This is a genomic window from Paenibacillus glycinis, assembly GCF_009909185.1.
Lineage (GTDB): Bacteria > Bacillota > Bacilli > Paenibacillales > Paenibacillaceae > Paenibacillus_Z > Paenibacillus_Z glycinis.
Window position 1 is genome coordinate 1 of the sequence record NZ_JAAAMV010000019.1, and the last position, 57,671, is coordinate 57,671.

The window sequence follows — 57,671 nt, forward strand, 5'->3', positions numbered from 1 at the left end:
TTTTGCGCGCTTGTGGGCCGAGTGCTCTTCGGCCATGTGAAGCAAAAACTGCTTCGAAAGCATTTGCTTCGTTTCTGCTCATGCTTTGCCGCGATATTTCAGGGTCATTATGGTTTGAATTAATGGAGCCGGCGAGACTGCGCGCATGAGATTTACGGAAGCTCAAGCGAGGGCTCTTCCGGCTGTATCAAGCTTGAAGCACAGCTGGTTTTTGCCGGACGAACCGTCGATTCGAGGCATAAAAACGCGAAGTCGGGCTTCCATAACAGTATATGGTTCAGGGAAAGCATATATACGATGTATGCTCTGGCTGCCTTGTGCGGGGATTGGAATGATAGGTGAATTGTGGTATATTGAGCCTAAACAGAGCCCTTCTTATACGGAGTGAATGCATTGGACAATGAGTCGATTAACTATAATAGATATCGCTGGAACCGTATGCTGCTCAACGGGTTCTGGTTCATTTTGGTGCTCACGATCGTATTGGAATGCCTTTACTTGACCATAACGGAAGAACCTCCAGGCGAGTTTATCCGCAATTACATGATCAAGCCGTCCGCGCTGCAGCTGGTCACGATCCTGTTTGCCGAGTCCATGCTCCGATTTCTGAAGGGCAAATACCAGGACTATATCCTCATTTTCATCTCCACCGTGCTTTCCTTTATCATCGTGTACATACACAACTCCCTGAACTACTTGCTGCTCGCGCTTTTCCTGCCCGTCATGGTGTCGATCTTCTACTTTCAGCTCAAAAAACTGGCGTTTGCCTTGATCAACACGCTCTCTGCGCTGTACCTGCTGTATTGGACCAACGATCTCGTCAACGAGAACATCACGCTCGCCGGACTAACTACCATTACGGTCATGTTCAGCGTATACTCGCTGGTGGCATGGGGGATCCTCAGCCGCGGAAGAGAGCTGCTCGAGCATCTGAAATCCTACTTCGAGTCGCACCAGCAGCTGCTCGTGAAGACGATCTGGATGGACAAGCTGGCCAAGACCGACGCATTGACCGATCTCTACAACCACATTACGTTCCACGAGTATTTCGAGCGGCTGATCGACCAGAACGAACGCAATCACCTGCCTCTGCAGCTGGCCATCGTGGACATCGACAATTTCAAGCAGGTGAACGATACGTACGGCCATCGCGCAGGGGACGCCGTGCTGAAATCCGTCGCCGACATCATCCGGACCAATGCCGGCACGAATGATTTCGTCGCCCGGTACGGCGGGGAAGAATTCGCCGTCCTGTACACGGACAAGCCGCATGGCGAAGCCCATGCCATCGTGGAACGGATGCGCGAGGAGATCGCCAAAGTCACGCACAGCAGCTTGAACGGCAAGCCCGTCACCGTCAGCGTCGGCTTCGCGGAGTATTCGACGGGCGAGGGCAAGGAGCACTTCTTCAATCGCGTCGATGCCGCCCTGTACAAGGCGAAGAACACCGGCAAGAACCGGACGATCGTCGCTTCCGATCCCCACGACAGTCAAAGCCAATTAGCCTAAAAACGCGAGCGGCAACCCGCCTCAGCAGCAACTTGAAACGCATAATAAAGCCTTTAACGCAACAGCCACCGCATCCCCCTTAAACGCGATAGCTACCGCTTATCGCCCCAAACGCAAAAAAGCTTCCGCCCAGGGCGGAAGCTTTTTCATTCTCTGCTATGCGTTTAGTTTTGCATGATAAAATCGTTCTGCGCTTGCTCGGATCCTTCGTATACCTTCAGGATCTCGTAACGCGTGTTGCGCTGCGCCGGGATTTTGCCCGCTTCGCGGATGATCTGCAGCGTCGAGCCGATATTGACCTTATGCGTCGTGCCCGCCGCCGAGACGACGTTCTCTTCGATCATCGTGCTGCCGAAATCGTTGCAGCCGTAGGAGAGCGTCAGCTTGCCGATCTCCGGTCCCATCGTTACCCACGAGGATTGGAAATTGTCGATGTTGTCCAGCGTGATGCGGCTGATCGCCAGCGTCTTCAAGTATTCCTCCGGCGTAGCCTTCTCCCGCTTCATGTTCGTGTTCTCCGGCTGGAACGTCCAAGGAATGAACGCCAGGAAGCCTTTGGAATCGTACCCGTTCGCGATGCAATCGTCCTGCGCGTCGCGGACGCGAAGCAGGTGAAGCGCGCGCTCTTCCATTTCTTCTCCGAAGCCGATGACCATCGTCGCCGTCGAATTCATGCCGAGTTTATGTCCGGTCCGCATGACGTCCATCCAGTCCGTCCACGACCCCTTCAAACGGCTGATTTTCTTCCTCGTCCGGTCGTCCAGAATTTCGCCGCCGCCGCCCGGCAAAGAGTCGAGTCCCGCCTGGTTCAGCTCGCGAAGCACCTGCTCCAGCGACAGCCCCGACAAGGTGACCATCTTCTGAATTTCCGCGGGCGAGAAGGAATGCATCGTAATCGTCGGGTAATGCTGTTTGATTTTACGCAATAAGTCCAAGTAATACGAGAACGGCAGATCGGGGTTGACGCCGCCCTGCATGAGAATTTCCGTCCCGTTGACGTCAATGGTTTCCTGGATCTTCTGCAGGATCGTCTCGTCCGAAAGCACGTAGCCTTCCTTCGAGCCGGGCGCGCGGTAAAACGCGCAGAACCGGCAGTACACGTCGCACACGTTCGTATAATTGATATTTCGTCCAATGACGAACGTCGTAATCGGATCCGGATGGCGCCTCATCATCAGCTGATTGGCGACATGGCCCATTTTCTCGATTTCATCGGATTCGAACAGCGTCACGCATTCTTCCAATCCGATTCGTTCTCCTTGCAATGCTTTATCTAAAATGCGATCGATGATCTGCAATGCGGAGACCTCCTTCTCTGTCAACATTTCCGTTACACCGGCAGGCTTCAACTTATACTACCATAAACGCGAATGGCCGTCATATCGCATGCGGATAAGCAAATCTCCGCCAACGCCAAGAAAAACGCGGCTAGTCCACCCGGACAGCCGCGTATTGCTTTATTTGAGGCTAATTAACCCTTCAGCGCCTGATCCAAATCCGCGATCAGATCGTCGATGTCTTCCAGGCCGACGGAATAGCGCAGCAGCCCGTCCGAGATGCCGCGTTCATGGCGCACTTCAGGCGGCATGGCGGCATGGGACATCATGGCCGGATAAGACAGGATGCTCTCGACCGCGCCTAAGCTTACCGCCACGAGCGGCAGTTTCACGCGGCTCAGGACGGCCTTCGCGCGTTCGCCGTCGCCGATGTCGAAGGACACGACCGCGCCGTAGCCTTTGGACTGCTTCTCGTGAACGTCGCGGCGCGGGTGATCGGCCAGGCCCGGGTAATACACGCGCGTCACGGCCGCGTGGCCGTTAAGCCATTCCGCCAGCTTGCGCGCGCTCTGCTCGCTCTGCTCCATCCGGGCCTTCAGCGTCTTCATGCCCCGCATCAGAAGCCACGATTCCTGGGAGCCGAGCACGGTACCCAGCCCGTTCTGCAGCTGCTTCAGCCGGCGGCCGAGGCTTTCGTTCGCCGCGACGGCCAGTCCGGCCAGCACGTCGCTGTGGCCGCCGAGGAATTTCGTCGCGCTGTGCAGCACGATGTCGACGCCGAGCTCGATCGGACGCTGATGGTACGGCGTCATGAACGTATTATCGAGCAGCGTGATGAGTTCGTGCGACTTCGCCCAAACGGCGATCTCGGCAATATCGGTGATTTTGAGCGTCGGGTTGGACGGCGTTTCCATGAACACCGCTTTCGTGTTCGGCTTCAGCGCCGCTTTCACCGCTTCGAAGTCCGTCATGTCCACGAACGTGGAATCGATGCCGAGCCGGCTGAGGACGGTCGTCAGGAGCCGGTACGTGCCGCCGTAAACGTCCTCGGTCACGATGACGTGGTCGCCGTTCGAGAACAGCAGAAACGCCGTCGAGATCGCGGCCATGCCGGATGCGAACGCGAATCCGCGAACGCCGCCCTCAAGAAGCGCGATATAGTCTTCGAGCGCCTGGCGCGTCGGATTGCCCGAACGGCTGTAGTCGTGAACGGGCGGATTGAATATATCGTGATGATGAAACGTCGACGCTTGGTAGATCGGCACGCTGGAGGCGCCGGTATGCTCGTCGATCTCGGAGCCGAAATGGATCAGCTTCGTCGCGAATTTCGTTTCGGGCTTTTTCTCGTTGTTCGTGTTGGATTGCTGCTCCGCCATTCGTTTACGCCTCCCCGATTTCGCGTTTGGCCGCTTCGAACGCTTGCGCCAGGTCCGCGATCAAGTCGTCTTGGTGCTCGATCCCGACGGAGAAGCGGAGCAGACGGTCGTCCACGCCGATCTGCTCGCGGATCGCCAGCGGGATATCGGCATGCGTCTGCACGGCGGGGTACGTCATCAGCGACTCGACGCCGCCCAGGCTCTCGGCGAACGCGATCAGCCGGATGTGACGCAGGATCGGCTCGACGTAAGCCGCGTTCTTCAAACGGAACGAGAAGATGCCGGTATTGCCCGACGAGATGCGGTTCTGCACCTCATGGCCGGGATGATGCGGCAGCGCGGGATAGAAGACTTCATCGACGGCTTCGTGCGCGAGCAGCCAGTTGGCGATCGCGGTCGCGTTGGATTGGTGGCGCTCCATGCGCAGGGCCAGCGTCTTCATGCCGCGCATCAGCAGCCAGGAGTCCTGCGGACCGAGCACGGCGCCGAGGGAGTTGTGCAGGAACGCCATCTGATCGGAGAGCTCTTTGCCTTTGGTGACGATCAAGCCGGCAAGCACGTCGTTGTGACCGCCGAGGTACTTGGTCGCGCTGTGCACGACGATATCGGCCCCGAGCTCGATCGGACGTTGAAAGAACGGCGTCAGCAGCGTGTTGTCCACGATCGACAGCAGGTTTTTGGACTTGGCCCACGCGCAGACGCGCTCCAGATCCGTGATCATCATCAGCGGATTGGTCGGCGTTTCGATCAGGATCGCTTTCGTCGCGGGCGTGCAGAGCGTGTTCAGCGCATCGACGTCGTTGGTATCCACGTAGGAAGCCGTGACGCCGAAGCGGCTCATGATCCGCTCGAGCAGGCGATATGTACCGCCGTACAGGTCGAGAGACACGAGGAGATGATCCCCTTGGCTGAACAGGGAGAAAATCGTCGTCAAGGCAGCCATGCCGCTGCTGCAGGCAAACCCGGCGTCGCCGGATTCCAGCTCCGCCGCGGCTTCTTCGAGCACGGTGCGCGTAGGGCTTTTCGTGCGGGCGTAATCGAATCCGGTGCTCTCTCCCAGTCGCGGATGGCGGAACGCGGTCGATTGATAAACAGGGAAGCTTACGGCCCCGGTGACGGGCTCTTTAATGGATCCAATTTGCGCCAAGCGGCTTTCGATTTTCATGTGCTGCAGTCTCCCTCTTCTATATTAAATGGTGGTTGCCTGCCTCTTAAATGCCCGCCCCTAAATCGTAAGGCGTCTGTTGGTACACGTAATAGTTCAGCCAGTTCGAGTACAGCAGGTTCGCGTGCGCGCGCCAAGTCGACAACGGCTGTTTCGACGGATCGTCGTTCGGATAATAGTTCTTGGGAATGTCGATGTCCATGCCCTTCGCTTGGTCGCGGTCGTATTCCGACTTGAGCGAGGCGGGATCGTACTCGGAATGCCCCGTTACGAAGATCTGCCTGCCGTTACGGGAAGCGACGATGTATACGCCGGCATCCGGGGAATACGATAGAATGTCCAGGTCGCCGACCGCTTCGATGTCCTCGCGGCGCACTTCCGTGTGGCGCGACTGCGGCACGAGGAATTGTTCGTCGAAGCCTCTCATGAGCGGCACGTTGCGTTTCTCCACCTGATGCGGGAAGACGCCGAACATTTTCTCCTGCAGATCGTGCTTCGGAATGCCGTAATGATGGTAAAGCCCGGCCTGCGCGGCCCAACAGATATGGAACGTCGAGGTGACCTTGCGCGTCGACCAGTCCATGATGTCCTTCAGTTCTTCCCAATAGTTCACGTCTTCGAATGGAAGCGTCTCTACGGGAGCTCCCGTCACGATCATGCCGTCGTAATATTCGTGCTTGATGTCGTCGAACGTTTTATAGAACGACTCCAAATGCTGCGAGGACGTGTTCTTGGACGTGTGCGTCTTCGGATGGATCAGCACGACCTCCACCTGCAGCGGCGTATTGCCGATCAGCCTCAGCAGCTGGGTCTCGGTCACTTCCTTGGTCGGCATCAGATTAAGAATCGCGATCCGCAACGGACGGATATCCTGACGATAGGCTACGCTCTCGTCCATCACGAAGATATTCTCCTCCGTGAGAATATCTTTCGCGGGCAATTGATCGGGTATTTTGATCGGCATGGCTACTCACTCCTGTTATGTTTTTTTCTTGAGGAGCGCAACGAAAACAGCCCCTCTCCGCAGAGAGGGGCATAACAGTATCGTTCATGCGCCTCTCATCTCTCAGAAACCTACGTTTCCGCAAGAATTAGCACCGTGCGTCTTCACGCCGGTTGCCGGGCTTCATCGGGCTAGTCCCTCCGCCTGCTCTTGATAAGAAAGCTTGCTTATTTAATTAGAAATCATGCTATGGGAATACTTTAAATCATTCCTTCAATTCCGTCAAGCGTCCCCGCTTCGGGCGCCAAATTACGCGTAACCATAGGCTTTTCCCCGCATATGGTATTACATGCGGAAACCCGCTGCTTTTCTTCTTGTATGGAAAGTCGTTGTCGGAGTATACTAGACAAGGATTATGCGCGAAATCGCATAAAATTGAACGTATAAAGGAGTGTTTACGAATATGGAAGGCGACCCGAGGCCTGCGAGCGACCGCATTCGGCATGCGCATGTCCGCAGCGAGAATGCGTGTTTCCGCATTGATAACCGGTATGTCGGAATGCCAGTCTGTCCGCTTGCGCCGACCCGGCCTTATTCGTCAAACGACTCCGCGAACGCGCGGCGATACGGCGAATAACGGCCCGAGAGGCGTATTCGCACATGCTCCCTCCCTCATGCCGGCATCCGGGGAACGATCAACTAGGGCAAGAGAGGAGGAGCGCGGATGAAAATCCGTCACGTGACGCAAGGCGTATTCAAACCGATCGAGGACATCACCGCCGCAACGATTCCGCCTGCGGAAGGCTTTTATTGGATCGACGCGGACGTCGACGATCTTACGGTACTGCAGCCGTTGTTCTCGCTCCATGAACTGGCAGTCGAGGACTGTCTGAGCGAAGAGGAGCAGCGGCCGAAAATCGAAATTCACGAAGGCCATTATTTTTTGGTGATCAACAGCATCCGGTTCGACGACGAAGAAATTTTCCTGCGGGCCCTGAACATTTTTCTGGGACGCCATTATATCATCACCGTTACGAAACAAAAAATCAACGAGCTGCGCACGTTGAAACCGATTCTGCTGGAGGAGCAGGTCAGCCGTCCCGATCATTTCCTCTATCATCTCGTCGATATCGTCGTGGACAATTATTTCCTCGTCGGCGACCGCATCGAGGTGCGCATCGAAAGCCTTGAAGAAGCCATACTCATGCACACGAAGAAATCGCATCTGAACGAAATCATCGGTCTGCGAAGCGAGATCCTGTGGCTGAAGAAAGTACTCGGTCCGCAGAAGGAGCTCATCGCGACGCTCAACAAAAAAGATCTGAAGCTGATCGACGACCAGCTTCAAAAATACTTCAGCGATATCTACGAGAACGCCGTGAAAATCTCCGAGACGTTCGAGACGTACCGCGACCTCATGGGCAACTTGCGGGAGGCGTACCAATCGAGCCTCGCCAACCGCGCCAATGAAATCATGCGCGTGTTCACGGCGCTGACGACGATCTTCATGCCCCTTACCTTCATCACCGGCATCTACGGGATGAACTTCGATTATATTCCCGGTCTTCATATGCACGGCGGCTCGTACGTCCTATTAACATTCATGCTTCTGCTTGGATTCGGCATGTTCTTTATTTTCCGCAAGAAAGAATGGCTCTGACAACGACAAAGCTCTCCTCGGACCTCATCGTCCTGGAGAGCTTTTTTCGTATCCGCCTTGCCTACAGCTTGCCGAGCGGCAGCTTGAACGTTTGCTTGGTCAGCGGGTACAGCCATTTGACGCCGCTCGGCGTCAACGTATCCGCAAGCAAATGCGACAAATAACCCCATAACGCCGTCTGGGCGATGCCGTCCAAGCCGATCTGACCTTCCAGTCCATGTCCGATCGCCCACCAGCCGGCGGCGGCCCATACCGTATGGCTGAGCCCCCGGTGATTCAACCACGGTACCCATGCCACGTACACGCCGAGGCCGATCAGCCAGCTCATCCCGCCCGTGAAACCGCCGTAGAGCAGCGCCACGCCGATCGCGCTGACGAGCGCGTTGCGGATCGCCCCGTTGCTGAGCACCAAGCCGAGCAGCAGCACGGCTCCCGCCGCGACCGCCCATTCGATGTGCAGGATACCTTTCGCCGCGTACGCATACGCGGTCGTGCCGCAGAGCGCGACGCCGCCCCATAACAAGAGCGCGTGAATCCACTTCGCCGTGCGGTTCAGCTTGCCGCTCAGCATGTTCGTGCCGTCCAGATCGGCGGCTAGCGCCGAGAACGCCGCCGCCGCAACATATAGCGCGGCATGCTTCGCGGTGAACGGATGACTGGCGGCCGCGGCAACGCCGATCGCGGTACCGATCGCCAAATGCGTCGTTCCTTTCATGTGTTTCCCCTCTCTTGGTGACTGACTCCGGTGCACGCGTTTCTCATAAGTCAATAAGCCATTAAACCATTTCTCCCGCGAGCGCTTCCTTGCGCCCCTTCTCCACGTCCACGTAGACGAGAATCGCGATTCCGACAATAAAGAATGCCAGCAAGGCCAAGATTCCGTAACGGCTGGATCCGGTTATCGAGCCGACTTTCGCAAACACGAACGGCCCCGCAACGGAAGCGAATTTGCTCGACAGGCTCAAGAAGCCGAAAAACTCCGCCGTCCGCGACGGCGGAACGAGCTCGGCATACAACGATCTGGCCGTCGCCTGGCTCCCGCCCTGCACTACGCCTACCAATGCGGCCAACAGGTAGAAATGGATCGCACTCGTCATGAAGAAACCTAATATCACGATCAGTATGTAGACCACAAGAGAGCTGTAGATCGATCTCTTGATCCCGATCCGCGAGGCGAATTTGATGAATAACAGCGTACTCGGATAGCCGACGAACTGGGTAATGAGCAGCGCCGCGATCAGGTCGTTCGTTTCGATCCCGATGCCGCTGCCGTAAATGGTCGCCATGACGATGACGGTGTTGATCCCGTCGTTGAAAAACCAGAACGAGGCCATGTATTTCAGCAGCTCCGGGTAATGCTTTAAAGTCATGATCGTTCCTTTTACTTGCTTGAGCCCGTTCTTCATCGTTTCTCCGAAACCGGAAGCCTTGTCCTTTGCCTTTTCCTTGACGTTCCGCATGACCGGCAGCGAGAAGACGATCCACCAGACGCCGACCATCGCGAAGACGGTTTGCGAGGCGGCCGTCGAATCCCGAAAGCCGAACGTGCCAAATGAAGTAATCATAACAAGATTAACCAATAGCAGCAACCCGCCGCCCAGATAGCCCATGGCGTATCCTTTGTTGCTAACCGCGTTCATCGTGTCCGGCGTCGAGACGTCGGGCAGCAGCGCGTCGTAGAACGTATTGGAAGCGGCAAATCCGATCGTGCCCATGATGACCAATATCGAAGCGAGCAGCCAGCCGTTCTCGCCGATGAAGGCCATGCCGATGCACGCCGCCGCGCCAAGAAACATGAAAGCCGACAGGAAACGCACCTTCGATCCCGTATAATCCGCCACCGCGCCCAAAATCGGACAAAGCACGGCAACGAACAACATCGCGATCGTCTGCGTGTACCCCCAGTACGATTCCGCTGTATTTCCCGCTAACCCCTTGCCGGCAACCTCTTTGTAAAACACCGGCATGACCGCAGCCATGATCGTCGTCGCGAATGCGGAGTTCGCCCAATCGTACATCATCCAGCTTCTGACTGCCTTTGGGTTCATGCGGTTCTCTCCTTCATAGCGCTTTTGTCTCATCTCTACCGAGACCATTCGACGAAGGTCCCGAGATTCCTTTTAAAGGTATTGTTAAGCCCGCCCCGGTCCTTCCGCGCTTTGCTGTTCCTTCGTTTATCATTTATAATAGTATGGTACTGTGATAAAAATCTTTGATGGATTGGGAGGGATTCCGTGAACATTAACCAGCTTGAGACGTTATTGACGATTTCCCGAACGATGAGCTTCCGCAAAGCGGGTGAACTGCTCAATCTGACGCAGCCGGCCGTATCCGCTCAGATCAAAAGTCTCGAGGACGAGTTCAAGGCGGTGCTAATCGATCGGAATCAGCCCGTGACGTTAACGGACCGCGGACAAGTCTTTCTGGATCATGCCGAACGGATTCTCGCCATCGTCGAGGAGCTCAAGCAGAAGCTGTCCGATCTCAACCAGACGCCGCAGGGGCATATCGTGCTCGGCACCACCTCCTCGATCGCCATTCAAATTCTGCCGCGCGTGCTGTCCTATTTTCAAAATCAATTTCCGCTCATCAAAACGACCATTCATTCCATGCCCTCTTCCGGCGTCATGACGAGCGTGGAGAACGGCAGCGTCGATATCGGCATCACGTACCTGAACGAGCGCAATCCGAACGTGGAAACCTCGATTCTCTATTACGACACGTACGAGCTGGTCGTCGCGCCGGAGCATCCCATGAGCGATTTGAAGCATACTACGGTGGAATCGCTCAAGGACATCCCGATGATCATGCTGTCGCCCGATACGCTGGGACGCCGGTTCCTGGATCAGATCTTCCGGAAATACAACCTTCAGCCCAATATCGTCATGGAGCTGTCCAGCAGCGAGGAAGTCAAACGGATGGTGGAAATCAATCTCGGCGCCGCGGTCGTCTCCAAGCTGTCCATTGCCAACGAGGTGCGCCTCGGCACGCTGAAACGCATCAAGGTCGGCGAGCTGGACATGAGTCATCCCGTCGGACTCGTCTATAAGTCGGGGAGGTACATCAACTCCGCCATGCAGCAATTTCTGAGCGATTTGAAAGGCATGCCCGAGGATCAATTCATCAGCAGCGAATAGGAGAGGATCTCATGAAATTCGACTTACATACGCATCATTTCCGGTGCGGACACGCGGACGACAACATTGAAGATTACATCAAAGCCGCGCTGAAGGCCGGTCTCGGCGTCATCGGCATATCCGACCATTCCCCGTTCTTCGCGAGCGACCGCGATCATCTGAATCCCGGCATCGCGATGGCCAAGAGCGAATTTGCCCATTACGTCGACGAAGTGCTGCGTCTGAAAGCCAAGTACGAAGGCAAGATCGACGTCCTGCTCGGCGTCGAATCGGACTTTTTCCCCGAGCATGCGGTGCTCTATCGGGACACCTATGCCAAATATCCGTTCGATTACATCATCGGCTCCGTGCATCAGTCGCGCGGCGTCAGCATCTTCAACCGCAACCGCTGGAACGGCTTGTCGGAGGAGAGCAAGATCGACGAAAAACGCCATTATTATAAGTTGATCGGCGAATCCGCGCGGAGCGGCATGTTCCAGGTGCTCGGCCATATCGACGCCATGAAGGGCTATTACCCGGCGTTCTCGGACATTATGGCGGACGACGCCATCGATGAGGCGCTTCGCCTGATCGCCGACAGTAAAGCCTCCATCGAAATCAATACGTCCGGGGGCACGAAGGACGTCGGCGGCTGGTATCCGTCGGATGCGATATTGGAGCGGGCCTGCCATTACGGCGTTTCGGTCACCTTCGGATCCGACGCGCACAAGCCGAGGCGCGTCGGCGAAGATTGGGAGCTTGTCGCGAAGCGATTGAAGGAAATCGGCTTCAAGCATTGGCAGTACTACAAGAACAAGCAGCCCGTCGTCGTCCCGTTATAAGGCCGGACAAAAAAAAGTGGACCTGCACACCGCAGGTCCAAACACATATATAATCAAAAGGGGGTCTTGGTCAGTATCTTACCCCACGAATGTAAAGGGACGATAACAGGAACATTGCAGTTGTATGACAAATATTCGCGCGCCCGGCAGAAAGGTGAATCCTCATGTGGTTTGCGGCAGCCGTCAGCAGCGCTTTGCTCTTCGGGCTTGCGGGCTGGTGGATGAAGGTGTCCCAGATGCAGGGCGGTTCGTCCGCCTATTTGTTTCTGGGACTTTATTTGTCCGGCACGGCCGGTTTCGGCGTGCACGGCTTGGTCGAAGATACGCTGCGAGGCGCGTTGAACGATCCGCGGATATGGATCGCGGGATTATTGATCGGCGCCGGATCGGCGCTTGGCAACGCCTTGTTCATGAAAGCCTTGGCGTGCGGCCCGGCCAGCCTCACTTCGCCGCTCACGAACATGAACATCGTCTTGGTCATCGCGCTTGGCACCTTCGCCTACGACGAAGCATTGACGGGCTTCGAACTGGCCGGCGTGCTGCTCCTGCTCACGGCGGTCGTGCTGATCTCGGTCAAATTCGGCGGGAAGCAAACGGCGATTCGCCCCAAGTGGCACCTGTACGTCGGCCTCGGCATTTTGCTGTTCGCGCTGCGCAACGGAGGGCTGAAGGTCACCGAAGAAATGGGACTCGGCGGAACGCCGGTGTTGTTCGTTGCGTACCTGCTCTCCTTCGGCGGATTCGCCTGGGTTGCCGCCAGGGAAAGGACGCAGGTCCGATCGCTTGGCAAGTTAGGCGCACACAGCCTGCAAGCGTCAACGCTCGATCGCAGCAGCCGAGCGAATGCCGTCGGGTTGAAATGGGGACTGCTCGCCGGTCTCTTCTCATACGCCGGGTTGCAGCTGTACGCCGTGGCGCTGCAAACGGGACAAGCCAGTATCGCCGGGCCGATCTTTGCCGCGAACAGCCTTGTCGTCGCCGCGGGAGCCATCGTCCTGTACCGCGAACGCTTGAACGCGCTGCAGTGGTCCGCCTTCGTCTTAACGTTTGCCGGGCTGATTCTGATTCGATTGTGACTGTCCCCGCGAGAAGACCCTTCGCAGGGTCGATTGGGCCGACTCCTTGCCGCGTCTCATGTAACGGCGAAAGCGGTTCGCGGCCGACAGCTTCATCGCGGAACCCCATCCATCGTACCTGCCGTCTCTTCCGTCCAGCAGCCGGTGCAGCTCGCGCACGCGCGCGTTGATCGTATCCAGCCGCACGTCCTCGTACTTGCTGATGACGAGCGGATACGGATACTCCTGCTCCGGTTGGCTTTCCTTTTCCTTCTCGATGACGTATCCCTGCTTCTGCAGCAGCGCCTCCATGGAGATCCGGTCCTCGTCCGCGCGAAATAAAAGCCAATGGTAGACGTTGCGCGGCTCCGCGATTTTGTCGCCTTTATGGATCAGCGCGTAGATCATCTGCGCATTGTGAACGAACAGCTCCTCGAGCGAATCCGGCAGCAGAAATCGGTAAAATTCCCATTCGGGATCCGGCTTAATGTAAGACTGCGCCCGATGCGGCCACTGTTCGTCCAGCCACGCGCGCAGCGTCTCCCCGCTCAGCTTCCCCCCGGCCAAATAATAGTAAAACTCCAGCCTCGTCGCCGCGTTGATGCGTCCGATATACACCGCGTCAGCAGTGCGTTTCAGCCAATGCTCCAGCTTCGATTCCAGCTCTTCCAGCTGGACGATAACCTGCTTGTTATTGCGGCTTCGCTCGCGAACCGGATACAGATTGACGGTAACGGAAAGGAGCTCCGAATAATCCGCCGGCGGCGCCGTGCCTTTATATCCAATATTCACAAGAACCCGCATCTGCTCGTTGCCTGCGCGACGTTCGTAGAATCCCCAATTGTCTGTCATTGCGCACCTCGATACCGTCCTATGAACGGCTTCCTTAGCTCGTACTGTTTCCCACTATTATAGCAGTCCGACTTCCGCCGCGTACTAGAAAATATTTCGGCATCGCGCGCGTAGTTCGTGAGCACTATTTTCATAATCTTTGATCGAGCACGGACTTACTTTAATATAGTTGGCGAAAAATAAAAAGTATTTCTTCGTTGGAAGCCCTTTATCCATTCCCTTTACAAAACCTCCTGTGTTACAATAGAGGCAGCAAAGAGGGGTGATAACGTGGATTTATCCAAAATGTGCCCAAAGTATGAATGCGCAACCGAGATGCTCGGAAAAAAATGGACCGGCTTGATTATACGGGTTCTGTTGGGCGGACCGAAACGGTTCAAGGAAATCAAGGAACAAATTCCGGAAATGAGCGACAAAATGCTTACGGACCGGATGAAGGAATTGGAGCATGCCGATATCATCAAACGGAGTGTCTATCCGGAGATGCCCGTCCGGATCGAATACGAATTGACCGAGAAAGGGCGAGGACTGGAGCCCGTTATCCGATCCATTCAAGATTGGGGCGAACACTGGTGCTAAGCCGCCGAACGTGACGCGGCTTTGCTTTCATAGCGGGTCCCCGCGGTTATCCGCGGTCAAGTAGACAATGAAAGACTTAACCGATAACCTTGGCGATAACAGCAAGCTTGTTCTGACAAAGAAGCCCTCGCATTATATGCGAGGGCTTCTTTGTCGTCGATACATCCGTTCAAGGTCGATAGAACTGCCTACGAAAACGGACGCCGGAAGCCTTCGGCGTTGGCGGCAAGAAGAACGATCGCAATAATCGCGAGCACGAGCGCGGGCAGCGCTTTGCCGAACGAATCCTTGACCCGAACATGCGCAACGACCGCAATCAGCATCATGACGGCGAACCAGGCTCCGGCCCATGCCAGGATTCCCGGCTTCCAGAAGCCGATCACCAGACCGGCGATCCCGATTAACTGAAACAGACCGGTCACGACGCGAAACCACTGAGGCAGCCGCAAATGATCGAAGGCTTCGATTTGCGCTTTAACGCCCGCAACGTTCATGCCGCCGCCCAAGAGGAAAGCCAGAATCAAAACCATCTGCAAAACAAGGCTTACTATCGACATGCCTCGAATCACTCCCAGGATATTATTGGGTTTCGCTCTTCATTATGTATCCTAGGATCCGTTCTTGAGAAGAGGGCACATTTTCGGAGCCTTTAAGCATTTTCGAAACTATGCGGCTTTTCTAACGGAACCGACCTTTCCGAATATGAAAAGAAGCCGTTCCCGAGGTACCCGGGAACGGCTTCTTATAAACCTGCCGCGCAGGTTTGGCGAATGGGCGCGACTTTGGTGCGGAGCACCACGGGAGCGCCCATCGCCAAACCGGAGCTTACATGCCCAGCCATTTCTTGAACAAATGCTTCGTCGTATCCTTGTTGATCGCCGCGATCGAAGTCGTGAGCGGGATGCCCTTCGGGCACGAGCGCACGCAGTTCTGCGAGTTGCCGCAGCCTTCGATGCCGCCGTCTTCCATCAAGGCTTCCAGACGCTCTTCCTTGTTCATTTCGCCCGTCGGATGCGCGTTGAACAAGCGAACTTGCGAGATCGCCGCCGGACCGATGAAGCTGTTGCGGTCGTTCACGTTCGGACACGACTCCAGGCAGACGCCGCAGGTCATGCATTTCGACAGCTCATAAGCCCATTGGCGCTTCGTTTCCGCCATGCGCGGGCCGGGACCGAGATCGTAGGTGCCGTCGATCGGGATCCAGGCTTTGACGCGCTTCAAGGCGTTGAACATGCGCTCGCGGTTGATGACCAAATCGCGCACGACCGGGAAGGTGCTCATCGGCTGCAGGCGAATCGGCTGTTCCAGCTGATCGATCAGCGAGCTGCACGCTTGGCGCGGTTTGCCGTTGATGACCATCGAGCACGCGCCGCAGACCTCCTCCAGACAGTTGGATTCCCAACAAACCGGAGCCGTTTTCTGTCCGTCGCGTTTCTTCGGGTTGCGCTGAATTTCCATCAGCGCGCTGATTACGTTCATGTTCGCGCGGTACGGAACTTCGAATTCTTCCGTATACGGCGCGGAATCCGGAGCGTCTTGACGCGTAATGACCAGCTTAACCGTTTTAGTTGCTACTGCTGTTTCCGCCATCGTTATTCTCCTTCCTATGATTTGTCTTTGGAGTAGTCGCGTTTACGCGGCGTGATCAGCGAGACGTCGACTTCCTCGTACGAGATTTGCGGGCCTTCGGCCGTCCACTTGGCTTTGGTGGTCTTCAGGAAATCCTCGTCGTTGCGTTCCGGGAATTCCGGCTTGTAATGCGCGCCGCGGCTTTCGTTGCGCATGAGGGCGCCCAGCGTCATCGCTTCGGACAACTCCATCATGTTCCACAGTTGGCGGGTGAACGCCACGCCGGCATTGTTCCAGCGCGCCGTATCGTTGATGTTGATGTTCTTGTAGCGCTGCTTCAGATCCTTGATCGTCGCGATCGTTTCTTCCAGACGCTTGTTGAACCGGACGACCGTCATATTGTTCGTCATCAGTTCGCCAAGCTCTTTGTGCAGCACGTACGCGTTCTCGGTGCCGTCCATTTTCAAGATGCTTTCGTACTTGTCGGTTTGACGTTTCTTCTCGCTGTCGAAGACCGAGGAGGAGATGTCGTCGGCCGATTTTTTCAGGCCTTTGATGTATTCGACGGCTTTCGGTCCCGTGATCATGCCGCCGTAGATGGCGGAGAGCAGGGAGTTCGCGCCGAGACGGTTCGCGCCGTGGTATTGATATTCGCACTCGCCGCAGGCGAACAAGCCCGGGATGTTCGTCATTTGGTTGAAATCGACCCACATGCCGCCCATGGAATAGTGAACCGCCGGGAAAATCTTCATCGGAATCTTCCGCGGGTCGTCGCCCGTGAACTTCTCGTAGATCTCGATGATGCCGCCGAGCTTCACGTCCAGCTCTTTCGGATCTTTGTGGGAGAGGTCAAGGTACACCATGTTCTCGCCGTTGATGCCGAGCTTCTCGTCGACGCAGACCGCGAAGATCTCGCGCGTCGCGATGTCGCGCGGCACGAGGTTGCCGTACGCCGGGTACTTCTCTTCGAGGAAGTACCAAGGCTTGCCGTCTTTGTACGTCCAGATCCGGCCGCCTTCGCCGCGCGCGGATTCGGACATCAGGCGCAGCTTGTCGTCGCCCGGGATCGCGGTCGGATGAATTTGGATGAATTCGCCGTTCGCGTAATAGACGCCTTGTTGGTACACCGCGCTCGCGGCCGTCCCCGTGTTGATGACGGAGTTCGTCGTTTTGCCGAAAATAATGCCGGGGCCGCCGGAAGCGAGAATGGTCGCGTCAGCCGAAAACGTATGGATCTCCATCGTGCGCAAGTCTTGCGCGGACACGCCGCGGCAGATGCCGTCGTCGTCCAGAATCGCGCCCATGAATTCCCAGTGCTCGCGCTTCGTCACGAGTCCGGCCGTTTCCCAGCGGCGAACCTGCTCGTCCAGCGCGTACAGCAGCTGCTGGCCCGTCGTGGCGCCGGCGAATGCCGTGCGGTGATACTGCGTGCCGCCGAAACGGCGGAAGTCCAGCAAGCCTTCCGGCGTACGGCTGAACATGACGCCCATCCGGTCCATCAAGTGGATGATGCCCGGCGCCGCGTCGCACATCGCTTTGACCGGCGGTTGGTTCGCCAGGAAGTCGCCGCCGTATACCGTATCGTCGAAATGCTCCCAGGTGGAGTCGCCTTCGCCCTTCGTATTCACGGCGCCGTTGATGCCGCCTTGCGCGCAGACGGAGTGCGACCGCTTGACCGGCACGACCGAGAACAGGTCGACGTGCACGCCGGCTTCCGCGGCTTTTATCGTAGCCATTAGGCCGGCGAGACCGCCGCCAACGACAATAATTCTATTTTTAGCCATTCCTTTTCACTCCTTGTCTTGAACTTAAACGAGATTCGTCATTTGCAGGGCAGCGGAAGCCGCCTCTTTGAATTCGTCGCCGCGGAACGACACGAGCGACAGCAGGAACAAGGCCGCCACGATGACGAAAACGCCCAGCCAAACGAAAGAGGAAATGCGCTGCGCGCGCGGGCCGATCGTGATCCCCCAGCTGACAAGGAATGCCCACATGCCGTTGCTGAAGTGGAACGTCGCCGCGATAACCCCGATGATGTAAAGCACGAAGTAGAAGCCGTTCGACGTGATCGTATGCATCTGGTCGCCAAGCTGCTCGTGCGTGACGTTGCCGATCATGACTTGGAATCGCGTTTGGTACAGATGCCAGAAAATAAAGATGAACGTAATCACGCCCGAAATCCGCTGCAGCATGAACGCCCAGTTGCGGCCGTATTGGAATCGGCCAGTGTTCAGGTTGGACTGGTATGCCACGTACAGGCCATATACCCCGTGGAACAGCAGCGGCAGCCAGATGCCGAACAGCTCCAGGAAGAAGACCAGCGGCAGATCGTTCAAAAACTTGACGCTGTCCTTGAACCCCTGCGCCCCCTTCTCGTAAGCCGAATAGTTCGTTATCATGTGTTCGATAAGGAACAGGCCGAGCGGGATAACTCCGAGCAAGGAGTGGATCTTGCGCGATAAATACGAATTTCCTTTCATAACGTAAACGTTCTCCTTTCCAAACTGTGGGGTTGCATTCGCCATTATTCGCCAAAACCATTCTCCATTGTAACCCTCGCCCAAAAAGGCGTCAACAAGGTTTCTTCCCTGTAATCAGGACGGAAATCGATACGCGTGAAAATCCATCCAGCTCAAATAACGATTTACACATAATGGTCACATTTCACATGATACTCCTTTTGCGCTTATAATGGAATTGCTTATTATTCATTAAAAGTTATAACCAATTTGCATATGTACCTTAAAACGAAGGTGGTAATCTCCCCTATGCTCGAAGAATTGAATATGTTCGCCGTCGTCGTCGAACAGTCCAGCATGAACAAAGCGTCAGCCGCGCTGAACCTCTCCCAGCCCGCGCTTTCGCGGAAAATCGCCAAGCTGGAGCAGGAGCTCGGCGCGCTGCTCTTCCGCCGGATCGGCAAGCGGCTCGAGCTGACGCGCATCGGCCAGCTTACGTACGATTATGCGGTGGAGGCGGGTCAGCAGCATCTGCGGTTCCTCAAGCTGCTCGCGGAATACAAGCATACCGGACGCACCACGTTCACGATCGGCGCCAGCTTGACGACCCTGCAGACGTCGCTGCCCGATCTGATCCAGGCGCTGACCGCGCACAGCCCCGAGCTCGACATCAAGGCGATTACCGGCAAAACGCATGAAATCGTCACCCTCGTTCGCGAGCATAAGGCCGATCTCGGCATCGTCGCCTCCCGGATCGACGACGCGCAGCTCAATTGCGTCCCACTCTTCGACGACCATCTCGTGCTCGTGCTGCCGCGCAACCATCTTATAATGGAGAAACACGCGCCGGTCATCACCGATTTGAACGGCCTGCCGATGATTCTGTTCTCCAAGGGAACGTGGTACCGGATCCTCACGGACGAGCTGTTCGAGAAATACCGCCTGCTGCCCGACGTCCGCATGGAAATCGACTCGTTCGAGGCCATACTTCGGCTGCTGCATACGTGCCGCGCCGCGACGCTCCTGCCCAAATCGTATTTGCGCCCGCAGATGCTGGCCGACAACGACCTGCAGGTCGTGCCGATCCCGGAACTCGAGGAGTCGAAACGCACGACTTCGCTCATTTTCGATCATTCGGAAAGCATGAGTCCCGCGGTTCGGCTGTGGATCGACGAGATGGCTTCCCATTACAAGCAAGTATAAACTGGAATAGAGACAGGATCGCAGGGGTCCTGTCTTTATTGTTTGCCAATTTTCGTATCCAATACCATGGATGATTCCCGCGGCGCGGCCGATGATAAGAAGGAACGGATTTTCGTCTTCCCCGCTTCCGATTGACGTGTTAATGCCGCGATTCCGCGAATATGAATATGACAAGCGTTACTGCCGCGGGGACGGCCTGCGGCGCCGCTTCAAAGCATGGATAATCCTGCCGGGGTTATGTTAAGGTAAGCTAGTATGCGATCGCGATCGAAGAATTTGAACGAACGAGGTGCCGGATGGATTCGTTGCAGCTAAAGCCGAATTGGACATTGTACGGTTGGTTGGCCGGAATTGGACTCCTTATTTATTTGCTCATTCAAATCATCCCCTCGACGGCGGACTCGTTCTTCTCCAGCAACAGCGAGCCGGTCATCGAGAAGAGCGCGGCGGAGGAAACGGCGGCGGCCTTCGTGCAGAAGCAGTTCGCGAGCCGGCCCGAGCGCGTGCACGCCGTCCATCAATCGGACAGCCTGCTATACGGCTACCTGGAGAAGAACAAGCTGACCCGCAGCTATGAAGACAAATACGACAAAACGCTGCCGACCGACACCTTTCAAGTCACCGCCGACATGCCGGACGACAGCGTCGTATTCGTCTATATCCACATGCAGAAAGGCACGGTCGTCGCCTGGAACAGGCTGAACGAATCGCAGGCTTCGCCCGCCGAAGGCAAGGAATTGACCGATACCGCGCTGTCGTTCGCCGCTTCCAAGGGCTATAACCAGGCAAACCTCAAGGTCTACCGGACGTATCCGGATACCGGCCGGATCGTCTTCGAACAAACGGCTTCCGACGTCGGGCAAGCAAAACTGCAGATCGACATTCGCAGCGAGAAGCTGACGGACGGCAGCTTCAGGATCACTTCGTTCAAGCCGCATTACGTCGTGCCGGACAGCTATGCCGACTACGTGAACAAGCAGAAAAGCCTTGCGAATTATTTATCGACCATCGGCAGCTTGTTCCTCTCGTTCGTCCTGTTTATCTTGGCCATCATCTATGCGTCGCTTTACCGGAAACACAGCTCGTTCCTGCGGGGAATCGTCGTTTCCCTGCTGTTCCTCGGCATGTATCTCGTCAACGACATCAATATGAAGGACGGACTGCTGGCCGGTTACGGCGAATCGACCGACGGCAACGTGCTCGCGGCCGCGGCCGTCATCGTCACCTGCCTCGTTACCGTGGTCATGGCGCTGGCCGTGTACTTCTCGCTCGTCGGCGGAGACGGCCTGTGGAAATCGATGGGGCGCAACCTGTGGCCGCGCTTCGGCCAGTCGGGTTACGGCGAATACGTATGGCGCAGCATGTGGCTCGGCTATTTGACCGCCTTCGCGCTGCTCGGGCTGCAGACGATCATTTTCATCGTCCTCATGAAGGTGTACGGTTCTTGGGCCACGACCGACGTGACGCAATCGACGTACAACCTGGCGATCCCATGGGCCTTCCCGCTGCTCGCCTGGTGCGCCGCCATCTCGGAAGAAGCCGTGTTCCGCTTGTTCGGCATCGGGCTGATGAAGCGCTGGTTCAAAAATTCGTTCGTCGCTTCGCTGATTCCGACGATCATCTGGGCGCTCGGCCATGTCACGTATCCGATCTTCCCGTCGACGACCCGGCTGCTGGAGTTGACGATCATCGGCCTCGTCTTCAGCTTCATGTTCCTGCGCTTCGGCTTCATTACCGTGCTGTTCGCGCATGCGGTGTTCGACAGCACCATGATGGCCATCTCGCTGATGTTCATGGGCGACGCCGGCGACGTGCTGGTCGGCATCGTCTACATCGTCCTGCCGATTCCGATCGCTTGGCTCTTCCGGATCTGGGACAAAAAAAGACGGCCGAGACCGTCTAGGACGGCTCCTCCCTCAATGCTTCGATAATTTGCGCGGCGAGCTTCTCGCCGATGGACAGCGGCCGGAAATCTTCGATTCCGGCCTCTTTTATTTTTTTGATCGAGCCGAAATGCTTCAGCAGCGCTTTCCGGCGCTTCTCGCCGATGCCCGGAATCGCGTCCAGGCGCGACGCCACCATCGACTTGCCCCGCTGCTCGCGGTGGAAGGTGATGGCGAAACGGTGCACCTCGTCCTGGATCCGCTGCAGCAGGTAGAACGCCTGGCTGTCGCGGGCGAGCGGAACGACCTCGGGCGGATCGCCCGTCATGAGCTGCGCCGTCTTATGCTTGGCGTCCTTGACGAGGCCGCATACCGGAACGAGCAAGCCGAGCTCGTTCTCCAGCACGTCCAGCGCGGCGGAGATCTGTCCCCGCCCGCCGTCGACGATGATGAGATCCGGCATTTGCAGGCCTTCCTTCAGCACGCGTTCGTAGCGCCGGCGGATGACTTCCCGCATCGTCTCGTAATCGTCCGGGCCTTTGACGGTCTTGATCTTGTACTTGCGGTATTCCTTCTTATCCGGCTTGCCGTCCGTGAAGACGACCATCGCCGATACGGGATCCGTGCCTTGGATGTTGGAGTTATCGAATGCCTCGATACGGCTGACCTGCGCCATTCCGATCGCTTCGGCCAATCCTTCGGCCGCTTTGAACGTGCGGTCCTCATCCCGTTCGATCAGTTTGAATTTCTCCTCCAGCGTCATCTTGGCATTGTGCACGGCCATTGCGACGACGTCTTTCTTGCGCCCGCGCTGCGGAATGAACACCTTCACTTTCAACCATTTTTGCAGGGAATTCCGCAGCTCTTCCTCCGGCGAGCCGGCTGCATGGTTGTCGGCATCCCCCGCCTCGTCCTCCTGCGCGGACTCAAGCGCGGCGTCGCCTTCCATGTAGGATTCCCGCGACTCCGCCGCTATCGGGTCCGGCAGCCTGGCGGGCGCTGCCTCGGCGTCGCCTTCCGACTCCAGTCCCGCTTCGCCTGCCTGCAGCGCCGCCGGCAGGAAAACCTCCTTCGGCAGCGCCGGGTTCTCCGAATAATACTGCGTCACGAACGTCATGAAATCATCGTAAGCATTGCCGTAATACGGAAACATCGTCGCCCGGCGTTCGATCAGCTTGCCCTGCCGCATGTACATGATCTGCACGCACATCCAGCCTTTATCGACCGAGAATCCGAACACGTCGCGGTCCATCGCGTCGTTCATCGTGATCTTCTGCTTCTCCATGACGGCGTCGATCGCGATGATCTGATCGCGGAATTCCTTCGCGCGCTCGAACTCCATCTGTTCGGCCGCGGCCTCCATCTTGGACTGCAGCGCCTTCTTCACTTCGTCGTGGCCGCCGCCCAGGAAACGGGTGATCTCCTGCACCATCGCCTCGTACGTGCCCGGCGCGATGTCGAATTCGCAAGGCGCCACGCATTGGCCCATGTGGTAATACAAGCACACTTTGTCCGGCAGCGTACCGCATTTGCGCAGCGGATACAGCCGGTCGAGCAGCTTCTTGGTCTGCTGGGCAGCGAACGCGTTCGGATACGGACCGAAATATTTGCCCTTGTCCTTCACGATGCGCCGCGTCACCTCGAGCTTCGGATGCGCCTCGCTCGTGATCTTGATATACGGAAACGACTTGTCGTCCTTCAGCAGCACGTTGTATCTCGGGTGATACTGCTTGATCAGATTGCACTCCAGGATGAGCGCCTCCATGTTGCTGGACGTGACGATATATTCGAAATCGCGGATCAGCGACACGAGCCGCAGCGTCTTGCCGTTATGGCTGCCGTTGAAATACGACCGCACGCGATTCTTGAGCACCTTCGCTTTGCCGACATAGATGATGGTTCCGCCGGCGTCCTTCATTAAATAACAGCCCGGCTGATCCGGCAGCAGCGCCAGCTTGCTGCGTATCCGCTCTTCCGCGAGACGCCTGTCGGCGGCCGTCTCGTTTGCTTGGTGTTCCCCCATTCTCGTCCTCCTCCCGGACTTTCGTTGACTCTTATTGTACCACACGCACGTTCGTTTTGCGGCGGCGGAAGTGGGCGGGCCATCGGCTCGCAAGCTGAAATCGTCCTCAATTTTGTCACGTTCTGCGCCTTTACAATTATTCTGAAAGTTGGGTATACTATGGGGAGCAATGTCGCCCCAGAGGAGGAAAATGAATACATGGAAAATGTAAGAGATCCACGCGAGCATTTAAATGAGGAGCCTCGCGATGATTTGTTCGACGTCGCAATGGGCTTCGGCGGGTTCTTCGGTATTCTGTTCGTTATTTTCGCCGTTGCGGTGATCATTAAATTCGCGATATCGTAATCATTGGCCTTGTTTCGGCAGCCAGCCGGAGCAGGGTCATTTTCGTTATTTGGAAGCCTGCCGTTGACAAACGGCCCGCTTCGGCATAAAATGGCAACAACAACTACTTGAGGAGGCTGATGTCGTATGGTGAACTTTACTTCGATTGTTTCGATAACGGAAATCGCATACGCATCGGTCTCGGTCGAATCATAGAAGGAACGGCGTTATTTCGTCGTTCTTACAGTAGCCGCAGGGAACCGGATGCTCCGGTTTCCTGCGGCTTTTCTGTCGTTCGGAGGATGTCGCTGCCGTCACATCGGCAGCCTGTCCTTCATTCGCAGACCGCGGGAGCTCCTCTCCTGCGGTCTTTTTGTCGTTCGTATAACACGTGTTCGCATCCAAACCAATTCCAATTTCAATATAAAAGGGGTTATCCGATTTGAAATTCATGCCAAACGGCCATTCCGCAAGCCCAGATCTCGAGCAACAATCCGAACAACCAACCAATTTCGGCGAATGCCGGGATGCTGACAATATTAACGCCGGCAATGCCGCCGCAAGCGACCCGACGCTTCGGGCTTTGGGCTGGAGCTCGCAGTGGCAGCATCTGTTCGATGCGGCACCCAAACCGATCGGCGGACTCGTGCCTGCCCGCGTCACGGCACAGTTCACGAATCAATACCGCATCGGCGCGGGCGAAGGCGAGTTCTCCGCGGAAGTAAGCGGCAAATTCCAATTTCAGGCCGCCTCCCGCAGCGATTTCCCGGCCGTCGGGGACTGGGTCGTCGCGCAGCCGCTGCCCGGCGAGCGCCGCGCCGTCATTCACGGCGTCCTCCCGCGCCGCACCGCGATGATCCGCAGAGCGGCGGGCAGCGTGCCGGAGGAACAGGTGATCGGCACCAACATCGACATTTTGTTCATCGTCAACGCGCTTAACGGCGACTATAACGTCCGCAAAATCGAACGCTACCTCGTTGCCGCCTGGGAGAGCGGGTCCGCGCCGATCGTGCTGCTGACGAAAGCGGACTTGTGCGAGGACGTGCAGAGCCGGATCGCCGAGGTGGCGTCGGCTGCCCCCGGCGTACCGGTGCACGCGGTAAGCGCCATCGAGGATCAAGGCAGGCAGGCGCTGCTGCCTTATCTCCAACCGGGCCGCACCATCGCCGTCACCGGTTCGTCCGGCGCCGGCAAGTCGACGCTGCTCAATTGGTTGGCGGGCGAAGAGCGGCAAACGGTGCAAGGCGTCCGCGAGGACGACGCGCGGGGACGCCATACGACGACGCACCGCGAGTTGTTCCCGCTTCCCGGCGGCTTCATCATGATGGATACGCCCGGCATGCGGGAGCTGCAGCTGTGGGAATCGGAATCCGGCTGGCAGGAAGCTTTCGCCGAAATCGAAGCGCTCGCCGCTTCATGCCGCTTTCGCGACTGCCGGCATGAAGCGGAGCTCGGCTGCGCCGTCAAAAATGCGCTTCGCGACGGCACGCTCGACGAGCATCGCTACGCCAGCTACAAGAAGACCGGCCGCGAGCTCGCGCGCCAAGCGCGCAAAGAGAAGTCCGTGACGATGCGCGCCAAGAAAAGCGCGGATAAACGGCAAGGCGCGCGAACGAACGACGTTCGCAGATCGATGGAGCAAGATTGACCTCTAACAGGACGGCGCGTACGCCCCGATGATGAACATAAGCACGCTGCATGCAGCGTGCTTATATTCCGCTAGATCCTCATGCGCGGCTAGATCTTCATGCACGGCGAAAAAGCGTCCATATGCAAGGCTTATTCGCCGGGCAAATGGACGCTTTTTATGTGTGCGGCCGCCACTCGGGCTAGCCGTTTACTGCCTTAAGCTTGTCATTGCCGTTCTGCGCCTGCGGCTGGGATTGCTTCGCGGCATTCGTCTCGAAGCGTTTGCGCTCGGTTCTGTCGATCTGGACGACGCGGCCGTCATGAACGGTAATGAGAACCGAACCGTATTCAAGCCCGTTCACCTGCGTTGCAATGCGCTCTAACCATTCTTGATCCAACACGATTGGCTTCGCCATCATAAACCCCTCCTAGGTTGATATACTTTTCCGCCCGCAGCCCCGGCACCGACGTCGGCGACGACAAGTCAGATATGCACCGGAAGCGGATCGACCTTGAGCGGATTTTCGACCATAGTCGCCGATTCGTCCGAAATAACGTATAACCGGTGAATGAGCACGGATACTTCCTCGCCCGGCTGAAGCGGTACCTGATCCAACGAGCGGTGCGCGGAAACCCGGTTGGCCCCGATTTCCACGTCCAGCTCCAGATGCGCGCCGCGGAAGAAAACATGGCGGACCTTGCCTTTCTCCGCCGCGGACGGGAACGCGATTTCTTCCTGGCGCCCGACCTCGACGAATTCGGGACGAATGATCGCCTTCGCTCCCGCCAGGCTTGCGGCATTCTCGAACCCGCGCAAGCTATTAGGCTGCTCAACCACGCTGGAGTGGCCGATGAAGCCGGCGACGAAGGCCGTCCGCGGATCCGTGTAAATGTGGATCGGCGAGCCCTGCTGCTCCAATCTGCCCTGCTGCACGATGAGCATCTCGTCGGCCACCTCGACCGCCTCGTCCTGATCGTGCGTGACGAAGATCGACGTAATGCCGAGCTCCGCGATCAGGCTCTTCAGCCAAGTGCGCAGCTCCTTGCGGACCTTGGCGTCGATCGCCGCGAACGGCTCATCCAGCAGCAGCAGCTCCGGCTTCGGCGCCAGCGCCCTGGCAAATGCAACCCGCTGCCGCTGACCGCCGGAGAGCTGATGCGGATACCTGTGCTCGAAGCCCCGAAGGCCGGTGAGTTCGAGCAGCTCGTTCACGCGTTCCTTGATCTCCGCTTTCCTCGCCTTCCGGATCGTCAAGCCGAAGGCGATGTTGTCGAACACGTTCATATGCTTGAATAACGCATAGTTCTGGAAGACGAATCCGATGCCGCGGAGCTGCGGCTTTACGTCGTTGACGCGCTGGCCGTTAATGAAGATATCGCCGGAATCCGGCGTTTCCAGCCCGGCCAAAATCCGAAGCAGCGTCGATTTGCCGCCGCCGCTCGGTCCCAGCAGGCCGATCAGCTTGCCGCGCTCGATCGTGAAGCTCACGTCCCGTACGGCTTGATGGGTGCCGAACGCCTTGTTCACGTTCCTGACCTCGATGTGCATCCTCAGCTCTCCTCCTTCGGAAGTTGCCTGGCGGTTTTCCACTCGATGAAGCTCTTCACGATCAGCGTCACGACGGCCAACATGACCAGCAGCGATGCCACGGCGAACGATGCGGAGAAGGAATATTCGTTGTAGAGGATCTCGATATGCAGCGGCAGCGTGTTCGTCTCTCCGCGGATATGGCCGGATACGACGGATACGGCGCCGAATTCGCCCATCGCCCTCGCATTGCAAAGAATGACGCCGTACAGCAGCCCCCATTTGATGTTCGGCAGCGTAACGCGCCAGAAGATCTGCCAGCCCTTCGCGCCAAGGCTTGCGGCGGCTTCTTCTTCCTGCACGCCCTGCGCCTGCATGAGCGGGATCAGCTCCCGAGCCACGAACGGGAAGGTCACGAACGTGGTCGCCAGCACGATGCCCGGCAGCGCGAACATGATTTGAATATTATGATTGTCCAGCCACGGTCCCAGGAAGCCCTGCGCACCGAACAACAGAATGAACACGAGGCCCGCGATGACCGGCGATACGGCGAAAGGCAAATCGATGAGCGTAATGAGTACGTTTTTGCCCCGGAAGCGGAACTTGCTTATCGCCCAAGCCGCCGCGACGCCGAATACGGTATTCAGCGGGACGGCGATCAGCGCCGTGAGCAGCGTCAGCTTCAGCGCCGACAGGGCATCCGGGTCCCGGATCGCCGCGAAGTACACGTCCGCGCCTTTCTTGAACGCTTCGATGAAGATCGAGAGCAGCGGCAGCAAGACGACGCAGCCGAGGAAAAGCAGCGATACGGAAATCAGGATAATGCGCACGGCGAGCGACTCATTGATATGCTTCGGACGCGCCGTCTTCTCGGACAATTGGGTCGTAACCACGCCAGCCATGATGTTCCCCTCCTATGCCGCCGCAACGCGGCGATTGCTCCGCCATTGCAGGTAGTTGATGAGCAGCAGCAGCAGGAACGACACGATCAGCATGACCATGGCGATGGCCGTCGCTCCCCGGTAATCGAATTGCTCGAGCTTCGTCATGATAAGCAGCGGCGCGATCTCCGTCTTCATCGGCATGTTGCCGGAGATGAAGACCACGGAGCCGTACTCGCCGATTCCCCTTGCGAACGCGAGGGCGAAGCCCGTCAGGAGCGGCGGAATCAGCTCGGGCAGCACGACTCTGCGGAACGTTCGCCAGCGGAATGCGCCGAGCATGACCGCGGCTTCTTCCACCTCGTTGTCCAAATCCTGCAGCACCGGCTGCACGGTCCGGACGACGAACGGCAGTCCGATGAAGATCAGCGCGAGCGTAATGCCGAGCGGCGTGAACGCGACCTTGATGCCGAGCGGTTCAAGCAGCTTGCCGACCCAGCCGTTCGGCGCATAGATGGCCGTTAGCGCAATGCCCGCTACGGCGGTCGGAAGGGCGAACGGCATGTCGATCAGGCTGTCGACCAACCTTTTGCCCGGAAATTTGTAGCGTACGAGCACCCAGGCGATAATCAGGCCGAAGACGAGATTCACGAGCGCCGCGTAGAACGACGTCAGGAAGCTGATCTTATAGGAGGCCAATACCCGCGCGTTCGTGACGGTATCCCAGAACTGCCCCGGGGTCAGTCCGGAGGTTTTGACGAAGATTCCGATGAGCGGAATAATGACGATGATGCTTAAGTAAAAAACCGTAAAGCCAAGCGATAGGCCGAAGCCCGGCAGCACGCTGCGCGGCTTCGCCTTCTTCCGTGCGGAACTCGTCATGTGTAGAGTCAGCTCCTCGCTATCGCTTATGACCCCGGCGTATAGATTTGATCGAACACGCCGCCGTCATTGAAATGTTTCTTCTGCGCTTCCGCCCAGCCGCCGAAATCGTCGTTGATGTTCAGCATCGGGATATCCGGGAATTGATCCTTGTATTGCTCCGCCACCGAAGCCAGCTGCGGACGATAGAAGTTCTGCGCGATGACCTGCTGCGCCGGCTCCGTGTAGAGATAATCGAGGTAAGCTTCGGCTACTTCGCGCGTCCCGTTCTTATCGACGTTCTTGTCGACGACGGCAACCGGAGGCTCGGCGAGAATGCTCAGGGAAGGATACACGATTTCGAATTTGTTCGGTCCGAGCTCTTTCACCGACAACAGCGCCTCGTTCTCCCATGCCAGCAGAACGTCGCCGATGCCTTTCTCCACGAATGTCGTCGTCGAACCGCGAGCCCCGGTATCCAGCACCGGCACGTTTTTGAACAACGCCTTGACGAATTCCTGCGCTTTCGCTTCGTCGCCGTTATTCTGCTTCAGCGCATAGCCCCACGCCGCGAGGTAGTTCCAGCGCGCGCCGCCGCTCGTTTTCGGATTCGGCGTAATGACCTGCACGCCCGGCTTCACGAGATCGTTCCAGTCCTTAATGCCCTTCGGGTTGCCTTTGCGAACGAGAAATACGATCGTCGACGTGTACGGCGAGCTGTTATTATCGAATTTCTGCTGCCAATCGGCATTGATAATCCCCTTCGCCGAGATCGAATCGATATCGTAACCAAGCGCGAGCGTCACGACATCCGCTTTCAGACCGTCGATAACCGCGCGGGCTTGGGCGCCGGAGCCGCCGTGGGATTGCTTGATGGTAACCTCCTGGCCCTTCTCTTGCTTCCAATAATCGGAGAACAGCTTGTTGTAGGCTTCATATAGTTCGCGCGTCGGATCGTAGGATACGTTGAGCAGCTCGACCGGCTTCTTGGCTCCGCCGTCGTTGCCTGCCGCAGGCTCGGCCGCGTTGCCGTTCGTGCCTGCATTCGTATCCGTCTTGCCGGCGTTGCCGGACTGGTCCGCATTGCCGGATGTATTCGCCGCGTTGTTCGGGCCCGAATCCCATCCGCAGCCGGTCAAGGCGAACGCAAACGCGATAACGATCATTAGTGTTTTCAACGGTAAAACGTTTCTCTTTTTCATGTTGGACATGTAAAAGCACCCCTCGTTCTTCGTTTTACAGATAACTAATGTGTTTCTACGCCGGGGTTTCCGGTAGCAAAAACAATATTAATCCTACCTGTTTAGTTGGTTTATGGAGCAATAATAGCAATGGATAAGCTTCCTTGTCAATTCATTTTTTAAAAAAGATTATCAAGCCTATCAATTCTTCTTATAGGTAACTTGTAGGAAAGAAGAAGCATTCCGCGTGCCAGAATTGGTAATTCATAGTTGACAGGTGGGAATTATCGGTTTATGATGGGACCATCGAGCCGACCGGTACTCCGGAGGTCCCGAATGATCCGCTGCTTGCACGACCGTGCAGGCGGATTTTCGGGACCTCTTTTCTTATGCGCAGATCAAAAAAACCGGCGGATACATACCTATCAGGGGAGAGTTGTTTAATGAAGAAGAAGTTGTTTATCGTCCTCGCCATCATGACGCTGGTCCTGTCTTTATCCTCGACGAGCTTCGCCGCGGCGCCGAAGCCCGCCAAGAAGGACGTCACGCTGCTGAACGTGTCTTATGATCCGACGCGCGAGCTGTACGTGCAATTCGACAAAGCATTCGCTTCCTATTGGAAGACGAAAACCGGGCAGAAAGTCACGATCAAACAATCCCACGGCGGCTCAGGCGCGCAAGCCCGTTCGGTCATCGACGGCCTGGAAGCGGACGTCGTGACGTTGGCGCTCGCTTACGACATCGACGAGATCCAGCGCGCCGGACTGATCAACGCCGGTTGGCAGAGCCGCTTCGCGAAGAACAGCTCGCCGTATACCTCGACCATCGTGTTCCTGGTCCGCAAAGGCAATCCGAAGAAAATCAAGGACTGGAGCGATCTCGTCAAGAAGAACGTGTCCGTCATTACGCCGAACCCGAAAACAAGCGGCGGCGCGCGCTGGAACTTCCTCGCGGCGTGGGGATACGCGCTGAAACACAACGATCACAGCGAAGCCAAGGCGACCAGCTTCGTCAAGTCGCTGTACAAGAACGTGCCGGTGCTGGATTCCGGCGCCCGCGGCTCCACGACGACGTTCGTGGAACGCGGCATCGGCGACGTGCTGCTCGCTTGGGAGAACGAAGCCTATCTGGCGCTCAAGGAACATCCGAAAGACTTTGAAATCGTGACGCCGTCCTACAGCATCCTGGCCGAACCGCCGGTTGCCGTCGTGAACAAAAATGCCGACAAGCACGGCACGCGCGACGTCGCGAAAGCATACCTGGATTACCTCTACACGAACGAAGGGCAAAAAATCATCGCGCAAAACTTCTATCGTCCGACGAATCTGACCATTGCGGCCCAATACGCGAAGCAGTTCAAAAGTCTCGAATTGACGAACATCCGCAACTTCGGCGGCTGGGATAAGGCGCAGGCCAAATTCTTCAACGACGGCGGCGTTTTTGACAAAATTTACGCGCCTTAATCGGCAATCATGAACTAGGACCGCAGCGCCATCCGGCTTGCGGTCCTTTTATTTTATTCGACATTTTGGGATAATTATTTCCATATAAAAATTTATATCATTTTCAATTATTTAATATTTCTTTAAACCTGCCATCATAATTCGCTTGTTATAATACCCCTATACCAAATGAAAGGTGGAATTGCTAGAAAATGGTTTCTCTTCGCAAGAAAATGTCGCGGACGGCATTGGCCGCGTCGCTTCTCGCTGGTTTCTTGACGTCGTCTTATGTCGCCGTCCCGGTACATGCCCAGTCTTCGCTTGAAGTCGGCTCCATCACCGCGACCCCCGCGGGTGCCGTATCTGCCAACGGAGACCGGGCTTTCGTCATTCAACAACCATCGCTGGTTACGGACGGCGGGGTGAAAGCAAGCGTAGTCGTCGCGCCCACTTCCGTGGACCATGCAGGTGAAGAAACCGTCATTTTCGAGTTATTCAACGAATCGACGCCGGTCGGCATCGCTGCCGTGACCAAGAATATCACGGGCAGCGAAACGCTGACCGCTCATTTCAATACGACCGGCAGCGGACTTTCGGTCAAAGTGTTCGTCGTGGATTCGTACAGCGGCAAGCTGACGGAGGTCGGCACGAATCTCGCCGATCCCATTACGATCGACGGCACGACCCTGAAACTCCGCATCATGGAAACGACGGACGTGCACACCAACTTCATGAATTACGACTACTACAAGGACGCTTCGGCGGATACGGTCGGTCTCGTCAAGACCGCGACCTTGGTGAAGCAGGCGCGCGCGGAGCAACCGAACTCGCTTCTCGTCGACAACGGAGATTTGCTTCAAGGCACCCCGCTTGGCACCTATATGGCCAAAGTCAAGCCTCTCGCGGACGGTCAGGTCCATCCTGCTTACAAAGCGATGAATCTGATGGGCTACGACATCGCGACCTTCGGCAATCATGAATTCAATTACGGCCTTGATTATTTGGACGAAGCCAGAGATGACGCGAGCTTCCCTTACGTCAACGCGAACATCTACAAGGACGACCACGACGCGGATCCTAATAACGACGTTAATAATTACACCCCTTATAAGATCTTGAACAAGACGTTCAAGGACGAGAACGGCAAGGAACAAACCGTTAAGGTCGGCTTCCTCGGTCTCGTCGCGCCGCAAATCATGGATTGGGACAAAGACAATCTGAGCGGCAAGGTAATTACGAAGGACATCGTCGCGACAGCCGAGAAATTCGTTCCCCAAATGCGGGCCGAAGGGGCGGATATCGTCGTCGCGCTGACGCATTCCGGCTTCAACGGATCCGCGGTGGGCGGAGCCGGCTACGAAGACGCGGTATACCCGCTCAGCAAAGTGCCGGGCATCGATGCCATCACGTTCTCGCATACGCACAAGGTTTTCCCCGCTCCTAGCGTCAGCGCTCTGGATTCGCTGTTCAAGGACGCGCAGGGCAACCCGCTTCCGGGGATCGACAACGCGAAAGGCACGATCAACGGCGTCGCAGCCGTCCAAGCCGGCTTCGGCGGAGCGAACCTCGGCATCATCGACTTGACACTGAATAAAACGAACGGCAAATGGCAAGTCGCGAACTCGCAATCCTCGAATAAATACATCTACGATACCGTGAACAAAAAACCGCTCGTCGATGCGGATCCGGCCATCGTTAGCGCGATCAAGGACGAACATGAAGCGACCAAAGCCTATGTCAACCAAGCCATCGGCCAGACGACTGCGCCGATCTACAGCTACTTCGCGCTCGTTCAGGACGACCCTTCCGTCCAAATCGTGACGCAAGCTCAAAAATGGTTCGTAGAGAAGACCTTGGCATCGACCGATTCGCCGGACAAGGATCTTCCGATTCTCTCCGTCGGCGCACCGTTCAAGGCCGGCCGCAACGGCCCGACCGAGTATACGGATATCAAGGCGGGCGATCTTGCGATCAAGAGCGCGAGCGACCTGTATCTGTACGACAATACGCTGAAGGCGATCAAAGTGAAAGGCTCGGTCGTCAAGGAATGGCTGGAGATGTCCGCGGGCATCTTCAATCAGATCGATCCAAGCAAAAGCGACGAGCAGCCGCTGCTTAATTCATCGTTCCCGGTCTTCAACTTCGACGTCATCGATGGCGTGACCTACCAGGTCGACGTGACGAAACCGGCGAAGTACAAACCGGACGGCACGGTGAACGACGCCGCATCCAGCCGGATCGTCAACCTGAAGTACGACGGCAACCCGATCGACCCGAATCAAGAATTCATCGTGGTCAGCAACAACTATCGCGCGAACGGCGGCGGCAACTTCCCCGGCGTCAAAGGCTCTCCGCTCGTCGTCGACTCGGCCAACGAGAACCGTCAAGTGTTGATGGACTATATCACGGAACAGAAAACGATCAACCCGTCCGCGGACGGCAACTGGTCGATCGCCCCGATCCAGGGCGACGTCAACGTCACTTTCACGACTTCCCCTGCCGCGGAAGCGTACCTGACCGATAACCCGAATATTACGTCGCTGGACAAGCTCGACGACAAAGGCTTCGGTGTCTTCAAGCTCAATTTACAAGGAAATGCTCCCGAACCAGGCGAGAATGTCAAGGTCCAGTTGCTCGGCATCAACGACTTTCACGGACAACTAGACTACTCGACGACGGCCGGCGGCAACGTCCTGGGCGGCGCCGCTTACCTGGCGACTTACCTCAAGCAATTCGAAGCGACGAATCCGAACACGCTGCTCGTGCATAACGGCGACGCAGTCGGCGCCAGCTCCCCGGTCTCGGCGCTGGATCGCGACAAGCCGACGCTCGATATGCTCGATCTGCTCGGCTTCGACGTCGCCACGCTCGGCAATCACGAGTTCGACCAAGGCGTGCCGGCGCTGATGGCGCAGTTGAACGGCGGCAAGGATCCGATCAATCCGAACGTGACCTTCAACAAGACGACGATGGATTACGTCAATGCGAACGTTATCGACAAAGAATCGGGCAAGCCCATTATCGCACCATACGTTATCGAAGAAATCGGCGGCGAGAAAATCGGCTTCATCGGCGTCGTCACGATGCTGACGCCAAGCAAAGTCTCGCCAGCGGCGCTGGCGCCGGTCAATATCGTGGACCAGGCACCTGTCGTTAACTCGGCGGTTGCGGAATTGAAAGAGAGAGGCGTCAAAGCAATCGTCGTGCTGGCGCATGATCCCGCATCCCAAAGCGGCGATACGATTACCGGCGAAGCCGCCGATCTCGCCAATGCGGTGGACGATGAAGTCGACGTCATCTTCGCCGGCGACAATCATGCCAAGGTCAACGGAACGGTGGACAATAAGCTGATTTTCCAAGCCTATTCGTACGGAACGGCGTTCGCGGACGTCGATCTGGAGATCGATCCGAAGACGCATGACATCGTGAAGAAAGCAGCGACGATCGTCGACGTCAAGCAGGCAGACGTAACGCCGGATGCGGAAGTGGCCAAAATCGTCTCCGATTCGCTGGAACGCCATCCCGAGCTGCTTGAGCCGGTCGGCACGACCGACGACATCATCTCGAAGGCGAACGCGTATACCCAAGAAAACGCGCTCGGCAGCCTGATCGCCGACGCGATGAAGGACGCCATGCAATCCGACTTCTCGTTCATGAATCCGGGCGGCATCCGCGCCGATCTGCCGAAGGGCAGCATCGTCTATTCCGATCTGTTCCGCATCCAGCCGTTCGGCAACCAGCTCGTGAAGATGACGCTCACCGGCGCGCAAATCAAAACGCTGCTGCAGCAGCAATGGGGCGCTTCCGCATCCGACACCAAGACGCTGCAAATCTCCGGGTTGAAGTACACGGCCGATTTCAGCAAGCCGATCGCGGAACGGGTCGTTTCCTTGACGAAAGAAGACGGCACGCCGATCGTCGATACGGATTCGTATACGGCGGTCGTCAATAACTTCATGGCCGCAGGCGGCGACAACTACACGGTGCTGACGCAAGGACTCAATCCGACCGCCGGAAGCACCGATATCGAAGCTTTCTACCAATACGTGTTGAAGACGTTCAATCACGGTAAGATCACGGCGAGCCTGAAAGGCCGCATCACGAACACCAACACGCAAACCCCTTAATCCCATGCCGAAAGGCGGCCCCGGATCTCATTCTCCAAGTCGAAATCCGGGACGCCTAATCGAAAGGAGCATCATCGTTGAAGAGAAAAGCTGTCCTTCTTGCGGCGCTGGCCATGGCGCTCGCGGCTCCTGCCGCGATTCCCTCCGCCGCCTATGCCGCCGAAACGGCGATAACCGCCGAGCCCGGCACGGCCATTAACGCCGTCGCCGATGTCCAAGCCGGCGGCACGGTCACGATCAGCGGCACGACGAACGCCTCCGAAGTCATTATCAAAGTCATTCAGCCGGACGGCACGATCCTGTTCTTCGATACCGTCAAAGCAAGCGGCGGCCTATTCACCGACGCGTTCAAGCTCCCTTCGACCGCATCGACCGGAACGTATCAGATTGTCGCCGGACAAGGCACCGACGTTGACAACCGGACGTTCACCGTAACTGGCAGTACCTATTATCCGCCTCCAGTCAACCCCGGCAACCCGGTCACGCCGACGGACCCGGCCGTCGTACAAATCAAGTTCGGGCTCTCCGACGTATCCTCGCCGGCGAACGGCTTCGCGACGGTGGACGCGAGCAAATCGACTGCGGCCGCTATGCAAATCTTGATCCCGGCCGCAGTCGGAAAATCGATCGGCGACAACGGTTTGCGCATCGTGCTTCCCGGAGGCGCGGTTGCGCTTCCGAAGGAAGTGCTGAAGGCCTTGGCCGAGCTGGGCGGCACCGACGCCGACGCCAGCATCGCGTTGAACGTGCGCGCGCTGAGCGCCGCCGAGACGGCTTCCGCGATATCCGGCGCCGCCGGCGAAGGATTGACGCCGCAAGGCCAAGTCTACGAAATTTCGCTGAGCGTCATCTTGACAAACGGCTCGGCGAAAAAGCTCGATGCTTTCGCCAAACCCGTGCAACTGCAGCTGAAGCTCTCGACCGGCGCGGATGCCCGACTAGCGGGGATCTACTACGTCTCGGATAGCGGCACGATCGAATACGTCGGCGCCACGGTCAAGGATGGCGCCGTCACCGCGGATATCACGCATTTCAGCGCCTACGGCGTATTCGCCTACTCCAAAACGTATACGGACGTTCCATCCTCGTATTGGGCGGCGGGCGTCATCCGGGAGCTGACGGCCAAGCACATCGTCGAAGGCATATCCGACGATCGATTCGGCCCGAAAGCCAACATCACCCGTGCCGAATTCGTCGCGATGCTGGTGCGGGCCCTCGGCTTAAAGGCGACCGCAGCTGCGCCGTTTACCGACATTCCGGCCGGAAGCTGGTTCGCCGAGACGACGGCCGCCGCCTACGAGAACGGCATCGCGTCCGGTACGGGCAACGGCAAGTTCGAGCCGAACAAAGCCATCACGCGGGAAGAAATGGCGATCATGATCGTCAACGTCTACGCGAAACGCGGCGGAGCCGGCCCCGTCGGCACCGCGGCCGACCTTGGTTCTTTCAAGGATGCCGCCGCGGTCAGCAGCTGGGCAAAGGAAGCCGTTCAAACCGCGATTCACGCCGGGCTGATGACCGGCAGCGACAGCCGTTTCGCGCCGCGCGAGAAGGCCATTCGCGCCGAAGCGGCCAAAGTGCTGTACAACCTGTTGTTCGGCGCATGAGGCGCTCGAGTCCTAGTGAGTTCGAATCCTAATGAGTTCGGACCCTAATGAGTTCGGACCCTAATGAGTTCGGACCCTAATGAGTTCGGACCCTAAAGAAAAGCCTGCCGTTCGTTTTGAACGGCAGGCTCTTCTTGTCTATGTTCTTGCAACATCCTCGCGCTTAGCGTCCGCGCTTATTTTGGCCCGTCACATGCACCAGCTGCACGTAAGGCCGAACGCGATCCATCAGCCGCTGGCCTTTATGCAGATCGTCGCCGTCCTTGTTCGTGAAGCTGAAATGCTGCTCGATGTCGTCCAAGCCGTAGTTCGACGTGTAGAAGGTCGGCTTGCGGTTCATCCGGTAATTCAAGATCGACCCGAGCACGTGGTCGCGCACCCAAGGGTTCAGGTTCTCCGCGCCGATGTCGTCGAAGATCAACAGATCCGTATCTTTCAGCAGGTCCACCGTTTCCTTCAGCTTCCCCTGCTCGAACATCAACGACTTCATATCCTCGACGAATTCCGGCATATAGACGATTGCGCCCGTAAATCCGGCCTTGGCCAGCTCGTGCAGCATGTAGCACATCAGAAACGTCTTCCCCGTTCCGAAGGAACCCGTCAGATAAAGCCCTTCCGACTGCAGCCCTTCTTCCTTCGTCCGGTTGATATAACCGATGACTTGGCCGACCGCCTTCATCCGTTCGATGTCCTTCGAGACGATCTCGTCCGCGGAATAGCCTTGCGACAGCGCCCGGTCATCGATATAGAAACTGCGGATGCGGCTGCGGATCCGGTTCTCGCTTTGTCTCGCGATCAGCTTCTTGCAGGCGACCTTGCGGTCGTTCAGCTGCACGACGCCGCCGACCGTTTCGCAGCTCAGTTCCGTATAATGGCCTTCGAAATCATTGGGGCATTGGTCGAGTCCCGTGCAATTCGTGCAGTTTCGGTATTCCTTCGTGCATTGATAGATCCGATTCAAGTTCAACTTGATCGTCGCGTCGTCGAGCTCCGGGTATTTGTTGCGAAGCATCCCCACGAGCGGGTCCTCCAGCAGATCGGCCATCAGCTTGTCCGCCTGCTGCTTCATGTTCCTGCCGCCCGGCATCGCCTTCAGCAGGTCACCCAGCGACTCCATCGCCATCGTTGCTTCACCTCGTTTTTACGTCGATTTTCCGTCCAGCTTCCGCGCCATGCGGCGGATTTCTTCCATTTCCTCCGCCGTGAGCGGGGCTCCGCTCTGTGCCTCCGGCATGATCGGAATCAGCGGCTTGCGTCTGCCCTTCGCCGCCGAAGCACCCGCGCCTCCGTTCCTTCTAGGAGCCGCAGACGCCGCGCCGCCGCTTTCCCGGCGGCGCTCCTTGTCCTCTTCCAGTTTCACCTGTTCCCTGACGTAGCCGACGGCCCGTTCAAAGGAATCGACGCCCTTTACGAGCATATTGGACGCCACGGCGTCGATATACGTCTTCGTGACGCGCTGCGAATCGTTCAACCCGAGCACGTAATGAATCAGCACGTTGATGACGGCTCCCTGCAGCCGATAATTATGGTCGATGACTTCGAATACCCGAATGAGCCATTCCGGCACCGCGCCGGGAAAGAAACGCGCGATGAACCGGGTATGCGGCTCGTTGCGCATCAACATATTATACTGATGAATGTCGCAGCGCCCGGCCAGCTGCGCGGGCACGTCCATATAAAATTCGGCTTGCACGGCCACTTCTTCCGGCATATCGTCGATGCCTGCGTCGTTCCGGCCGCTCTCGGCCTTGACGGCTTCCATCCGCCCGTAGATCCGTTGGCGCTCGTCCTTCCGCTTGCGGTCCTGGCGGTACAGCTGGTTGCCGCGCAGCTGCAGCTCGTCCAGCAGCAGCTCGCCGCCAGCCGAAAACACGTCGTCCTCGTCCAACAGCCGACATAGGTCCACGACGGTCAAGCTGTATTTGTACGCGACATAATTCAGCTGCGCGATTGCTTCGTCATTGCCCCGCAGCCGTTCGACAAAAGCCCGGTTGCCGGAGTTGCGGGGGAAGCGCATGATGATTTCCCCGTACTGAATGCCCGCGGTCTCCGTCTGCGCCGGCTTCGGCGTAGGCTGCCTGGCCGGCGCGACCTCCGTCAGCGCCTGTTCGAGCTCGGGATCGAAGCCCTGCGTGTTCAGGCGGAACAGCTCGTAGAACGGCACCGAGATGTTCTCGCGCGCCAGCTCAGCGCCAGCCAGCTCGTCCGCTTCCTTCGCGTAGAACGATTCCCGCAAAGCGATCACCGAGTGCTTGCCCACTTTGTCCCGGAGCAGCAGCGCCAGATGCGGACTGCCGAAAAATTCATCCGGCGCTAGCGGTTTGACGACTTCGTATTCGTACACGACATCGTCATTGTCGGGCACGCCCAGACGCGTCACCTGAAGCAAGCCTACCGCCTCCAGCCGCGACGCTTGGTTTACCAGCTCCTGCCGGCCGCGTTCGTTCATCTCGAGGCCGAGCCCGAGCAGGAGCTTGCGCTGCGGCTCCAGCTCCGAATAGCCTACCCGGTCGTCCGCGACCTGTTGATACAGCAAATGATAGAGACCGGCCGCAAAGGCGCCGATCATGGATTGATAAATGAGGCCGAGCATTTTGCGATCCACGGCGCTAAGCGAAAAATCGCGAAAGGCGTAGTAGCGGTGATGCTCAGTGAATTGGTGCAAGCTGCCGATCCGCATCTCGTTCTCGACTCCATCCGCCTTGTATTCTTGTTACTAGTTTAACATAAAAGAGAAGCGCTTTTCAGGACGCAAAAAAAAGAAAATTCCCCCTCCCGAAGGAATTTTCCCGCTAAACAAAGCATTTCGCCTCGCGTTCCCGTCCTCTGAAACGCAGAAAAGAGCCTTCATCCCCAGATGCATCTCCCGTTCTCCAAGCGCGCCATCAGGCGCCGTAAGGGCATACTTGGCTATCCGCAGGAGATAACGAATTCGCGTCGCGATCGGCTCCATCGCGTCTCGCGGGAGCAAGCTTGCCGATCCGCGGGACATGACAATATTCGTCGCAATCGGGACTATCGCCTCCGATAGTCCGTTAGCGGCATTGATAGACCAAGACGAAAAAGGCCACCGCGCATCGTCTCGGCCGCCTTGCGTCAATAGCCCTAACCGGGCGAACGGCATGAGTTTGCCGCATAAAGCCGTTCGAACCTTGCGTCCCGCGCTTTCGTGTCGGAAGTCGTTCCGCAATTCTAGAACATTTTGTACCCGCCGCGCCGCAGCAGCCGGATCGTCGTCCCGCTGATGTACGCGCCGATCAGCGCGCCGATGCCGGGCAAAATATCCACGAACGTGAAGGACGTGAAATTGCCGGAAAACGTCTTGGAGTTGTCCCATGTCTGCCAGATGAATACCGGAACCAGCACGATAATGAATAAGTAAATCGGAAAAAAGGTCGTTTTGAGCAGCATGTTCAAAATGAACCCGATCCCGAACATCATGACGAAAAACAACACCGTCGCAATAATGAGCTGCAAAATAGTGACGTCTGAATTCATACGGAAATCTCTTCCCCTTTCGCTACAATTAGTGTATTAGATGGCCGATAGGAAGTCAATTTGTAATGCGATGTTGTCACAAGTCCGTCATTTGCTCTCCTTCGCACCGTTACGATACAATGTAAGCGACATGAAAATGCGGGCAATCGTCGCATAAGTTAAGGAGAGATGACCATGAGTGAAGCAGCACAAACGCTGGAAGGCTGGTACGCGCTGCACGATTTCCGTACCATCGACTGGATGGCATGGACGGCGGCCGAAGAAGCAGAACGCAATATGGCGCTCGATGACCTCCATTCGTTCCTGAAAGAATGGCAGTCCGTTGAAGATAACAAGCAGGGCAGCACCGCTTTCTATTCCATCGTCGGCCAGAAAGCCGATTTCGTCATGATGCATCTGCGCGAGACGCTCGACGAGCTGAATGCCCTCGAGACGGCGTTCAATAAGTCCGCGTTCGCCCAATTCACGATTCCGGCCCATTCGTACGTGAGCGTGGTCGAACTGAGCAACTACATGGCGCAGCCAGGCGCCGATCCGATGCAAAATCCGGACATTCTCGCGCGCTTGAAGCCGATCCTGCCGAAATGGAATCACATCTGCTTCTACCCGATGAATAAACGCCGCTCCGGCAGCGACAACTGGTATATGCTGTCGATGGACGAGCGCAAGACGATGATGCGCAGCCACGGCATGATCGGACGCACGTACGCGGGCAAGGTCAAGCAGATCATTACGGGCTCCGTCGGTTTCGACAACTGGGAGTGGGGCGTCACGCTCTTCGCGGACGACGCGCTGCAATTCAAGAAGCTGGTCTATGAAATGCGTTTCGACGAAGTCAGCGCGCGCTTCGGCGATTTCGGCGACTTCTACGTCGGCAACCGTCTGACGGAAGAGAAGCTGGCCGAGCTGTTCAGCCTTTGATCTGACCAAACGAAAAAAAGCGGATGGGAACGCCTTCGGGCTTCCATCCGCTTTTACTTATTGATCGTCGTCGTCTTCTTCCAGCAGGCGCTTCGCTTCCAGATACGCTTCCGTCTGGCGGTCTCGCTCCCTGCCTTTCTCTTTCAACCGCTCGATCGCGGGCAGGATAAGAATGTCGACTTCCTTCTGGATCGTATACGCCAGGTCGTACCGGGTCTGCGACTCCAGGAAGGAACCCGCCTCCATGAGCGCGTTGTACCGGTCCAGTTCCTCTCGCGTCAACAGTCCGCGGACTTGCACGCTGCAGTGCCGCATTACAGGAACTTGCCTTTGCGAAGCACGAGCGGAATGCCGCCGATGATGTAGAGGTACCGGATATCGATCGCTTTCTTGAGCCAAGCGGCCATTCGGCCTTTGTATTTTTTGCCGAAAGCCAAGCCGACCGCTTCGCCTTTGCCGAGCGAGGCTACCGTGCCTTTGTTCTTGAACTCGAACTTCTTCTGCGGTTGATTGCGAATGGATGCCACCAAGTTATGCGCGCACACGACGCCCTGCTGCATGGCGATCTGTGCGGTCGGCGGATACGGACGGCCTTCCGGGTTGAACATCAGCGAGTTGTCGCCGACGACGTAGATGTTCTCGTGACCGGGAACCCGCAGGAACTCGTCGACTTTCACGCGGCCGCGCATCGTTTCGATTCCGGCTTCTTCGATGAGGCGGTTGCCGCGAACGCCGGCCGCCCAGACGACCGTCGCCGAGCGGATTTCTTCGTTATCGCCGACGACGACGCCGTCCGGCGTGCATTCTTTGATCGCCGTTCCGATCCGGAACGTAACGCCTTTCTTCGTGAGCACGTCCATCGCGTACTCGACAAGCTCGGGGTCAAAGCCGGGAAGCGCCGACGGCGCCGCTTCGACGTTGTAGATTTTGACGAGGGACGGGTCCACGTCGTTCTGCTTGCAAAGCTCGGGAATGCGGTCCGCCAGCTCGCCGACGAATTCGATGCCCGTGAACCCCGCGCCGCCTACCACGAAGGTCAGGTAATCCGTGCGGTGCGGCTCGCGTTTGTAGCGCGCGAATTGATATTCGATATGTTCGCGGATCAGGCGGACCGAATTGATGCTGCGGATGTTCATCGCGTATTCAAGCATACCTGGAATGCCGAACGTTTCAGGCTCGCCGCCCAAGCCGATTACGAGGTAATCGTAGGAGAGCGTGCCGTCCTCAAGAATGACCTTCTTGTCTTGCGTCCGGATTTGCACGACCGTCGACTTTACGAAATCGATCTTGAACTCATCGATAAGCTTGGAAATGCTGACGCGCGCATTTTCTGTCTTGTCCGTACCTGCGGCCGGCATATGCAGATGAGTCGTAAAGTAGTGGTAGTCGTGCTTGTTGACAAGCGTTACGTCGGCTTCATTATAATTTAATTCTTTCTGTAGCCGAAGCGCTGTCAGGATGCCGCCGTAACCGGCACCCAATATAACAATTTTCGGTATGTTGCTCATCGCAGAATCCCATCCATTCGTAAAGTCTTTTCTTTTCTCTACATTAACATGTGAATAACATGTGAAAATTTACACAAACACGCAAAAACAGACAATGAGATATAATTTCTTGCCTGTAGTGTGTGATTCCAAGTCTTCATTTATGATGAAATTTTCCAGTCTTCTTTCGACAAACCGATTGCTAATACCACACATGATACAAACTTTTCCCGTAAAGTTCAAGGGTAAAATATACGAAAATCTTTAGAACAACATCCAATTTCCTTCTTTCAAATCGGCTTGTCGACCATATATAATGTACTGAAAGAACGGCTTCTCTTTGCTCTCGATTTCCAAAATCCTGGAGGTGTCAACAGTGTCAAGCTCATCTGAATCCTCTCAAGTCGATATCGCGATTATCGGCGGCGGCCCGGCCGGAATGTTCGCCGCCTTTTACGGCGGCATGCGCCAGGCATCCGTCAAAATTATCGAAAGCATGCCGCAATTAGGCGGCCAGCTCGCGGCGCTTTATCCGGAGAAGCATATCTACGACGTTGCCGGATTCCCCAAAATAACGGCGGGCGAGCTCGTCGAGCAATTAAAGCAGCAGATGGACCATTTCAAGCCCGGGATTCATCTGGAAGAAAAGGTGCTTGAGGTCGTGAAACGGGACGAACGCGATTTTGCCATCGTCACCGATAAAACCACGCATTACGCCAAAGCCGTCATCATTACCGCCGGCGTCGGCGCGTTCGAACCCCGCAGGCTCGAGCTGAACGAAGCCGCTCCGTTCGAGAAAGCCAATTTGCACTATTTCATAAACGACCTAAGCCGATTCCGAGACAAGCATGTCGTCGTCAGCGGCGGCGGCGATTCCGCGGTGGACTGGTCGCTCATGCTCGAGCCGATCGCCGCAAGCGTGACGCTTGTCCATCGCCGCGATAAATTCAGGGCGCACGAGCACAGCGTCGAGAATCTGATGAAGTCGAGCGTGAACGTGCTTACGCCTTATGAGCTTACCGCCCTGCGCGGCGCGGACCGAATCGACGGCATCGCGCTTCAGCACGCCAAGACCGGCGAGACGAAACAGCTCGACGTCGATGCCGTCATCGTTAATTACGGGTTCGTCTCGTCGCTCGGCCCCATCGCGGAATGGGGCCTGGAGATCGATAACGGCTCCATCCTCGTGGATTCCCGCATGGAAACGAGCGTTCCGGGCATCTTCGCCGCCGGCGACATCACGACCTACCCGGGCAAGCTCAAGCTGATTGCCGTCGGGTTCGGCGAAGCGCCGACCGCGATCAACAATGCGAAGGTATACGTCGATCCTTCGGCCAAGCTGTCCCCGGGCCACAGCAGCAACATGAAGCTGTAATTCCCGAGATGGGGACCGGAATGGCGATAAAAAACCAATAAAAAAGGGTATCCTACCGATAGCCGCAAACGTGAATGCTTCATTCACCGGGCGAAGGAGGGTACCCTTTCATTATGTTATGTCCCGTTTGCAACGGATTGGAGCAGCTTGCCGTAAAATGTCCAACTTGCGCGATGCAAACCAACGATCTGGGGCGAGCGGTCGACTTGACTGCGCCTTACGCACCCTATCAGCCGGACGATGTCGATTTTAACGCGGAAATGACGATCATGGATAACGGACCTGAGACTCAAAGCTGCTGTCATATCGTGTTCTGCAGGCAATGCCGCGCAGCCTTCGAAGCCGAAGTCGCGCAATGGCCGTAATCTCGTCTTGCAAGTTAGGCGGAATTGCGATAAGCGTCCGGACTGATCGACCTGCGCTTCAATTCGTCTCTCAGCATCTCGATAAACTCGGTTTCCAAATTGTACTTATTAGCGGCTATATACGCATCGAGCAGCAATTCATCAGACAGCTGTTCCATATCACAGCCCCCTTTCCTCTTACTTCCAGTTCATCTTAGCATGTCCCGGAGGGAAGGAACAAGCGTTCCGATTATCCACACCCCTATGTGGACAGAGTGTGAGTAGCATGTGAATAATCGTCGAAAAAACAGGAATCATCAGTGGGGATTTGTGGATACGTTTATACACAGGCTTAATAAAACCCGTTTCGATAAAAAAGTTTAATGGTCCTCTATCAACCTATCAAACGAATATATTACATTTCGTTAATCATTATTGCGGCCTCGTATTGACCTCGAAAATCCATATTTTCCCGCTGGTGTCGATTCCGAAATCGAAGCCCAATTGCCCGATGCCCGGGAAGCGGCTCTCCAGTACTTCCGTCGACAGCTGGGTAAGCGTGCGCATCTCCCGTTTCTTCGATACGACCGCGCCTTTCGAGAACGAACGGCGAATGCCTTCGGAACCGCTCAGCAGCGTGCCTCCGCGGCAAATGTTCGTCACGAACAATCCCGGTTTGGCCAATCGCCCGACGATGGCGGTAATGTTCCACTGCCCTTCCGGCTGCTTGACGTATTTCACCCGGTAGTCGATCGGCCTGCCGTCGATCGTCGCGAGACGAATGCCTTTCTGGATCAGATACCGCCGTCCGCCGCGCTTAGCATTGAGCGATCGATAGAGTCCATCGAAGCTTTGGAAGCGATTCGTCTTCGAATAATAGGAATATTTAAAGCTTCCTCCTTCCCGCGAGACTTTGATGACCCCGTGGCCGCCCGCTCCTTTGACCGGTTTGATGACCACCATGCTATGCTGGTTCAGCATGCTGTTCAGATTATCCCTCGTGAACATCCGAGTCGGCGGGATATGCGGCGCGATCTGCGCATGCGAGAGCAAGGCCTCCGTTTTCGCCCATTTGCTTGCCAGCTGCCTTCCCTGTTCGTTTCCCATTCCAGGTCCTCCCCTTCAAGCGTCCTATATGACAACATATGCCTTCTTCCTCTTTGTCTCTTGGATGATTGATATGGTCAACTCGCCTGATTTAGTAGGCTGATAGGGGCTGACAGATATCGGCGCGGCAATCGACACGGGTCGGGCGCAAAAAAAAACACCGCGGAAAGAACGATAACGTTCATCCTGCAGTGTTTTTGCCTCCGCAAGCTTTCCTTCGGAGCCGGCGATGCCGATATGTAAACCGCAAAGAAAGCTTTGCTCTTGCTTAGCGCGAAAGCTGCGCATTTCCCGATGGCACGGAACCTGCCCTGGCATTGCCCCTGCGCACGTTCTTAACCGTATCCATCCGGGAAAAGGAAACCGGGGCGCTTAAAGCGTTCTTCCCTACCGGGTCCGGTTCGAAGAACACGCGCTGTCTTTCCTCGTCGAAAAATTCGACCAGGTCCATATTCACGACGTAGCAGCGATCGACTCGCGCGAATTCGTCTTGCGTCAGAAAACGCTCGTGTTCTTCAAACGTGGACAGCGGGTTCAAGATCGTTCCGTCTTTATGCTGATAGTTGATTTGCCCGTAATGGCTGTGCATGAGCACCACGTCGTTACGATTGACATAAACGATCTCAAAATCCTTCTTGTTGTAGCGCTTAACAAGCGGGATCAGCATGCTTACACCTGCTTTCTGAGCTCAGCCGGGATTCTTGGCTTATGAAAAATCACATAAGAGCCCGTTGTAACGAACATCGTTGCCACGCCGGCGATGACGACGCCGAGCATGCGGTACACGTTTTTCTTCATTCTTCTTCACCTCCTTCTTTAAATAAGAGAAGAATCGACTGCAATACGAAGACTACCGTCATGATGTCTGAATGAATGAGAAAATTGGAGGAGGCGAACAAGGCGGATAATACTTTCAACAACGGGTAGAATCGAGATGGGAGCGTAGCGTATTTATCATAATTCGCCGGAGCGAATATGAGCATCATCAGGACCGCGAATCCGGTGAGATAAGGCATCCAGCCGTCCGCAATCGGGACATGGGGGATGCCTGCCAATACTAACGTGGACACGGTCGCGCACATCAAACTGGACTTCAGATGGTAACCGCCGGACATATAACGGATGACGGCAAGGACGAGCAGCGCAAATCCGGTCGGCAGGAACTCTCCTGTCAAGGCTCCGATGATCAAAGCCGCGATCGCTGCCGATAACGTATTCGTCAGAATATCGAACGCATACTTGATCACCGATGCGGACGGGGCGTTCTCGACGCCTGCGGCCACCATACGATTGTGCAAGCCGACAGCGAGCTTATCGAGCATCCTCTACATCCTTCCGTCTGCTATAGTACAGGAACACGGGAATCGAGCATAGAAAGGTCGTTCCCGCCACGACGATGTATTTCTCCAGATTGCCTCTCAGCGCGATTCCCGCCACGAGCGCGATGACGATGCTGGAAGCGATTACCGAAAAGAGCGCCGAATTCGTCCGGTTGAATTCGATATAGCTTCTGTGGGAAGCAGGCACGTAATCGAAACCCCAGTTTTTCATGACGATGAACCGGCTGACGCTGACCAGGATTAGTCCCGACAACAGCTGCGTGGAGAAAATGATTTCGGGATCCCTCGTAATATGGGAAAAGGACGTTCCCGTCAACACGATGACGAAAATCGTGATGCCCTGCGCCGCGAACAAGCTGATAAAACCTGCCCCGTTCATGATGAACGAATAAAAGAGCGGCACGCGGAACAAGCCCCAGGTGACAATAATCAACAGCAGCAACTGCAAGTAGGAAGAGTAACTGTTTATCTCGGTGAAATGCCGTGTAATATAAGAGAAATGGCTCATCATGAATGCAATGATGATGATCTGCATCAAGATGCCCTTCAGAGGAAACCGGAACAAGGCAAACATGAAAACGAAGGTCGTGCAGTATTCGATTATCGAACCAGACAAAAAAAGCGTATAATTCATGATAGTCTTCGTCCTCCGCCTTCTTAACTCGCAACATACGATCTGGTTGATCTACTCTATTCAATAAGCCGTTCACGGCATGTGCCGCAAGCGAAGCGGGCTTACGGAACTCAACGCGCCGAGCACAACAAGGAAGAACGTATGTCAAGAGACGATCATCCGGCAGGAGATCGGTTTATACGACGTCGCCTTCTTCGGTTGTCGCAAACTGGCGGCGCCATCGAGCCGCGTTTGCTGCTGTTTTTTGGCGGCAGCGCCCCTATGTAGGCTTGCATCTTGCAGGCTAGCAACAAAGTTCTATACATATGAGTCGTTCGTCGTGCTAGCATTTTCTTTAGTATAGCAGAGATAGTTCATTTACTAAATAATAACTTTGAGAATCGGTTCCTATGCACCTTTCCCTGCAAGAATAACCTAGGTCCAACCCTCGAGTTTCCTGCTCGAAATCGATGCCCGTGCATCCATCTTCCGCATAGGCGCCGCATATTTCCGACATGCTGCACGAGATTCCTGTCGCGCGATGCAGAGATGCTCCCCTGATCCCGGCGCTAACGGAGGAATAACTTCGCATGCAAAGGGCTCCCGTCGCCGGGAGCCCTCGTGATTGCTTCCAATCAAAGCAAACTTTGCATGAATGCGGTGCCGGACTTCAGCTTGCCGCCCGCTTAGCAGGGCTCCGCTGCCGGGTTGCCCGCTTCGGTCGCCGTGCGGAACGACGAACCGCAGCCACAGGTCGCGGTCGCGTTCGGATTCGTGATGGTGAATCCGCCGCCCATGGCGGATTCCTTGAAGTCGATCTCGAGACCGTTCAAGTATTTGATGCTGTCCGCGTCCACGACGACCTTCAGGCCGTTCATTTCCAGCGCCTTATCGGACTCCGCCTGCTCGTCGTCGAAACCCATATTGTAAGAAAAACCGCTGCAGCCGCCCTCTTTCACGCCGACGCGCAGAAACAGCTCCGGCGAAGCCTCGGCTTCCAGCATTTCTTTGATTTTCTCGTTGGCCGTATCGCTGATCGTAATCATGCTATCCCTCCTCGAACATTCTTGGAACGACTTACTTACGTTTCTATAGTAATCAGTATACTGCACTTCCGGCAAGGACTCAATAAGCATACGGCGCGATTTCGGCCGCGCTTCGCGATCAAGCGTCCCTCAAGCTTTCATTATCTCGGCAAGACGTAGAGCATAATGACGAAGAAATGGAGCACGGAGCCGCCGAGCACGAACAGATGCCAGACCGCATGATGATGCTTGAAGCTTCGCCAGACGTAGAATATCGTCCCGAACGTGTACAGCAAACCCCCGGCTATGAGCAAATGCATGCCGCCGGCAGCCAGATGCGCCTTGAGCGGTCCCCACACGATAACGATCATCCAACCCATCAAGAGATAAATTAACGTGGACGTAAACAGAAACTTTGATGCGTAGAAGACCTTGAAGACGACCCCGCAAAGCGCAAGTCCCCACACGATAACGAACAGCGTCCAGCCCATCGTACCTTGCACCAGATGCAACAAAATCGGCGTATAGGTGCCCGCGATAAACAAATAAATGCAGGCATGATCCATAATTTCGAAAAAGCGTTTGGCTTTGCCTTCCCGAAAACCGTGCACCAGCGTCGACGAGACGTACAGCATCAGCATCATGGAACCGTAGATCGTAAAACTGACGACATGCTCGGCATTCCCCTTGAGCACGGCGAATACGATCAATAGTACGAGCGCCGCAATGCTCAGAAGCGCGCCAAAGCCATGCGTAATCGCGTTTACCGCTTCTTCCCTGCGGGTAAAGGTATGGGTGTTTGCCATTTTATCCCTCATTTCTAATAACCTGTGTCTGAAAGCCGGTTTGTCTGCCTTCATTGTATCGCATTTCGTGCCCGGGTCAAAACCGGCGAGCGGCGCCATGCCGAGCCTTCCATCACTTTGCCGTGCTGGCATGACTTAATAGTTGCCGCTATTTGTGATGAGGTTTATAATAAGGAAAGTTGTTTATGAGGTTTTTTGGGGAAAGAATAAGTAATTTTTTTCACAAAGTATTCGTTTTCATTATTTTTCACCGGACCTGCGCGCGCGCGCCCGGCGGACAAGGAGGAAGCCGTCATGAATGTGGCAATACCGACAGAAGACAAACAAATGCAAGCCATCGTGGAGAAGGTTCGATCCGGCGAGCGGCTCATCCGTGAAGACGGAGAGTTTCTGTACCGCTCCGACGACCTGCTGACGATTGGACAGCTGGCCAACGAGGTTAATTTAAGGAAGAACGGCCGCAAGGTTTATTTTATCGAGAATATGAGCTTGTATTTCACGAACGTCTGCGAAGCGCACTGCGCGTTCTGCAACTTCCGCAAGGACGAAGGCCAAGAAGGCGCGTACACGCTGAGCGGACCCGAGATGATCGCCTACGTGGAACAGCATATTCACCCGGACGTCCGGGAGTTCCATATCGTCGGCGGACATAATCCCCATGTTCCGTTCCAATATTACGTCGATTCGCTGAAAGCCCTGAACGAACGTTTCCCGGAAGTCGCGCTCAAAGCGTATACCGCCGCGGAAATCGACTTCTTCTCGCGAATCAGCGGCCTCAGTTACAAAGAAGTGCTGGAGGAACTGATCGCCGCGGGCTTGCAAAGCCTGACCGGCGGCGGAGCCGAGATTCTGTCGGACGAATACCGCAAAAAAATGCGCGTCGACAAAGCCGACGTCTCGCAATACCTGGAGGTTCACCGCACCGCGCATAACCTCGGCCTTCGCACGCACACGACCATGCTGTACGGGTCCGTGGAGAAAACCGAAGACCGCATCAACCACATGCTCCAAATCCGCGATCTGCAGGACGAAACGAACGGCTTCCAGGTGTTCATTCCGCTGTCCATGCAACCGATAAGCCCGAAAGCCAGCATTCGACGCCGCAATTCCGCCTTCGACGATCTGAAGGCCATCGCGATCAGCCGTCTGATGCTGGACAATTTCCAGCATATCAAAGCGTACTTCATCAACATCGGCACGCAATTGACGCAGGTCGCGCTGACGATGGGCGCTTCCGACGTGCACGGCACGATGGTGAAGGAACGTATCAGCCATGCGGCCGGCGCGCTCACTCCGGAAGGCATCACGCGCGAGGATCTGATCTGGCTCATCAAAGGCGCGGGCCGGATACCCGTCGAGCGCGATACGTTCTACAACGAAGTCAAAGTGTTCGAATAACGCAGAAACAGCATGAACAGCTATTCCCACGGCCTTCGCGACGAGATGTTCTCATTGCGAGGGTCAGTCATGCGCATACTACAGGACAAAACCATGCAGAGCGTACTCATTTACCATATTACTCATTGCTTATAGAAAGTTGGGATTCAAATGAAACGATTCGTTATTCTTGGCGGTGGCTACGGAGGATTGACGGTGGCCCACGCGCTGCTCGAGGGCGAACTGCCGGACGATACGGTTGTCGTGCTGATCGACCGGATGCCGTATCAGGGCTTGAAAACGGAATATTACGCGCTTGTCGCCGGAACGTCGCCGGAAATCGATCTGCGGGTCGCATTCCCGTCCGATCCCCGTCTGATCGTGACCTACGGAGAAGTGACCGATATCGACCTGGACGCCAAGCAGATCGTGCTTGCGGGCCAAGAGCCGCTCGAATACGAATGGCTCGTCGTCGCGCTTGGCTGCACCGACAAATACCATGGCATCGAAGGGGCCGAGCTTTACTCCAACAGCATCCAGACGATGGCCGCTTCGCGCAAAACGTACATGGCGCTCAACAACGCGAAGCCGTACGGACAAGTCTCGATCGTCGGCGGCGGCTTAAGCGGCGTGGAAGTGGCCGCGGAGCTTCGCGAAAGCCGTCCGGATCTGAACATCCGCATCATCGATCGCGGACCGAGCATTCTCTCGGCCTTCCCGGGCAAGCTGCAGGAGTATGTCTCCTCCTGGTTCATCGAGCATGAAGTGGAAATGCGGGGCGAAGTTTCCTTGTACAAGCTGGAAGACGGCGTCCTTCACGACAGCAACAACCCGAGTCCGATCTTGTCCGATGTCACCGTATGGACGGCAGGCATCCAACCCGTGGCGATCGTGCAGCGCATGAATTTGCCGAAGGACAATCAAGGACGCCTGATCATCAACGAATATCACCAGCTGCCCGATTACAACGAGGTATTCATCGTCGGGGACTGCGCTTCGCTGCCGTTCTCGCCAAGCGCGCAAGCCGCCGAAGGACAAGGCAAGCAAGTCGCCGAGGTCATGCACGCGATCTGGAGCGGCAAAACGCCGAAACTCGGCAAGATCAAGCTGAAGGGAACGCTGGGCTCCCTCGGCAAAAAAGACGGTTTCGGCCTGATGGGCCGCGCTACGATGATGGGACGCGTTCCCCGCCTCGTGAAAAGCGGCGTCTTGTGGATGTCGAAGCATCATTTTGGCTAAAATGTAGAAGGAACCCGGATTGTTCCGGCTCCAAGGCGGTATTACATATCGTCAATGAGCCGGTCAAGCGCTTCGCGAACGGCCTGCTGCTCTTCGATTTCATCCATGAGTTTCGTTTCCAGCTCTTCGACGGTATCCGCGGAGACGATCGTTCCGTCGACCATGCCGAACGGAGCCAGATAGCATTCGCCGCAGTTGCCCAAGCAGCCGTATTCAATGACTTCATAGTCCGGATTGGCTTCCAGTTTATTCATCAGCTTATCCGTTCCATGATGCATATTGCTTGCGCAAAATTCGATGATTGGTTTCAACATGATGTTCACCTGGCCTCTAGTTACTGATATCCATTTTCAATTGCATCGCTTTGTACTATAATAGGGGAGAAAGGAGTGGATTGCAATGAGTGAAAATGCACAAGCCACGATGTATGACGAAGTACTGGACGTACTCGACAAGCTCCGTCCGTTCTTGCAGCGCGACGGCGGCGACGTTGAACTCGTCGACGTAGAAGACGGCATCGTTAAACTTCGTTTGATGGGTGCCTGCGGCAGCTGCCCGAGCTCGACGATCACGCTGAAAGCGGGTATCGAACGCGCGCTGCTCGAGGAAGTCGAAGGCGTACAAGAGGTTATGCAAGTTTTCTAAGCTTGCCTTTCCTTTTGCCCGATATGAACACGAAAGCGTCTTGCCGAAGGGCAAGACGCTTTTTTTTGTCGTTCGCGATGCACAGGATACTAGCTCGATTTAATCGACGTCTTGATCGGATCGAAGCCGCCCGTCACGTCGACGATATTGCCGGTCATATAATCCGACTGCGGCAGGCAGAGAAACGCGATAACCCGCGCGATGTCCTCGCCGCTGCCGGGACGTCCGCTCGGCGACTCGTCATCGCGCTCTTCGGACACCTCGGCGATCGTGCGCTCCTTGTTCATGCCGCGGATATCGCCGGGACAAACCATATGTACCGTAACGCCGTTCGCCGCCTCTTCGACGGCGAGCGTCTTCGTGAAGGAGACCAGTCCCGTCTTCGCCGCGGCATAGACCGCCCGATGCGGCCATGCCCGGCCTTCGCCGGCATGGCCGAAGCCGAAGTGGATGATGCGCCCCCATTGGCGCCTGCGCATGCCTGGCAGCACCTGATGGTCGAGCAGCATCACGCCGAGCAGGTTGCCGTTGACGAGGCCGGTAATGGCCGCGGCCTCGTAGTCGGCGAACAACCGCCGTTCGCGAATGAACGGTCCCGCATTGTTGATCAGGATATCGATGCTGCCGGTCAGCGACCAGGCCAGCGCCAGCGCAGCCAGACGCGCGACGTCTTCCTGCCGCGCGATATCGGCTTGCACGGCGGTGGCCCTGACGCCATGCCGCCGCTCGATCTCTTGCGCGAGCTGCTGCGCTTCGCGCTCGCTGTTGACGTAGTTGAGCACGATATCGCAGCCCATCGCGGCGAGAGTAAGCGCGGTCATTTTGCCCAAGCCTTTGGCACTTCCGGTAATTAGGGCCGTTCTTCCTCTAAGCTCCATAGCCCCCTCCTAGGTCAGCGTCATGACTTGATCTGGCTGTAGGCATGATGAAAGGTCAGCTTAAGCGTATCCAGCACGAGGACCATCATTTGCGCAAGGTCCTGCGTCTGCTGCGATAGGTTTTCCAAGCGATGCTGTTCGAAATAAGCCTCGTGATTCTGCTTCAGATCGTCCTGCATCTCTGAATTCATGTAGTGAATCTCCATGTTCCGACGCTTCCGAAGGCGGTTCATCGGTTCTTTGCCCGCTTCCTTCAGCTTATGCAGCTCCGCGGTCAATTCAGGATACAGATTGCCCTCCAGCATCCTGCGCAGCACCGTAAAATAAGAAAAATGCGGTTTGACCCGATCGGTCTCGAGGCGCAGGTAATCGTTCATCAGCGTGCCCAGCTTGTCCAGCAGCGAGAACAGGCGAATAAAGGCGTTCTTGTCGAAATACACGTACCGGCGGTAGTTCATCCGTTCCTCGTCGGTCATGCCTTCGACCGTATCGGAGGTGACGAGCGCGGCATATTTGCCGGCTGCGTATACGCTCTGCTCCAGCTCGTCGAGCGAGGAGATCAGCCCGAGCGTATAAATTTCGTATTTGCGCAGCTTATGGTCATTGTCCAGCCCGCGCTCGATGCGCTCGTTCATTAAGCCCGCGAACCTTTCCATCGCCTGGTTCGCCTCAAGCAGCTTGCCCCCGTCCTGGCGCGGAGGTTCGCCAAACAAGATGCGGAGCATCGCAATCTCCTTCCGAACGTCTGCCTCATGAAGCAGGATCTGCTTGTTTGACGGATTCGGGGTTTCGTCGCCGTACCGGCAAGCAAGCAGAGTACCGTTATCCATTATAGCGCATTATCGATTGAAATAAGAATGCCAACGGCGATCGACGAGTTCCACGATATCCTGGCGCGGAATCAGTTCGTCCGGGTAGCCCGGTTTCATCCGCGCATCGATGACCAGCGGCAGCTCGTAGCCGACATGGTGGCGGTTCAGCTTCGTTGCCGCGTAGATATCGTCGGCGGGATTGAAGCGGGTAAATACCGTCCATAAGAACGGCGTCTGCGCGTCCGCGATGGAGGCGTCGTCGGCAAGAATAACGAGCGGCCATGCCGTGCCCCGCTCGCGCAGCCTCGACAGCAGCCGCGTCGCCAGCTCGGGCTCCTGCTCGTAAGTGGCGCCGGAGACGACCAGGCAGCCCCGGCAGTACACCCGCGCATCCGCGATCTCGTCGATCGGGCCTTCGTCGTAGCTGGACGGGAGCTCGCGGATCGCATCGCCGACGCCGAGCATGACGGCCTTGCTCCCATGATTCAGCTTGCCCCCGGTGTAATCCAATGTATCATGGGACGTTTTGTCAAACACGAACAAATCGGTTTCCGGTCGGAAGCGCGCCAGCACGGTTTCCATCAATTGCGGGAAATCCGCCAGGTCGACGGGCTGATCGGTAATCATCAAATATTTGGTCAGCGTCAGCTGGCCCTCGCCCAAGATGCGGAAGGCGGTGCCGAGCGCCTCGCGCGAGTAGCTCTCCCGCACGACCGCTGCCGCCAGCGCGTGAAAACCCGTCTCCGCGTACGTCCAGAGGTCCTTGACGCCGGGCATCGCCAGCGGGAAGGCCGGCGACAGCAGGCGCTGCAGGAAATCGCCCAAGTAGTAATCCTCCTGGCGCGGCTTGCCCACGATCGTCGCGGGATAGATGGCATCCTTGCGATGCCACATATGGCTGACGTCGAACGCCGGGAAATCATGCGTCCACGAATAGTAGCCGTAGTGGTCGCCGAACGGCCCTTCGGGACGCCGCGCATGAGGCGCCACTTTCCCGCTCAACACGAATTCGGCGTGCGCCGGAATCCGGTGGCTGCCGTGCGGGTCCTGCACGACCTGCAGCTTGCCGCCGATGATCAGCGACGACAGCAGCAGCTCCGGCAGATGCTCCGGCACCGGAGCGATCGCCGACGCGATCAGCGCGGGCGGACCGCCCAGGAAGACGGACACCGGCAGCGCTTCGTTCCGTTTCTCCGCCTCGTGGTAATGGAACCCGCCGCCTTTGTGGATCTGCCAGTGCATGCCCGTCGTCGAATGATCGAAGATCTGCATGCGGTACATGCCGAGGTTATGCTGCTTGCGGTGTTCCGGATGCTCCGTATAAACGAGCGGCAGCGTGATGAAAGGACCGCCGTCCAGCTGCCAGCTCGTCAGCGCGGGCAGTCCTTCCAGCGGCCGGCTTTTGCGCACGGCGCCCAAAATCGGCGCCGAGGCGGCCGGCACTTCCTTGATGCCGACCTTCATGGCGTCCCACAGCAGCGAACGTTCGCCCCAGAGCGCCGCCGGCGTTGGCGGCAGGAGCCGGTCCATCGCGCCGACCACCTGTTTCATGAACGCTTCCGGACGCGGCCCGAACGCGAGGTCTACGCGCCTGACCGTGCCGAACAGGTTCGTCACCACGGGAAAGGGACTGCCTTTCACGTTCGTGAAGAGCAGCGCCGGTCCGCCTTCGTCGATGACGCGCCGATGAATCTCGGCCAGCTCCAAGTACGGGTCTACCTGCGTCTCGATGACGGCAAGATCGCCCTCCCGGCGAAGCGTGTCGATCAATCCCCGCAAATCTGTGAAGCTCATGCCTGTAACCGCCCTTCGCGCCATTTCCAGGCTCGGATCATAATATCGCTCAGTATCCCGAATAACCCGGATACGATCATGTTGTGCAGAATGCTCGTAAAGACGAACCAATCTTCGTTGCGAAGCGTCACCGTCAGCAGCGCGCCGCTCAATACCTGGCAGCAGACGAGAACGAAGGTCACGTTCATGGCCTTGCGCATGCCCGGGTGCTCCTTGCCGACGCGGTTGATATAAAGCGCCAGCCAGCCGATCAGCACGAGCAGAACGGCGGCCGCCACGCGATGCATGAATACGTACATGGTCGCGCCTTGCAGATCCGGAACGAATTCGCCGTTGCAGAGCGGCCAGCCCACGCATCCCCCGGCCGAATCCGTATGACGCACGTAAGCGCCCAAGTAAATCACGAAATACGTATACACGAGTATGAAGAGCGAGAAAGCGAACACGGCCCTGGGTATCGCGGTCGCCGGCTTGTCCGCCGCGGTTCCCCGCTTCCTGCGCCACGTCCAAATCACGAGCAGCAGCGTGAACATGAACGCCAGGATGGAGATGCCGAAATGCAGCGCCAGCACGGCAGGCGTCGTCGGCCATATGACGGCGGCTGCGCCCAGCAGTGCCTGCAGAACCGTGAATAAGCCAGCGCCGGAGGCATAAGCGATCGGCTCCTTCTCGTTGCGGTACAGCATCAAGGTCGCGATAAACGTCGCGAGCACCAGCAGCCCTACTCCGCCGCTGATTAACCGGTGGGAATATTCGATCAACGATTCGACGGTATACGCCGGAATGAATTTGCCGTTGCAGAGCGGCCAATCCGTGCCGCAGCCCCGGCCGGAGTCTGTATTCGTAACCAATGCGCCCGCGATCAACACGAGGAACATGCCGATGCAAGTCAAGACCGCTAGCGCACGATATCGGTTATCATTCACTGTCATCACCTTGCTTCCTAAGAATCACCTCCCATTATACTGAACAAATTCGACAAATACCATGTTCAAACTGTGAACGCACGCCTAGCGAAAGAAAGCCCGCCAAGGAGCCGCAAACGGCCGCCTGACGGGCTTTTTCGCATAATTACAGGGGTTAGGTCGCCAAAACATCCGCGACCTGAAGGGCGCGATCCAGAAACTGCTCAATCTCTTCCCGGTCCTTGCGCAGCTTGCTGACGAACCGCACGAGCTCCTTGCCGTTCTTGAACGCAATGAAGCTCGGAATGCCCAAAATGTTCAGCTCGCCGCAGAGGTCGGGCAGGTCGTCCCGGTCGATCTGCAAGAAGCGGATTCTGCCGCCGTACTCGGCTTCGACAGCCGGCATGAACGGTT

Annotated in this window: 54 protein-coding genes and 1 riboswitch (1 of these 55 running past the window's edge); of the genes, 18 read left to right on the plus strand and 36 right to left on the minus strand. The window is 56.6% G+C overall.

The annotated features are described in order from the left end of the window. Positions 1-393: 393 nt before the first annotated feature. Positions 394-1,509 carry a GGDEF domain-containing protein gene (locus GT019_RS19970; protein ID WP_161744965.1) on the plus strand — a complete coding sequence of 372 codons (1,116 nt, stop codon included), beginning with the start codon at positions 394-396 and terminating at the stop codon, positions 1,507-1,509. 164 nt (positions 1,510-1,673) lie between these two features. Here the strand turns inward: GT019_RS19970 and mqnC are convergent, their stop codons facing one another. The 4 genes from mqnC to metA all read right to left on the minus strand — a co-directional run bounded on the left by mqnC (position 1,674) and on the right by metA (position 6,291). Further along, positions 1,674-2,807 (minus strand): cyclic dehypoxanthinyl futalosine synthase, encoded by a 1,134-nt coding sequence (mqnC, locus tag GT019_RS19975; protein ID WP_161744966.1) that lies wholly within the window; start codon positions 2,805-2,807, stop codon positions 1,674-1,676. A 173-nt stretch (positions 2,808-2,980) separates the two neighbouring features. Next, on the minus strand, positions 2,981-4,162 hold the full coding sequence (locus tag GT019_RS19980; protein WP_161744967.1) for an aminotransferase class I/II-fold pyridoxal phosphate-dependent enzyme: 1,182 nt from the start codon (positions 4,160-4,162) through the stop codon (positions 2,981-2,983). A gap of 4 nt (positions 4,163-4,166) precedes the next feature. Beyond that, positions 4,167-5,327 carry a PLP-dependent transferase gene (locus tag GT019_RS19985; protein ID WP_161744968.1) on the minus strand — a complete coding sequence of 387 codons (1,161 nt, stop codon included), beginning with the start codon at positions 5,325-5,327 and terminating at the stop codon, positions 4,167-4,169. Positions 5,328-5,373: 46 nt separating this feature from the next. Beyond that, positions 5,374-6,291, minus strand: coding sequence for a homoserine O-acetyltransferase MetA (gene metA / locus GT019_RS19990; protein ID WP_161744969.1), 918 nt, complete (start codon positions 6,289-6,291; stop codon positions 5,374-5,376). 92 nt (positions 6,292-6,383) lie between these two features. Continuing rightward, a riboswitch (SAM riboswitch) is annotated at positions 6,384-6,490 on the minus strand. 504 nt (positions 6,491-6,994) lie between these two features. Here metA and corA point away from each other — a divergent pair. Beyond that, complete coding sequence (corA, locus tag GT019_RS19995; RefSeq protein WP_161744970.1) at positions 6,995-7,930, plus strand: magnesium/cobalt transporter CorA; 936 nt, start codon at positions 6,995-6,997, stop codon at positions 7,928-7,930. Positions 7,931-7,991: 61 nt separating this feature from the next. Here corA and GT019_RS20000 read toward each other — a convergent pair whose 3' ends face one another. Beyond that, positions 7,992-8,645: a metal-dependent hydrolase gene (locus GT019_RS20000; RefSeq protein WP_161744971.1), complete on the minus strand. Its 654-nt coding sequence runs from the start codon at positions 8,643-8,645 to the stop codon at positions 7,992-7,994. A 61-nt stretch (positions 8,646-8,706) separates the two neighbouring features. Next, positions 8,707-9,978 carry an MFS transporter gene (locus tag GT019_RS20005; protein WP_161744972.1) on the minus strand — a complete coding sequence of 424 codons (1,272 nt, stop codon included), beginning with the start codon at positions 9,976-9,978 and terminating at the stop codon, positions 8,707-8,709. A 186-nt stretch (positions 9,979-10,164) separates the two neighbouring features. On the opposite strand from GT019_RS20005, the gene GT019_RS20010 reads away from it, so the two are divergent. The 3 genes from GT019_RS20010 (at position 10,165) to GT019_RS20020 (ending at position 12,964) form a co-directional block, all read left to right on the plus strand. Continuing rightward, a complete protein-coding gene (locus GT019_RS20010) occupies positions 10,165-11,067 on the plus strand; it encodes a LysR family transcriptional regulator (RefSeq protein ID WP_161744973.1) in 903 nt (300 codons plus the stop codon). Between the two features lie 11 nt (positions 11,068-11,078). Then, entirely contained in the window at positions 11,079-11,888 is an 810-nt protein-coding gene (locus tag GT019_RS20015; protein WP_161744974.1) for a histidinol-phosphatase, read from the plus strand. Between the two features lie 164 nt (positions 11,889-12,052). After that, positions 12,053-12,964: an EamA family transporter gene (locus GT019_RS20020; RefSeq protein WP_161744975.1), complete on the plus strand. Its 912-nt coding sequence runs from the start codon at positions 12,053-12,055 to the stop codon at positions 12,962-12,964. Here the strand turns inward: GT019_RS20020 and GT019_RS20025 are convergent. After that, positions 12,929-13,795, minus strand: coding sequence for a DUF695 domain-containing protein (locus tag GT019_RS20025; protein ID WP_161744976.1), 867 nt, complete (start codon positions 13,793-13,795; stop codon positions 12,929-12,931). The genes GT019_RS20020 and GT019_RS20025 overlap by 36 nt on opposite strands. Positions 13,796-14,065: 270 nt before the next feature. Here GT019_RS20025 and GT019_RS20030 point away from each other — a divergent pair, with 270 nt between their 5' ends. Then, positions 14,066-14,374, plus strand: coding sequence for a winged helix-turn-helix transcriptional regulator (locus GT019_RS20030; protein ID WP_328804003.1), 309 nt, complete (start codon positions 14,066-14,068; stop codon positions 14,372-14,374). Between the two features lie 188 nt (positions 14,375-14,562). Here the strand turns inward: GT019_RS20030 and GT019_RS20035 are convergent, their stop codons facing one another. The 4 genes from GT019_RS20035 to GT019_RS20050 form a co-directional block, all read right to left on the minus strand. Then, positions 14,563-14,931 carry a DoxX family protein gene (locus GT019_RS20035; protein WP_161744977.1) on the minus strand — a complete coding sequence of 123 codons (369 nt, stop codon included), beginning with the start codon at positions 14,929-14,931 and terminating at the stop codon, positions 14,563-14,565. Between the two features lie 268 nt (positions 14,932-15,199). Then, positions 15,200-15,964 (minus strand): succinate dehydrogenase iron-sulfur subunit, encoded by a 765-nt coding sequence (gene sdhB / locus GT019_RS20040; protein WP_161744978.1) that lies wholly within the window; start codon positions 15,962-15,964, stop codon positions 15,200-15,202. A gap of 14 nt (positions 15,965-15,978) precedes the next feature. Further along, positions 15,979-17,727: a succinate dehydrogenase flavoprotein subunit gene (sdhA, locus tag GT019_RS20045; RefSeq protein WP_161744979.1), complete on the minus strand. Its 1,749-nt coding sequence runs from the start codon at positions 17,725-17,727 to the stop codon at positions 15,979-15,981. Positions 17,728-17,751: 24 nt separating this feature from the next. Further along, positions 17,752-18,423 carry a succinate dehydrogenase cytochrome b558 subunit gene (locus GT019_RS20050; RefSeq protein WP_161744980.1) on the minus strand — a complete coding sequence of 224 codons (672 nt, stop codon included), beginning with the start codon at positions 18,421-18,423 and terminating at the stop codon, positions 17,752-17,754. 288 nt (positions 18,424-18,711) lie between these two features. Here GT019_RS20050 and GT019_RS20055 point away from each other — a divergent pair, with 288 nt between their 5' ends. Beyond that, positions 18,712-19,605 (plus strand): LysR family transcriptional regulator, encoded by an 894-nt coding sequence (locus GT019_RS20055; protein WP_161744981.1) that lies wholly within the window; start codon positions 18,712-18,714, stop codon positions 19,603-19,605. A 296-nt stretch (positions 19,606-19,901) separates the two neighbouring features. Further along, a complete protein-coding gene (locus GT019_RS20060; RefSeq protein ID WP_161744982.1) occupies positions 19,902-21,536 on the plus strand; it encodes a CPBP family intramembrane glutamic endopeptidase in 1,635 nt (544 codons plus the stop codon). Here GT019_RS20060 and uvrC read toward each other — a convergent pair. Next, positions 21,505-23,511, minus strand: coding sequence for an excinuclease ABC subunit UvrC (gene uvrC / locus GT019_RS20065; RefSeq protein ID WP_161744983.1), 2,007 nt, complete (start codon positions 23,509-23,511; stop codon positions 21,505-21,507). The two genes, GT019_RS20060 and uvrC, sit on opposite strands and share 32 nt — an antisense overlap. A 198-nt stretch (positions 23,512-23,709) precedes the next feature. Between uvrC and GT019_RS20070 the strand changes: the two genes are divergently transcribed. After that, positions 23,710-23,856, plus strand: a complete 147-nt coding sequence (locus GT019_RS20070; protein ID WP_161744984.1) for a YqzM family protein — start codon at positions 23,710-23,712, stop codon at positions 23,854-23,856. A 421-nt stretch (positions 23,857-24,277) separates the two neighbouring features. Further along, positions 24,278-25,483, plus strand: a complete 1,206-nt coding sequence (gene rsgA / locus GT019_RS20075) for a ribosome small subunit-dependent GTPase A (RefSeq protein ID WP_235948751.1) — start codon at positions 24,278-24,280, stop codon at positions 25,481-25,483. A gap of 181 nt (positions 25,484-25,664) precedes the next feature. On the opposite strand, the gene GT019_RS20080 is transcribed toward rsgA, so the two are convergent. From GT019_RS20080 to GT019_RS20100, 5 genes are all read right to left on the minus strand, one after another. Further along, a complete protein-coding gene (locus tag GT019_RS20080) occupies positions 25,665-25,880 on the minus strand; it encodes a YezD family protein (protein WP_161744985.1) in 216 nt (71 codons plus the stop codon). A 68-nt stretch (positions 25,881-25,948) separates the two neighbouring features. After that, positions 25,949-27,013 (minus strand): ABC transporter ATP-binding protein, encoded by a 1,065-nt coding sequence (locus GT019_RS20085; RefSeq protein ID WP_161744986.1) that lies wholly within the window; start codon positions 27,011-27,013, stop codon positions 25,949-25,951. Positions 27,014-27,015: 2 nt separating this feature from the next. Further along, positions 27,016-27,894 carry a sulfate ABC transporter permease subunit CysW gene (cysW, locus tag GT019_RS20090; protein WP_161744987.1) on the minus strand — a complete coding sequence of 293 codons (879 nt, stop codon included), beginning with the start codon at positions 27,892-27,894 and terminating at the stop codon, positions 27,016-27,018. Positions 27,895-27,906: 12 nt separating this feature from the next. Then, positions 27,907-28,755, minus strand: a complete 849-nt coding sequence (cysT, locus tag GT019_RS20095) for a sulfate ABC transporter permease subunit CysT (protein WP_161744988.1) — start codon at positions 28,753-28,755, stop codon at positions 27,907-27,909. A 26-nt stretch (positions 28,756-28,781) separates the two neighbouring features. Beyond that, entirely contained in the window at positions 28,782-29,945 is a 1,164-nt protein-coding gene (locus tag GT019_RS20100; protein ID WP_407945093.1) for a sulfate ABC transporter substrate-binding protein, read from the minus strand. 413 nt (positions 29,946-30,358) lie between these two features. On the opposite strand from GT019_RS20100, the gene GT019_RS20105 reads away from it, so the two are divergent. From GT019_RS20105 to GT019_RS20115, 3 genes are all read left to right on the plus strand, one after another. Beyond that, positions 30,359-31,378 carry a sulfate ABC transporter substrate-binding protein gene (locus GT019_RS20105; protein WP_161744989.1) on the plus strand — a complete coding sequence of 340 codons (1,020 nt, stop codon included), beginning with the start codon at positions 30,359-30,361 and terminating at the stop codon, positions 31,376-31,378. A 191-nt stretch (positions 31,379-31,569) separates the two neighbouring features. Then, on the plus strand, positions 31,570-35,484 hold the full coding sequence (locus GT019_RS20110) for a bifunctional 2',3'-cyclic-nucleotide 2'-phosphodiesterase/3'-nucleotidase (RefSeq protein ID WP_235948757.1): 3,915 nt from the start codon (positions 31,570-31,572) through the stop codon (positions 35,482-35,484). A gap of 77 nt (positions 35,485-35,561) precedes the next feature. Beyond that, the gene (locus tag GT019_RS20115; RefSeq protein WP_161744990.1) at positions 35,562-37,091 is read left to right on the plus strand and encodes an S-layer homology domain-containing protein; all 1,530 of its coding nucleotides are present in this window, start codon (positions 35,562-35,564) and stop codon (positions 37,089-37,091) included. Between the two features lie 163 nt (positions 37,092-37,254). Here the strand turns inward: GT019_RS20115 and dnaI are convergent, their stop codons facing one another. From dnaI to GT019_RS20130, 3 genes are all read right to left on the minus strand, one after another. Further along, on the minus strand, positions 37,255-38,208 hold the full coding sequence (gene dnaI, locus GT019_RS20120) for a primosomal protein DnaI (protein ID WP_161745058.1): 954 nt from the start codon (positions 38,206-38,208) through the stop codon (positions 37,255-37,257). Between the two features lie 24 nt (positions 38,209-38,232). Then, positions 38,233-39,771, minus strand: a complete 1,539-nt coding sequence (locus GT019_RS20125; RefSeq protein ID WP_161744991.1) for a replication initiation and membrane attachment family protein — start codon at positions 39,769-39,771, stop codon at positions 38,233-38,235. 512 nt (positions 39,772-40,283) lie between these two features. Continuing rightward, positions 40,284-40,589 (minus strand): YuiB family protein, encoded by a 306-nt coding sequence (locus GT019_RS20130; RefSeq protein ID WP_161744992.1) that lies wholly within the window; start codon positions 40,587-40,589, stop codon positions 40,284-40,286. Between the two features lie 174 nt (positions 40,590-40,763). Between GT019_RS20130 and hemQ the strand changes: the two genes are divergently transcribed. Then, on the plus strand, positions 40,764-41,510 hold the full coding sequence (gene hemQ / locus GT019_RS20135; protein WP_161744993.1) for a hydrogen peroxide-dependent heme synthase: 747 nt from the start codon (positions 40,764-40,766) through the stop codon (positions 41,508-41,510). Positions 41,511-41,567: 57 nt separating this feature from the next. Here the strand turns inward: hemQ and GT019_RS20140 are convergent, their stop codons facing one another. Beyond that, positions 41,568-41,825, minus strand: a complete 258-nt coding sequence (locus GT019_RS20140; RefSeq protein WP_161744994.1) for a hypothetical protein — start codon at positions 41,823-41,825, stop codon at positions 41,568-41,570. After that, positions 41,825-43,018 carry an NAD(P)/FAD-dependent oxidoreductase gene (locus GT019_RS20145; protein ID WP_161744995.1) on the minus strand — a complete coding sequence of 398 codons (1,194 nt, stop codon included), beginning with the start codon at positions 43,016-43,018 and terminating at the stop codon, positions 41,825-41,827. The genes GT019_RS20140 and GT019_RS20145 overlap by 1 nt, the downstream gene beginning before the upstream one ends. Positions 43,019-43,373: 355 nt before the next feature. Here GT019_RS20145 and GT019_RS20150 point away from each other — a divergent pair, with 355 nt between their 5' ends. Further along, positions 43,374-44,372, plus strand: a complete 999-nt coding sequence (locus tag GT019_RS20150) for an NAD(P)/FAD-dependent oxidoreductase (protein WP_161744996.1) — start codon at positions 43,374-43,376, stop codon at positions 44,370-44,372. Between the two features lie 379 nt (positions 44,373-44,751). Here GT019_RS20150 and sda read toward each other — a convergent pair whose 3' ends face one another. The 8 genes from sda to trhA form a co-directional block, all read right to left on the minus strand. Then, positions 44,752-44,895, minus strand: coding sequence for a sporulation histidine kinase inhibitor Sda (gene sda, locus GT019_RS20155; RefSeq protein ID WP_161744997.1), 144 nt, complete (start codon positions 44,893-44,895; stop codon positions 44,752-44,754). A 253-nt stretch (positions 44,896-45,148) separates the two neighbouring features. After that, on the minus strand, positions 45,149-45,823 hold the full coding sequence (locus GT019_RS20160) for a YheC/YheD family protein (RefSeq protein WP_161744998.1): 675 nt from the start codon (positions 45,821-45,823) through the stop codon (positions 45,149-45,151). Positions 45,824-46,091: 268 nt separating this feature from the next. Further along, entirely contained in the window at positions 46,092-46,490 is a 399-nt protein-coding gene (locus GT019_RS20165; protein ID WP_161744999.1) for a LytTR family transcriptional regulator DNA-binding domain-containing protein, read from the minus strand. A 2-nt stretch (positions 46,491-46,492) separates the two neighbouring features. Then, positions 46,493-46,621 (minus strand): AgrD family cyclic lactone autoinducer peptide, encoded by a 129-nt coding sequence (locus GT019_RS20170; protein WP_161745000.1) that lies wholly within the window; start codon positions 46,619-46,621, stop codon positions 46,493-46,495. Next, positions 46,618-47,145 carry an accessory gene regulator B family protein gene (locus GT019_RS20175; RefSeq protein ID WP_161745001.1) on the minus strand — a complete coding sequence of 176 codons (528 nt, stop codon included), beginning with the start codon at positions 47,143-47,145 and terminating at the stop codon, positions 46,618-46,620. Before GT019_RS20175 ends, GT019_RS20170 begins: the two co-directional genes overlap by 4 nt. Next, a complete protein-coding gene (locus tag GT019_RS20180; protein WP_161745002.1) occupies positions 47,135-47,797 on the minus strand; it encodes a hypothetical protein in 663 nt (220 codons plus the stop codon). Before GT019_RS20180 ends, GT019_RS20175 begins: the two co-directional genes overlap by 11 nt. Positions 47,798-48,462: 665 nt before the next feature. Continuing rightward, positions 48,463-48,822, minus strand: coding sequence for an iron-sulfur cluster insertion protein ErpA (gene erpA, locus GT019_RS20185; RefSeq protein ID WP_161745003.1), 360 nt, complete (start codon positions 48,820-48,822; stop codon positions 48,463-48,465). Between the two features lie 140 nt (positions 48,823-48,962). Beyond that, positions 48,963-49,607 carry a PAQR family membrane homeostasis protein TrhA gene (gene trhA, locus GT019_RS20190; protein ID WP_161745004.1) on the minus strand — a complete coding sequence of 215 codons (645 nt, stop codon included), beginning with the start codon at positions 49,605-49,607 and terminating at the stop codon, positions 48,963-48,965. Between the two features lie 294 nt (positions 49,608-49,901). Here trhA and mqnE point away from each other — a divergent pair, with 294 nt between their 5' ends. Then, positions 49,902-51,005: an aminofutalosine synthase MqnE gene (mqnE, locus tag GT019_RS20195; protein WP_161745005.1), complete on the plus strand. Its 1,104-nt coding sequence runs from the start codon at positions 49,902-49,904 to the stop codon at positions 51,003-51,005. A 150-nt stretch (positions 51,006-51,155) separates the two neighbouring features. Next, entirely contained in the window at positions 51,156-52,223 is a 1,068-nt protein-coding gene (locus GT019_RS20200; RefSeq protein ID WP_161745006.1) for an NAD(P)/FAD-dependent oxidoreductase, read from the plus strand. Between the two features lie 41 nt (positions 52,224-52,264). Here the strand turns inward: GT019_RS20200 and GT019_RS20205 are convergent, their stop codons facing one another. After that, positions 52,265-52,534 carry a YuzB family protein gene (locus GT019_RS20205; protein ID WP_161745059.1) on the minus strand — a complete coding sequence of 90 codons (270 nt, stop codon included), beginning with the start codon at positions 52,532-52,534 and terminating at the stop codon, positions 52,265-52,267. Positions 52,535-52,622: 88 nt separating this feature from the next. On the opposite strand from GT019_RS20205, the gene GT019_RS20210 reads away from it, so the two are divergent. Further along, positions 52,623-52,868 carry a NifU family protein gene (locus GT019_RS20210; protein ID WP_161745007.1) on the plus strand — a complete coding sequence of 82 codons (246 nt, stop codon included), beginning with the start codon at positions 52,623-52,625 and terminating at the stop codon, positions 52,866-52,868. 89 nt (positions 52,869-52,957) lie between these two features. Here the strand turns inward: GT019_RS20210 and GT019_RS20215 are convergent, their stop codons facing one another. The 5 genes from GT019_RS20215 to GT019_RS20235 form a co-directional block, all read right to left on the minus strand. Then, a complete protein-coding gene (locus GT019_RS20215) occupies positions 52,958-53,746 on the minus strand; it encodes an SDR family oxidoreductase (RefSeq protein WP_161745008.1) in 789 nt (262 codons plus the stop codon). Positions 53,747-53,766: 20 nt separating this feature from the next. After that, positions 53,767-54,471: a Cthe_2314 family HEPN domain-containing protein gene (locus GT019_RS20220; protein WP_161745009.1), complete on the minus strand. Its 705-nt coding sequence runs from the start codon at positions 54,469-54,471 to the stop codon at positions 53,767-53,769. Between the two features lie 114 nt (positions 54,472-54,585). Further along, complete coding sequence (locus tag GT019_RS20225) at positions 54,586-56,352, minus strand: UbiD family decarboxylase (protein ID WP_161745010.1); 1,767 nt, start codon at positions 56,350-56,352, stop codon at positions 54,586-54,588. Beyond that, complete coding sequence (locus tag GT019_RS20230) at positions 56,349-57,284, minus strand: COX15/CtaA family protein (RefSeq protein ID WP_201755481.1); 936 nt, start codon at positions 57,282-57,284, stop codon at positions 56,349-56,351. Before GT019_RS20230 ends, GT019_RS20225 begins: the two co-directional genes overlap by 4 nt. Positions 57,285-57,432: 148 nt before the next feature. Beyond that, positions 57,433-57,671 carry the 3' portion of a thioredoxin family protein gene (locus tag GT019_RS20235; protein WP_161745011.1) on the minus strand. The gene runs 106 nt beyond the window's last position, so 239 of the gene's 345 nt are visible here — the last part of the coding sequence; its start codon lies off the right edge, out of view; it ends in the stop codon at positions 57,433-57,435.

What these genes read in the sequence shown, in the direction of transcription:
- GT019_RS19980 (WP_161744967.1), bottom strand. Translation starts at nt 4,162, where the DNA reads ATGGCGGAGCAGCAATCCAACACGAACAACGAGAAAAAGCCCGAAACG.
- GT019_RS19985 (WP_161744968.1), bottom strand. Translation starts at nt 5,327, where the DNA reads ATGAAAATCGAAAGCCGCTTGGCGCAAATTGGATCCATTAAAGAGCCC.
- metA (WP_161744969.1), bottom strand. Translation starts at nt 6,291, where the DNA reads ATGCCGATCAAAATACCCGATCAATTGCCCGCGAAAGATATTCTCACG.
- corA (WP_161744970.1), top strand. Translation starts at nt 6,995, where the DNA reads ATGAAAATCCGTCACGTGACGCAAGGCGTATTCAAACCGATCGAGGAC.
- GT019_RS20000 (WP_161744971.1), bottom strand. Translation starts at nt 8,645, where the DNA reads ATGAAAGGAACGACGCATTTGGCGATCGGTACCGCGATCGGCGTTGCC.
- GT019_RS20005 (WP_161744972.1), bottom strand. Translation starts at nt 9,978, where the DNA reads ATGAACCCAAAGGCAGTCAGAAGCTGGATGATGTACGATTGGGCGAAC.
- GT019_RS20015 (WP_161744974.1), top strand. Translation starts at nt 11,079, where the DNA reads ATGAAATTCGACTTACATACGCATCATTTCCGGTGCGGACACGCGGAC.
- GT019_RS20020 (WP_161744975.1), top strand. Translation starts at nt 12,053, where the DNA reads ATGTGGTTTGCGGCAGCCGTCAGCAGCGCTTTGCTCTTCGGGCTTGCG.
- GT019_RS20025 (WP_161744976.1), bottom strand. Translation starts at nt 13,795, where the DNA reads ATGACAGACAATTGGGGATTCTACGAACGTCGCGCAGGCAACGAGCAG.
- GT019_RS20035 (WP_161744977.1), bottom strand. Translation starts at nt 14,931, where the DNA reads ATGTCGATAGTAAGCCTTGTTTTGCAGATGGTTTTGATTCTGGCTTTC.
- sdhB (WP_161744978.1), bottom strand. Translation starts at nt 15,964, where the DNA reads ATGGCGGAAACAGCAGTAGCAACTAAAACGGTTAAGCTGGTCATTACG.
- sdhA (WP_161744979.1), bottom strand. Translation starts at nt 17,727, where the DNA reads ATGGCTAAAAATAGAATTATTGTCGTTGGCGGCGGTCTCGCCGGCCTA.
- GT019_RS20050 (WP_161744980.1), bottom strand. Translation starts at nt 18,423, where the DNA reads ATGAAAGGAAATTCGTATTTATCGCGCAAGATCCACTCCTTGCTCGGA.
- GT019_RS20055 (WP_161744981.1), top strand. Translation starts at nt 18,712, where the DNA reads ATGCTCGAAGAATTGAATATGTTCGCCGTCGTCGTCGAACAGTCCAGC.
- GT019_RS20060 (WP_161744982.1), top strand. Translation starts at nt 19,902, where the DNA reads ATGGATTCGTTGCAGCTAAAGCCGAATTGGACATTGTACGGTTGGTTG.
- uvrC (WP_161744983.1), bottom strand. Translation starts at nt 23,511, where the DNA reads ATGGGGGAACACCAAGCAAACGAGACGGCCGCCGACAGGCGTCTCGCG.
- GT019_RS20070 (WP_161744984.1), top strand. Translation starts at nt 23,710, where the DNA reads ATGGAAAATGTAAGAGATCCACGCGAGCATTTAAATGAGGAGCCTCGC.
- GT019_RS20080 (WP_161744985.1), bottom strand. Translation starts at nt 25,880, where the DNA reads ATGGCGAAGCCAATCGTGTTGGATCAAGAATGGTTAGAGCGCATTGCA.
- GT019_RS20085 (WP_161744986.1), bottom strand. Translation starts at nt 27,013, where the DNA reads ATGCACATCGAGGTCAGGAACGTGAACAAGGCGTTCGGCACCCATCAA.
- cysW (WP_161744987.1), bottom strand. Translation starts at nt 27,894, where the DNA reads ATGGCTGGCGTGGTTACGACCCAATTGTCCGAGAAGACGGCGCGTCCG.
- cysT (WP_161744988.1), bottom strand. Translation starts at nt 28,755, where the DNA reads ATGACGAGTTCCGCACGGAAGAAGGCGAAGCCGCGCAGCGTGCTGCCG.
- GT019_RS20100 (WP_407945093.1), bottom strand. Translation starts at nt 29,945, where the DNA reads ATGTCCAACATGAAAAAGAGAAACGTTTTACCGTTGAAAACACTAATG.
- GT019_RS20105 (WP_161744989.1), top strand. Translation starts at nt 30,359, where the DNA reads ATGAAGAAGAAGTTGTTTATCGTCCTCGCCATCATGACGCTGGTCCTG.
- GT019_RS20110 (WP_235948757.1), top strand. Translation starts at nt 31,570, where the DNA reads ATGGTTTCTCTTCGCAAGAAAATGTCGCGGACGGCATTGGCCGCGTCG.
- dnaI (WP_161745058.1), bottom strand. Translation starts at nt 38,208, where the DNA reads ATGGAGTCGCTGGGTGACCTGCTGAAGGCGATGCCGGGCGGCAGGAAC.
- GT019_RS20125 (WP_161744991.1), bottom strand. Translation starts at nt 39,771, where the DNA reads ATGCGGATCGGCAGCTTGCACCAATTCACTGAGCATCACCGCTACTAC.
- GT019_RS20130 (WP_161744992.1), bottom strand. Translation starts at nt 40,589, where the DNA reads ATGAATTCAGACGTCACTATTTTGCAGCTCATTATTGCGACGGTGTTG.
- hemQ (WP_161744993.1), top strand. Translation starts at nt 40,764, where the DNA reads ATGAGTGAAGCAGCACAAACGCTGGAAGGCTGGTACGCGCTGCACGAT.
- GT019_RS20140 (WP_161744994.1), bottom strand. Translation starts at nt 41,825, where the DNA reads ATGCGGCACTGCAGCGTGCAAGTCCGCGGACTGTTGACGCGAGAGGAA.
- GT019_RS20145 (WP_161744995.1), bottom strand. Translation starts at nt 43,018, where the DNA reads ATGAGCAACATACCGAAAATTGTTATATTGGGTGCCGGTTACGGCGGC.
- sda (WP_161744997.1), bottom strand. Translation starts at nt 44,895, where the DNA reads ATGGAACAGCTGTCTGATGAATTGCTGCTCGATGCGTATATAGCCGCT.
- GT019_RS20160 (WP_161744998.1), bottom strand. Translation starts at nt 45,823, where the DNA reads ATGGGAAACGAACAGGGAAGGCAGCTGGCAAGCAAATGGGCGAAAACG.
- GT019_RS20165 (WP_161744999.1), bottom strand. Translation starts at nt 46,490, where the DNA reads ATGCTGATCCCGCTTGTTAAGCGCTACAACAAGAAGGATTTTGAGATC.
- GT019_RS20170 (WP_161745000.1), bottom strand. Translation starts at nt 46,621, where the DNA reads ATGAAGAAAAACGTGTACCGCATGCTCGGCGTCGTCATCGCCGGCGTG.
- GT019_RS20175 (WP_161745001.1), bottom strand. Translation starts at nt 47,145, where the DNA reads ATGCTCGATAAGCTCGCTGTCGGCTTGCACAATCGTATGGTGGCCGCA.
- GT019_RS20180 (WP_161745002.1), bottom strand. Translation starts at nt 47,797, where the DNA reads ATGAATTATACGCTTTTTTTGTCTGGTTCGATAATCGAATACTGCACG.
- erpA (WP_161745003.1), bottom strand. Translation starts at nt 48,822, where the DNA reads ATGATTACGATCAGCGATACGGCCAACGAGAAAATCAAAGAAATGCTG.
- trhA (WP_161745004.1), bottom strand. Translation starts at nt 49,607, where the DNA reads ATGGCAAACACCCATACCTTTACCCGCAGGGAAGAAGCGGTAAACGCG.
- mqnE (WP_161745005.1), top strand. Translation starts at nt 49,902, where the DNA reads ATGAATGTGGCAATACCGACAGAAGACAAACAAATGCAAGCCATCGTG.
- GT019_RS20200 (WP_161745006.1), top strand. Translation starts at nt 51,156, where the DNA reads ATGAAACGATTCGTTATTCTTGGCGGTGGCTACGGAGGATTGACGGTG.
- GT019_RS20210 (WP_161745007.1), top strand. Translation starts at nt 52,623, where the DNA reads ATGAGTGAAAATGCACAAGCCACGATGTATGACGAAGTACTGGACGTA.
- GT019_RS20215 (WP_161745008.1), bottom strand. Translation starts at nt 53,746, where the DNA reads ATGGAGCTTAGAGGAAGAACGGCCCTAATTACCGGAAGTGCCAAAGGC.
- GT019_RS20220 (WP_161745009.1), bottom strand. Translation starts at nt 54,471, where the DNA reads ATGCTCCGCATCTTGTTTGGCGAACCTCCGCGCCAGGACGGGGGCAAG.
- GT019_RS20225 (WP_161745010.1), bottom strand. Translation starts at nt 56,352, where the DNA reads ATGAGCTTCACAGATTTGCGGGGATTGATCGACACGCTTCGCCGGGAG.
- GT019_RS20230 (WP_201755481.1), bottom strand. Translation starts at nt 57,284, where the DNA reads ATGACAGTGAATGATAACCGATATCGTGCGCTAGCGGTCTTGACTTGC.